Raw genomic sequence first — 55,043 nt, forward strand, 5'->3', positions numbered from 1 at the left:
CCCCGCGCCCCGCGCCCCGCGCCCCGCGCCCCGCGCCCCGCGCCCCGCGCCAAGATCGTGCCCAACCCAGGAAGTAGTGGCCTCCGACCGCTGGGATGGCACTCGATCCTGGATCGAGTGCCATCCCGGTGCTCGATCCAGGATCGAGCACGATCCCGCGGTGCGCAGGGCACGGGTCGGCGGGGACCCGGCGGGGTAAGCACCTACGGGTGCGGGGGCGGGCGATCCTCCTCGGGGCCGAGGGCGGGCCCCGCACCCGTTCCTAGCGTGGAATCAGCGCGGCGGATCCGCCGCAGAGTGGGAGTACGACGATGAGTCGCAAACTGGTCCGGCCCCGCCAGGGGCGCATGCTCGCGGGTGTCTGCGCCGGCCTGGCGCAGCGGTTCGGCCTGTCGGCCGGGTTCGTCCGGCTGCTGTTCCTGCTGTCCCTGCTGCTGCCCGGCACCCAGTTGATCATCTACCTGATCCTCTGGATCCTCATGCCCAACGAGGACCGCTACCTCGCCCCCACCCACCACTGACACTCCGCGCGCGCCCCGACACCGTCGGGCCGGCCGCTTTCCCCGCCCGGCCGCCCGCCGGAGCCTGCCACCCGCCGGAGGCCAGCCGCCCGCCGGGCGGGACAGCGCCCGGCCAGCAACATCGGGGAAGTTGCTGGCTCCGCCGCGCCTGAAGCAGCAACCTCCCCGAACCAGCCGCCTCGCGCGGCGCGGGAAGGGACAGGCGACAGCGCGGCGCGGGCCTGGACAGGCGACAGCACGGCGCCCGCCCCGGATCTCGGGGCGGGCGCCGGGTGCGTCGAAGGGGATCAGGGAGCGGTGTAGGTGACCGTGATCTTCTGGTAGCCGAGGGAGCGGAGCAGGCCCTCCAGCATCTTGCGGGTGTTCTCCTCGGCCCGTGCGGTGAGCCCGCTGTCCCGGGCGGCGGCGGTGATCCGGTCCTCGGCCAGCCGGTAGACCTGCTGCTGCCGGTTGGGGTTGCCGGCCACCAGGTCGTTGAGCCGGTTGATCAGGCCGCGCTCCTCGGCGAAGACGTAGCTCTTCTCCAGGTCGAGGTTGGTCTCCCCGAGCTGCGGCGCGGGCAGCTTGATCTCCACGGACTTCTTGTCGGCCGACTCCACGATCGCCCCGTCGGCGATCTTCGAGAAGTCCACGTACGCCTCGACCCGGCCGGCCCCGACGAACAGGGTCCGCTCGTTGAGCAGGAAGTCCGGCACGTTCCTCCGGTCGTTCTGGAGGTCGACCACCACCTGGAAGTCGCCCTCGGCGGCGACGTAGCGGCTGAGGTCCCGGATCGACTTGAGCAGCGGCGGCTGGCTGCGGTCGGTCTGCTCCTTGGCGAACGGGTTGCGGAACTCCGGCAGGATCCCGGTGGCCTGCACGCCGAGCAGCACCACCACGGCCAGCGCGGCCGCGCCGAGCACCCAGAGCAGGCCGCGGGCCGGGCCACCCGCCGACGGCGGGGCACCCGGCGCGGGGTCGGGTGTGCCGTCCGACCGGGCCCGCAGAGCATCGCCGGTCGGGTATTCCGGGAACTCCCTGGTGGGCTCGTTGGTCTCACCGTCGCGGGCCATCGCCCTCACCGTCCTTGTCAGACAAAGCGCCTGAAGATGACGGTAAGGCCCCGGTACGATACCCGCTCGCCGAGCCGGGGCGGAGGCGAGAACCGCAGGTCAGGCGAACGCGGAGAGCCCGGTCAGCCGCTGCCCGATGACCAGCTGGTGGATCTCCGAGGTGCCCTCGTAGGTCAGCACGCTCTCCAGGTTGTTGGCGTGCCGCATGACCGGGTACTCGCCGGAGATCCCATTGGCGCCGAGGATGGTGCGGCACTGCCGGGCGATCGCCAGGGCCTCCCGGACGTTGTTCAGCTTGCCCACGCTGACCTGCTCGGGGCGGAGCTTCCCGGCGTCGGCGAGCCGGCCCAGGTGCAGCGCCAGCAGCAGCCCCTTGTTCCACTCGACGGCCATGTCGGCGAGCTTGGCCTGGGTGAGCTGGAAGCCGGCCAGCGGCCGGCCGAACTGGGTCCGGGTGGTCGCGTACGACAGGGCGGTCTCCAGGCACTCGCGGGCCGCGCCGAGCGCCCCCCACACGATGCCGTGCCGGGCCTCGGTGAGGCAGCTCAGCGGCGCCTTCAACCCGACCGCCTCGGGCAGCCGGGCGTCCGCCGGAAGCCGGACGTCGTCGAGGACGACCTCCCCGGTCAGCGACGCGCGCAGCGACATCTTGTGCCGGATCTCGCGCGCCGTCACCCCGGGCGTGTCCATCGGTACGGCGAAGCCGCGTACCCCGTCGTCGGTACGCGCCCAGATCACCCCGACATCGGCGATCGGCGCGTTGGTGATCCACATCTTGGTGCCGGTCAGGATCCAGTCGTCGCCGTCCCGGCGGGCCCGGGTGGCCATCGAGGCCGGGTCGGAGCCGTGGTCCGGCTCGGTCAGCCCGAAGCAGCCGATCGCCTCGCCGGCCGCCATCGCCGGCAGCCAACGCTGCTTCTGCTCCTCGCTGCCGTAGCGCCAGATGGCGTACATGGCCAGCGAACCCTGCACCGAGACCAGCGAGCGGACGCCCGAGTCGCCGGCCTCCAGCTCCAGGCAGGCCAGCCCGTACGCGACGGCCGACGCGCCGGCGCAGCCGTACCCGGGCAGGTGCATGCCGAGCAGGCCGAGCTTGCCGAACTCGCGCGCCAGCTCGCGGGCCGGCACCTGGCCGTCCTCGTACCAGCCGGCGACGTGCGGGCGTACCCGGTCGTCCACGAGCTGGCGCACGACGGCGCGGATCTGCCGCTCCTCGTCACCGAGGGACGCGTCGATGTCCAGCAGGTCGAGGGGTGCGCTCATGGCCGCCACCTTAACGAAGACTCAGGGAGAGGTCACTCGCCCTGCGGGCTGAGCACCAGCACCCGGGCGTGGATCTGGTTGCGCTGCTGGAGCGCCGCGCGCAGCGCCCGGTGCAGGCCGTCCTCCAGGTAGAGGCCGCCGTTCCACTGCACCACGTGCGGGAAGAGGTCGCCGTAGAAGGTGGAGTCCTCGGCGAGGAGCTTGTCCAGCGCCAGCTCCCGCTTGGTGGTGATGAGCTGGTCCAGCCGCAGCGGACGCGGTGGGATCTCCGCCCACTGCTTGAGCGTGAGGTTGTGCTCTGGGTAGGGACGCCCGTCCCGGACCGCTCTGAAGATCACGGCACGCTCCCCTCCCCCAAGGCCGGGCCCGCCCCGACGCCCCGCCGATCACAGCGGGCGCTCCGGGGCAGCTGATGATGTCCGTGCCAGCCTAGCGGCACCCGCCACACCGCGTTTTACTCCCTCATGTCGGGTTCCACCCCGCCGACACCCCGGGGCCGGACCGGGCGAACCAGCTCAGCTCCAGCGGCCGCGCCGGACCACCTCGTCCATCGGCCGCCGCCCCCGACGCAGCGACGGTGACCGGTGGTCGGGCGCCCGGTAACCGATCGTGATCGCGCCGATCGGCTGATAGTCGTCCGGCACCCCGAACGCCTCCCGGTACGCCCCGAGCCGCTGCGGCGGGATGCCGAAGAAGCACGCCCCCAGCCCCTCGTCCACGGCGGTGAGCAGCATCAGCAGCGCGGCGAACCCGGTGTCCACGTACCAGTAGGGCACCGGCCAGCGGTCCTCGGCGCGATCCGCCCAGCCCTTGTCCGGCTCGGTGTACCGGTCCAGATAGGCGGAGCGGTTGGCGTGCGGCACCACGATCAGCGGGGCCCGGCGCATCCCGGCCAGCCAGCGTTCCCGGCCGCCGCTACCCGGGGTGGCCGCCGCCCAGAACCGCTCCCGGTCCGCCGGTTCCTCCAGCACCAGGAAGCCCCAGCCCTGGGCGAAACCGGCCGAGGGCGCCCGGATCGCGTGTTCCAGCAGCCGGTCCACCACCTCCGGCGGGACCGGCCGGTCCGGGTCGTAGTTGCGGACCATCCGGCGGCGCCGGACGACGTCGGCGAACTCCATGCTCAGGCCCCGGGCCGGACGCCCCAGGCACCCCGCCAGGTGTCGCCGGGAGCCAGCGCGATCAGGTCCCGCCCCGAGCGGAACGCGTCCGGCGGGCAGGTCATCGGCTCGATCGCCACCGACCGGCGCCGCCGCTCGCCGCTGAGCGTGTCCCCGGTGAAGACCTGCCACCAGCCGAACTCGCGGTCCGCCCAGACCTGCAGCCTGGCCGCGTCATCAGGCGCGGCGAGGCTCACCGCCGAGCCGCCGTCGGCGTCCCGGACGACGTCACCGAAGGTCACGTCGAGCACCGCGTCACCGATCGGGCGGGGCTCGGTGAAGTCGTACTCCGTGCCGGCCACCGGGGTCACCCCGATGGGCAGCAGCCGGCTGTCCACCATCACCCGGGTACGCGCCGGCACCCGCAGCGACGCCTCCGCCACGGCGGTCTTGGGGAGGCGCAGGTAGGGGTGCACCGAGAAGCCGACCGGCGCCGCCTCGCCGGCCAGGTTCGTCACCTCGTGCTCGGCCCGCAGCCCGTCCGCCCCGACCCGCCACCGGGTACGCAGCCGCAGCGGCCACGGGTAGCCGGGGCGCGCCGGCAGGTCGTACCCGACCGTGACGCTGTCGTCCGCGCGCTCGACCAGGTGCCAGGACACCCAGTTGACCAGGCCGTGGATGGCGTTGTTGCGGCTCGGCTCGCTCACGTCGAGCTGCAACGACCGCTCGCCGAAGGTGTACGCGCCGTCCCGGATCCGGTTCGGCCACGGGGCCAGCACCTGCCCGGCCCCGCCGGGGCAGAGCTCGTCCGCCGCGTACCCGTCGAGGTGGTCCACCCCGTCGTGCCGGTACGCCCGCAGCCCGCCACCCACCTCGACGACGACCGCCTCGTGACCGTCGGCGGCGATGGTCCACTGTGCCCCCGACGGTGACTGCCCTACCCCGTTCCCCATGCCGCCGACCCTAGTCGATGCGAGGAAGGGCCCCCGGTCAACGCCTGCGGCCGCGGAGGGCATCCTTCCCGACACCTGGGCCGCGGCACCAGGCCGGCGTACGACGGGGTCAGCTGCGGTCGGACGCCGTGGTGGCGGCGCGATAGCGGAGCAGGGCCGGGAAGGCCACCACCAGCACCACGGCGAGGACGGCCGAGACGAGGCCACCGCCCACCCAGGCGACGCCGGCGCCGAAGCCGGCGGCCATCGTGCCGGCCCGCAGGTCGCCCAGGCGCGGGCCACCGGCGACCACCACGGTGTTCACGCCCTGGAGCCGGCCGCGCATCCGGTCCGGCGCGTAGACCAGCAGCATCGACTGCCGCAGCACCGAGCTGACCAGGTCGGCGGCCCCGGCCAGACCGAGCAGCAGCACCACCAGCCAGAGTTGGCGGGCCAGCCCGGCCAGGGCGATCGCGACGCCCCAGCCCACCACGGCCAGCACCAGCGCCAACCCCTGCCGGCGCAGCCGGCCGATCCAGCCGGAGGTCAGGCCACCCAGCATCGCGCCGATGGCGATGGCGCTGTAGAGCCAGCCGACCGCGCCGCCGCCACCGAGCCGCTCCTGCGCCACCTCGGGGAAGAGCGCCCGGGGCATGGCCAGGACCATCGCGATCAGGTCGATGGCGAACGACAGCAGCAGCACCGGCGTGGTGGCCAGGTAGCGGAAGCCGTCGACGATGCTGGCCAGTCCCGCCTTCCGCGGCGTGCCGTCGCCGTCCGGGTCCGGCTCGGGCGGCATCGCCGGCAGGCGCAGGGTGGCCCAGAGCGAGACGGTGAACAGCAGCCCGTCCACCGCGTACGCGATCGGCAACCCGACGTCGATCCGCCAGCTGGCGAAGATCAGGCCGGCGGTGAGCGGCCCGAAGACCGAGGCCGCGGTGAAGGTGGTGAAGTTCAGCGTGCTGGCCGCCGGGACCAGCTCGGCCGGCACCAGGCGCGGCAGGATCGCGCTGCGGGCCGGTGAGGTGATCGCGAAGGCGATCGACTGCACCGCCACCAGGGCGAGCAGCAGCGTCGGGCTGCCCACCCGGAACAGCGACTGGAGCAGCAGGCCCAGGGTCGACGCCCAGAGCAGCCCGCCCGCGGCGAGCAGCACCTGGCGCCGGTCCCGGGCGTCGGCGACCGCGCCGCCCCACAGCCCGAAGACCAGCAACGGCAGGAATCCGGCCACGCCCAGCAGGCCGACCCAGAACGAGCCGCCGGTCAGGGAGAACATCTCCACCGGTACGGCGACCGCGGTGAACTGGAAGCCGAACATCGCCACGCCGTTGCCGAGCCACACCCGCCGGTACGCGGGCACCCCCAGCGGGCGCAGGTCGATCGCCCAGCGGCGCGCTCCGCGCGGCCGGGCCTCCTGCACCCCGGTCACGGCGCCAGCCGCTCGGTGACCCAGTCGCCGCCCTCGGTACGGCGGAACCGCAGCCGGTCGTGCAGCCGGCTGACCCGGCCGTGCCAGAACTCCACCGTCTCCGGCCGGACCCGCAGCCCGCCCCAGTGCGGTGGCGCGGGGATCGGCTCGACGTCGGCGAACCGTTCCGCCGCCGCCCGGTACGCCACGTCCAGCGCGGCCCGGTCGGGGACCACCTGCGACTGAGTGCTGGCCCAGGCCCCGAGCTGGGAGCCGCGCGGCCGGCTGGCGAAGTACGCCTCGGTCTCGGCCCGGTCGACCTTCTCCACCCGCCCGGTGACCACCACCTGGCGCTGCATCGGGAACCAGGGGAAGACCAGGCTGATCCACGGGTTGGCGGCCGCCTCGGTGCCCTTGCGGGACCCGTAGTTGGTGTAGAAGACGAAGCCCTCCGGGTCGTACCCCTTGAGCAGGACGGTGCGGGCGCTCGGGCGGCCCGCGGCGTCGGCGGTGGCGACCACCATGGCGTTCGGCTCCGGAAGCGGGTACGCCACCGCGTCGGCGAACCAGCGGGCGAACTGGGTGTGCCAGTCCGGCGCAAGCTCCGATTCAGAAAGGCCCAGGTCGGCGGCGTACTCGTTACGCATGCCCGCCGGGGCCGGTGTGTCGCCCGTCACTCCGTCTTCCCCCTCGTCGGGGCGGCCGCGTCCCCCGACGCTGGCCAGACCCCACCGCCCAGTCTGGCCCAGGCCGTGAGCTTGTCCACCCCGGGGGATGTCGCGTGCAGCACAGTCGCAGCGGGTCGCGCACTTGGTTACCGAGCAGGCAAGATGGCACGAACACATCCCTGAGGGTCGCCTAAGAAGCCGGGCCGGATGAGTCCGTGCGGGGCGCACCGAGCCGGAAGCCAGGAGACGACATGTCCGACTTCAAACCGGGCCTGGAAGGCGTCGTAGCCTTCGAGACCGAGATCGCCGAACCGGACCGCGAGGGCGGGTCGCTGCGCTATCGCGGCGTGGACATCGAGGATCTGATCGGGCAGGTCTCCTTCGGCAACGTCTGGGCACTGCTGGTCGACGGGCGCTTCGGCCCGGGCCTGCCGCCGGCCGAGCCGTTCCCGGTGCCGGTGCACTCCGGCGACATCCGCGTCGACGTTCAGTCCGCGGTCGCCATGCTCGCCCCGTACTGGGGCCTCAGCCAGCTGCTCGACATCTCCGACGAGCAGGCCCGCGAGGACCTGGCCCGGGTGTCGGTCACCGCGCTCTCCTTCGTCGCCCAGTCCGCCCGCGGCCTGGGCCTGCCCGCCGTGCCGCAGAAGGAGATCGACAAGGCGGAGACGATCGTCGAGCGCTTCATGAAGCGCTGGCGGGGTGAGCCCGACCCGCGGCACGTCAAGGCCGTCGACGCCTACTTCATCTCGGCCGCCGAGCACGGCCTGAACGCCTCCACCTTCACCGCCCGGATCGTCGCCTCCACCGGCGCAGACGCCGCGGCCTGCATCTCCTCCGGCATCGGCGCGCTCTCCGGCCCGCTGCACGGCGGCGCGCCGTCGCGGGTGCTCAGCATGCTGGAGGCGGTCGAGCGCAGCGGCGACGCCGAGGGGTACGTCAAGGGCGTCCTCGACCGGGGCGAGCGGCTGATGGGCTTCGGCCACCGGGTCTACCGGGCCGAGGACCCGCGCGCCCGGGTGCTCCGGCGCACCGCCAAGGAGCTGGGTGCGCCCCGCTTCGAGGTCGCCGAGGCGCTGGAGAAGGCCGCCCTGGCCGAGCTCCAGGCCCGCCGGCCGGACCGAGTGCTCGCCACCAACGTCGAGTTCTGGTCGGCCGTGGTGCTGGACTTCGCCGAGGTGCCGGCGCACATGTTCACCTCGATGTTCACCTGTGCCCGGATGGGCGGTTGGTCCGCGCACATCCTCGAGCAGAAGAAGCTGCAGCGGCTGGTCCGCCCGTCGGCCCGGTACGTCGGCCACGGCCCGCGCAAGCCGCAGGAGGTCGAGGGCTGGGACGCCATCCCGCACGGCGTCTGATCCCGCGTACCCCTCGAAGGGCCTCGTCCGGCGCGGACGGGGCCCTTCGCGCATCGCTGTGGCGCATCCCTCACCGCCGGGTGTGGGACCAGCCGCCGGGCCCGGTGGTCCGGGTGGGAGGATGAAGGCCGGCAGTGCCGCCGGACCGGGTTCGGATCCCGGCTCCCCGCGCGCCCCCGCGCGGCCGTCGTCGGTCCGCGCCCGCTGAAGGGCCCGTTCTCGCAGCCCACGCGGAAGGATCGAGACAACCGTGGCTGACGCACCGACCATCCGGATTCCCGACGACATCAAGCCCGCCGACGGACGCTTCGGCTGCGGGCCGTCCAAGGTCCGTCCAGCGGCGGTCTCCGCACTTGCCGACGTCGCCACCAGCTACCTGGGCACCTCCCACCGGCAGAAGACCGTGCGGGACCAGGTGGCCCGGCTGCGCCGGGGCATCGCCGAGTTCTTCGCCCTCCCCGAGGGCTACGAGGTGGTCCTCGGCAACGGCGGCACCACCGCCTTCTGGGAGGTCGCCGCCTTCGGCCTGATCCGCGACCGGGCCCAGTTCGCCAGCTTCGGCGAGTTCGGCGCCAAGTTCGCCAAGTCGGTCAAGGACGCCCCGTTCCTGGGCGAGCCGACGATCCGCAAGTCCGAGCCGGGCAGCGCGCCGGCCCTGGTCGCCGAGGCGGGCGTGGACGTCTACGCCACCCCGCACAACGAGACCTCCACGGGCGTGGCCGTGCCGATCAGCCGGGTGCCGGGCGCCGACGAGGGCTCCCTGCTGCTGGTCGACGCCACCTCCGGCGCCGGCGGCCTGGAGGTCAACGTCGGCGAGACCGACGTCTACTACTTCGCCCCGCAGAAGTGCTTCGGCTCCGACGGCGGCCTCTGGCTGGCCCTGATGTCGCCGGCCGCGCTCGCCCGGGCCACCGAGATCAAGGAGTCGGGTCGCTACATCCCGGCCTTCCTCGACCTGGTCACCGCGATCGACAACTCCCGGCTGGAGCAGACGTACAACACGCCCGCGCTGGCCACCATCTTCCTGGCCGCGGAGCAGACCGACTGGATGAACGCCCAGGGCGGCCTGGCCTGGGCGGCCAAGCGCACCGCCGAGAGCGCCGGCATCGTCTACGGCTGGGCCGAGCGGTCCGAGTTCGCGACGCCGTTCGTGGCCGACCCGGCGGTGCGCTCCAACGTGGTCGCCACGATCGACTTCGCCGACGGGGTAGACGCCTCGGCGATCGCGAAGGTGCTGCGCGCCAACGGCATCGTCGACACCGAGCCCTACCGGAAGCTGGGCCGCAACCAGCTGCGGATCGCGCTGTTCCCGGCCGTCGAGCCGGCCGATGTGGAGGCGCTCACCGCGTGCGTCGACCACGTGGTCGAGCGACTCTGATCACCTGGTGACGCTGGGTGGCCGTCGACGCCCCGACGGCCACCCACCGTGATCATCGCCGCAGGTCAGTCGCGACATGCCGGGGTGTCGCATCCCCCACCTTCGGGTAGATGAGCGTACGGTGGTGCGAGACGCCCGGGTGGCCGGCTCGTGGCGTGACGGCCAGCGAAGCGGGACGGAGGCAAGCACATGCGCCCAGTACGCTTCGTCGCCCTTTCCGAGGACGGCCAGGCTCTGGTGCTCGCCGACGAGGTCGGGCGCCTGCTCGCCCTGCCGATCGACGAACGCGTCGCCTCGGTGCTGCACTCCGATCCCGGCGCGGCGCCCCTCGCGGTGGTGGCGACCGCCGCCGATCCGACGCCGTCGCTCTCTCCCCGGGACATCCAGGCCCGGATCCGCTCCGGCGAGTCCGCCGAGGACGTCGCCCGGATCGCCGGCGTCCCGGTCGACCGTGTCCTGCGCTACGCGGGCCCGGTGCTCCAGGAGCGGGCCATGCTCGCCCAGCACGCCCGGCGGACCAGGCTCAAGGGCGCGGAGAAGCCGACCCCGCTGGCCGAGGTGGTCAACGGCCGGCTGGCCCAGCACGGGATCGACACCGAGAAGATCTCCTGGGACGCGTACCGCCGCGACGACGGCACCTGGCGCATCATCGCCACCTGGCCGTCGGGCAAGGCCACGGCGCAGGCGGTCTGGGACCTCGACAAGACCCGGCAGCACGTCACCCCGCACGACGACATGGCGCAATACCTGTGCGCCGAGCGGCCCACGCCGATCCTCGGCCAGGAGCCGGCGCCGGAGCGCGGCGGCCACGCGCTGCCCGGCCCGTCGCGTGGCGAGCCGAGCCGGGGCGGGCACGGCCTGCCGGCGCCCGCCGAGCACCCCCGTCCGGGGCGGGACCCGATCCGGGCCGGCCGGGACGCCCTGCTCGCCTCGCTGGACCGGCCACTCGGCGGCACCCCCGGGCGCGGTCTCGACACCCGGTCCCCGGCCGCCCTGGCCGGGTCAGAGGCGCCCCGCCAGCGGGCGGTCTCCGGCGGTGCGGCGGCGCTGCTCGGCGGTGGGCCCGGTTCGGCGTTCGACGACGACTCGGACGCGCCGAAGGAGGTCCCGGCCGTACCATCGCTGGCCGTGCTCCGGCCGCGACGCACCGGCGCGGCGGCGGCCACCGGCGGAGGCGAGTCGGCGGAGGCCGGCGGCAAGCCGCGCAAGCGGCTGCCGAGCTGGGACGACGTCCTCTTCGGCAGCGGCCCGGCGGCCCGCGAGTCGTCCTGATCCACTCGGGCCACCCTGGTCACGAGAGGCACTCGAAGTGCCCGCGTGCCAGGGTGGACCCATGGAGTACACGAACCTGGGACGCACCGGTCTCTCGGTGAGCCGGCTCTGCCTCGGCACCATGAACTTCGGGCCGCAGACCGACGAGCCGGACAGCTTCGCCATCATGGACCGGGCGCTGGAACACGGGATCAACTTCTTCGACACCGCGAACGTCTACGGCTGGAAGCTCGGCGAGGGCGTCACCGAGCAGATCATCGGGCGCTGGTTCGCTCAGGGCGGCGGGCGCCGCGACAAGGTCGTCCTGGCCACCAAGGTGTACGGCAAGATGGGCGAGTGGCCCAACGAGCAGGGCCTCAGCGCCCGGCACATCATCCGGGCCTGTGAGGAGTCACTGCGCCGGCTGCAGACCGACACCATCGACCTGTACCAGATGCACCACATCTCCCGGACCACGCCGTGGGAGGAGATCTGGCAGGCCATGGAGACCCTGGTCGCCCAGGGCAAGGTCTGCTACGTCGGATCGTCCAACTTCGCCGGTTGGCACATCGCCCGGGCGCAGGCGGCGGCAGAGCGGCGTAACTTCCTCGGCCTCGTCTCCGAGCAGTGCATCTACAACCTGCTCACCCGCCACGTCGAGTTGGAGGTGATCCCGGCCGCGCAGGAGTACGGGCTGGGCGTCATCCCCTGGTCGCCGCTGCACGGCGGGCTGCTCTCCGGGGTCATCCGCAAGATGGCCGAGGGTGGCGCCGCCCGCGGCACCACCGGCCGGTCCGCCGACGCGCTCGCCGCGCACCGGTCCACCATCGAGGCGTACGAGAAGCTCTGCGCCGACCTCGGTCACGACCCGGCCGACGTGGCGCTGGCCTGGCTGCTCTCCCGGCCGGGGGTGACCGCCCCGATCGTCGGCCCGCGCACCCTGGACCAGCTCGACCGGAGCCTCGGCGCGCTGGCGGTGGACCTCGACGAGGCCGCCCTGAAGCGGCTGGACGAGCTCTTCCCGCCGCTCGGCAACGGCGGCCCCGGCCCGGAGGCCTGGGCCTGGTGACCCCGTCCGGGCCGGCCGGGCAGGTCCCGGCTCGGCCCGGGCGCGGCCCCGGTCAGATGGGCCAGGCGGCGAGGCGGTCGTAGGTGGAGCGGGAACCGGGGTGGCTGCGGACCAGCACCAGTTCCTCCGCCGGCCATTCCGGGCCGAGGTAGTCGTGCAGGGCCTCCCGGTCGGCCAGGACCTCGGTGCGGTCGATCCGGTCGCCGGGGCGGGCGATGGTCAGGTGGGCCCGGAAGGGCTTCTCGTCGTGCGGCAACTCGGCCCGGCGCAGCCCGAACCGGATCAGCCGGGCCAGCATGGCCAGATCCTCGACGTCGCCCCGGACGTCCACCCAGAGCACGGTGAACCGCCCGCGCCCGAAGCTGCCCCCACCGCCGAGCCGGAGCCGCGGTGCGGCGTCCCGGCCGTCGCGGAACGTCTCGGCGGCCAGCCCGAGGGCGCTCTCCACGTCGACCAGTCGGTCCTCCGGCACGTCGCCGAGGAAGGCCAGGGTGAGGTGGGCTTTGGTCGGGTCGGCCAGCCGGACGTTGGTGCCGGCGGCGGACGCGACGCCGACCCGCAGCCGGGCCACCTGGGCGGTCAGGTCGTCGACCGCCGGCCGGGGCGGGTAGACCGCGACGAAGAGCCGCACCGGCGCCGCCGTCAGCGGTGCCGCTGGTGGTGGCCGGGGCGGGCGGCGGGCAGGGTGAGCCCGGCGGCGTGCAGCAGCCCCTCCACCCGGACCCGCTCGATCTCCCGGTCGACGCCCTCGAGGTCGGCGAGGTGCTCGGTGATGCCCAGCGCCCGGCAGGCGGCGCGCAGCCGCTCGTCGTACGCGTCGATGACCGCGCCGTGCCACACCACGGAGCGGTCGGCGGCGGCGAGCCGGTGGCCGCCGAGCCGGCGCAGGTCGACGGCGAGCTGTTCCAGCGGGCGCCGGTCCGCCCGGTCGAGCTCGGTGAGGTCGATGTCGCGGGTGAGCGAGTCCGCCTCGATGGCCCGGTCCAGCCGGGCGATGGTGCGCCGTGCCCGGCGCTGCTCCCGCCACTCGGCCCAGCCACAGGCCACCCGGTCGATGATCTCGTCGGCGCAGAAGATCAGCGCGAAGGCGGCGGGCAGGCAGCAGACGGCGAGGATCGCCAGCATCAACAGCAGTCCCCGCCCCACTCCCACATATCGACGCTAAGCCGCCTCGTGGCGCCCCGCCACCCGTTTGCCGAGATCCGGCCGGAATGAATAAGCCAGCGGCCGCCTTCCTCACCCGGCCCAGCGTCAACCGGGCCCCCTGCTACGCATCAGGCGTTAACAGGGGACCCTTCCGTGCCCCTCACTCGGCGCGGGGCGAAACCACGTAGAAGCGGGGCATCGGCAGCACCCGCATCCGCAGCCGGGCGCCGGAGCGGCGCAGCTGCCAGGTGAGCGCGAGGATCGCGGCGGCCAGCGAGATCAGACCACCGATCCAGATGCTCGCCCCGGCGCCGTACGTCTCGGCCACCCAACCGATGATCGGCGCGCCGACCGGGTTGGTGCCGAGGAAGACCAGCACCCAGAGCGCCATGACCCGACCCCGGAACGCGGCGTCCACGCCGAGCTGGACCCGCTGGTTCGCGGCCTGGGCGAAGAAGACCATGAAAAACCCGGTGGGCAGCAGCAGCGCCACGACCAGCCAGTACGACGTGGAGAGCCCGACCAGCGTGCCGAAGGTGGCGCAGCCGACCGCCGCGCCCAGCACCAGCCACACCGTGGGACGGCTGCGCCGCCCGGTGCCGGCCAGGGCACCGATCAGCGCGCCGACCGCGAGGGCCGTGGTGAACAGGCCGAACGAGGCGGCACCGGTGTTGAACACCGTCTTGGCCAGCGCGGCGAGGGTGAGCTGGAAGTTGAACAGCGTCATCCCGGTCACCGACATCAACGCCATCGGCAGCAGGATGTCCGGGCGCCGCGCGACGTACCGCAGGCCGTCCACCACCCGGGCCTGGTCGCGCTCGCCGGCCGGCGGCAGGTCCTTGCGGTACAGCTCGCTGGTACGCATCCGCACCACGTTGACCAGCGGGGCGATCGAGCTGAACGCGGTGATCAGGAAGACCGGGCCGACGCCGAACGCGGCGATGGCCAGGCCGGCAACGGCCGGGCCGAGGATCCGGGCGGAGTTGAAGGTGGCCGCGTTGAGCGAGAGCGCGTTCGGCAGCAGCGGCATGCCGACCAGCTCGGAGACGAACGCCTGCCGGACCGGGGTCTCCACCGCGTTGAACACGCCGAGCAGTGCGGCGAACACGTAGACGTGCCAGAGCTCAACCAGCCCGGTGACCACCAGGAGGCTCATCGCCAGCGCCAGCACGGTCCAGAACACGTTGGCGATGAACAGCAGCATCCGCTTGTCGTACCGGTCGGCGAGCCGGCCGGAGAACAGGGTCAGCAGCAGGACGGGGGTGAACTGGAGCGCGGTGACCACGCCCAGCGCGGTGGCCGAGTTGCCGGTGAGCTCGAGGACGAGCCAGTCCTGGGCGATGTACATCATCCAGACGCCGATCAACTTGATCAGCTGTCCGGTGGCGAAGAGTCGGTAGTTGCGGACTCGTAGGGACTGGAACATCGTGCTGAGCTTGGCCTGCACGCTAGGTGCGCCTCCTCGCGTCGTCGGGTACGCCTCATCCACGGCGGACGAAGCGGACCGCACGACGCGGTCGGCTCAGGCGCGAGCGATCCCCTGGAGGATGTCGGCGGCACGCCGCAGCGTGTCGCGTTCCTCCTCGGTGAGCTCGGCCAGCCGGTTGGCCAGCCACTCGTTGCGGGCCCGCTCGAACTGCTCGAGCACGGCCCGTCCTCCCTCGGTCGCCGCGAGGATGACCTGGCGGCCGTCGGTCGGGTGGGGGGTGCGCTGCACGAGGCCGCGCTCCTCCAGCTTCGCGATGGTCTTGGTCATCGTGGGCGGCTGCACCCGCTCGATGTCGGCCAACTCCCGCGGAGTCAGGGCACCCGCCAGGTTGAGGCTGGTGAGCGCCGAGATCTGGCTGAGAGTCAGATCGCCGACCGGGCGGGCCTGCCGGACCCGCCGGTTGAGTCGGGTGATCGCATCACGCAGCTGAGGGGCCAGCTGCGCCGGTGGCACGCGTTTCGCCGTCACCGTCCACTCCGTCACACTAGTTAGCTTAGCTAATGAGCCTGGCTAACGACATGCGATATGACCAGGCTCACCAGAAGATCGACTTTTCCCCGCGTCAAGACACCACGGACTCGATCGGCCCGCGCAGGAAGTACAGGATGAACAACAACGCCACGGCGTACAACAGGGGGTGGATCTCCGCGGCCTTGCCCCGGGCCAGTTTGATCACCACGTAGGTGATCACCCCGGCACCGATGCCGTTGGAGATGGAGTAGGTGAACGGCATCAGCACGATGGTGAGGAACGCCGGGACGGCCACCTCGTAGTCCGCCCAGTCGATGGTCCGCACCGCGGTCATCATCAGGAAACCGACCACCACCAGCGCGGGCGAGGCGGCCTCGAAGGGCACCACCTCGGACAGCGGTGCCAGGAACATGGCCAGCAGGAAGAGGCCGCCGGTGACCAGGTTGGCCACCCCGGTCCGGGCACCCTCCGCGACCCCCGCCGCGCTCTCTAGGTACGACGTGTTGCTGGAGATGCTCGCCGCACCACCGGCCGCCGCGGCGATCGAGTCGACCAGCAGGATCTCCCGGGCCCGGGGCGGGGTGCCACGCTCGTCCAGCATGCCGCCCTCCTGGCCGATCGCGACCATCGTGCCCATCGTGTCGAAGAAGTCCGTGATCAGCAGGGTGAAGACGAACATCAGCGGGACCAGCCAGCCGACCCGGCTCCAGGAGTCCAGCACGTCGAACCGGCCCAGCAGGGAGAGATTCGGGACGTCCACGATCTTCGCCGGCAGGGTCGGCACGTTCAACGCCCAGCCCTTCGGATTGGGCCGGCCGTTGACCAGGTTCGGGCCGATGTGGCCGACCGCCTCCACGATGATCGCGAGCACCGTGGAGAACAGGATGCCGATCAGGATCGCACCGCGTACCCGGCGCACCACCAGCACCAGCGTCAGCAGCAGGCCGAGCACGAAGACCAGCGTCGGCCAGCTGACCAGCTTGCCCCCGATGCCCAGGCCGACCGGCACGGTCGTGTTCGCCACGTCCGGCACGCGCCGCACGAAACCGGCGTCGACGAAACCGATGATGGTCAGGTAGAGGCCGATGCCGACGCCGATCGCCGTCTTCAGCTGGGTCGGCACCGAGCGGAACACCGCGGTACGCAGCCCGGTGAGCACGAGGATGCCGATGAGCACGCCCTCGATCACCACCAGCCCCATCGCGTCGGCCCAGCTCATCTGCGGCGCGATCTCGAACGCCACCAGCGCGTTCACGCCCAGCCCGGCGGCCAGCGCCAGCGGGAACCGGGCCACCACGCCCATCAGGATGGTCATCAGGCCGGCCACCAGCGCGGTCGCCGCGGCGAGCGCCGGGATGCCGAGCTTGTGACCGTCGCCGTCGACGGCGCTGCCCAGGATCAGCGGGTTGAGCACCACGATGTACGCCATCGTGAAGAAGGTGGCCAGGCCACCGCGTACCTCCCGACCCGGGGTGGAGCCGCGGGCGGTGATCTCGAAGAAGCGGTCGAACGCGGTGCGCGGGCCGGCCGGCTCGCGGGGCGTGGCGTTGTCCGGTGGCGATATGGCCATCAGGTCCTCGCAGGTGTCGACCGGCGTGCGCATCGTCCCAGATCACCGGCGGGCAGGACAGGATGATCGCGTACGCTGTGCCCGTGCCTCAGGAGCAACCGCCGCGGCCCGAGCCGCTCGACCCCCCGATGGTGCCGATCGCCGTCACCGGGCTGATCGTCTGGGCGGTGGTCGGCCTGGTGCTGCTGGTCTTCTTCCGCGGTTGGCTCACCGAGCACGGGCACCAGAACTGGCTCTGGACCTGCCTGGCCGGTTTCCTGTGGGGCTTTCCCGGTCTCGCCGTGATGATGCGGCACGACGCCAACCGGCGCCGCCGCCGGGAGGCCGCAGCCCGTCGGGGCTGACCCGGCCCTCCCTCAGGCCGACCCGTCAGGGGTGGCCGTACGGCTCCGCCGGCTCGGCCGCCTCCACCGAGCCGGGGGCCCGGCTGACCGACACCGCCTCGACCGCGCTGTCGTCGTAGACCGTGGGCAGCTCGTCGACCGGGGTCTCGGCCGTCTCGGCCAGCGTCTCCGAGTGCGCGCCGCAGCCGTGGTCGGCACTCACCACCCGGCCGTCGTCGGGCGCGTAGAAGTTGCCGCAGGCGCCGAAGGACTGCCGCAGCGCGCCGGCGAGGGGGAGGTAGAAGCCGCAGGTGCCGCAGCGGGCGGCGGCCGGTGCGGCCACCGAGATCGCGGCGTGCGGGCCGTGGTCGCCGTCGTACCAGCGCTGGGCGGCCTCCGAGCGGCCCTCCCGGGACAGCACCCGGGCCCGGCCCAGGCCCAACTCCCACGCGGTCTCCTCGACCGCCGGGTCGTCGGAGAGCAGGTAGCCCGGGGCGAGGCGCTCGTCGTCCGGCGGGGTGGGCAGCAGGTCACCCGGGCCCAGGTCGCCCGGCTTGAGCCGCTCCTGCCAGGGCACCCAGCCCGGGGCGAGCATCGCGTCGGAGCCGGGCAGCAGGACGGTGTCGCAGATCGTGACGTGCCGGCTGCGTGGCACCCGGGTCACTGTGACGGCCCAGCGCCAGCCGCGGTATCCGGCCAGCCGGCACTCGAAGTAGTGGGTGACGAGCCGGTCGCCCTCGGCGACGGCTTGGAGGTGATCGCCGATGTCGGCGGGGTCCACCTCGGTGATGGCGTCGCGGGCCACCTCGACGGCAGCGGCGCAGACCTGGTCGAGCCGGGGAGCGCGGGCGGAGGCGGGCCTGGTCACCTGCCCATTGTTCCCCATGCCCACGGTCGACTGACAGGCACTCCCCGGAGTCGTTCTCGCCAGGTGGTGCGGCACAGGTCGATCAGATGGGTCAGGATGGGGGACATGCCGCTGTCCTCCCGCTCCGGCCGGTCCGTCCTCGGGCGGACCGTCGGCACCGGCATCCGCGCCACCCGCCTGCTGCTGCGCGGCTCTGTGCGCAGCGGGCGGTGGATGACCCGGCGGGCCGGCTCGGCCCGGGCCCGCAGCGCGGGCAACGAGGTGGGCATGGTCCGCCTCTTCGACCTGCACGCCCTCTCCTGTGCCGGGGACACCCTGATCGCCATCGGCCTGGCCGGGACGATCTTCTTCGACGTGCCGCTCGGTGAGGCGCGGAACAAGGTCGCGCTCTACCTGCTGGTGACCATGGTGCCGTTCGCCATGCTCGCCCCGGTGGTCGGGCCGCTGCTGGACCACTTCCGGCACGGCCGCCGGTACGCCCTGGCGACCACCATGCTCGGCCGGGCCTTCCTCGCCTGGCTGATCTCCGACTACCTCGGCAGTTTCGGGCTCTATCCGGCGGCGTTCGGCGTCCTCGCCCTCTCCCGGGCGTACGGGGTGGCCCGCTCGGCGGCCGTGCCCCGGCTGCTGCCGGAAGGATTGGGGCTGTCCCAGGTGGGGGCCCGGGCGAGCGTCTACGGCACAGTGGCCGGCGGGCTGGTCGCCCCGCTCGGGTTGGCCACGTTCTGGTTCGGGGCGCAGTGGCCGCTCCGGGTGGCCTCGCTGATCTTCCTGGTCGGCATGGTGATCGCGCTGCGCCTGCCGCCCCGGGCCGACTCCGAGCCGCCGGAGCGGGTGCCGCAGCCGTTCCGGGCGCTGCGCCGCCGCGACGGAGAACGGCCGCTGGGCCGGGGTCGCCCCGCCGGCCGCCTGGTGATCGCCACCCTGCTCGGGGCGGCGGCGCTGCGCGGGGTGTACGGCTTCCTGCTGCTCTTCCTGGCGTTCGCCGTCAAGGCCGGCGACCTGACCACCGACTTCTTCGGCCGGGACCTGGGCGCGCAGGGCGCGCTGGGCCTGGTCGGCGGCGCGCTGGCGGTGGGCACCTTCCTGGCCACCGCGATCGGCACCCGGCTGCGGATCCACCGGCCGGCCGCGATCCAGTCCAGCGGCATGATCATCGTGGCCGGGGTGGCGGTGCTGGCCGCGTTGAAGTTCTCGCTGCCGCTGGTGGCGCTGCTCTGCCTGGTCGCCTCGCTGATGAGCGGGATCGCCAAGCTCGCCGTCGACGCGTCGATCCAGGAGCGGATCCCGGAGCGGCTGCGGGCCAGCTCCTTCGCCCACTCGGAGACCGCGCTCATGCTCGCCTTCGTGGCCGGGGGCGGGCTCGGGCTGGTCCCCTTCACCGGCCGGATCGGGATCGCGGTCGTCGCCTGCGTCGCGACGCTGGTGGCCGCGCGCGGCCTGCTGGTGGCCAGCCGGCTGCGCAACGAACGCCTGGTCGGCCGGCCGCTCGGGGACGAGGAACTGGCCGCCGAGCAGACCGAGCCGACGCAGCAGTTGGCTGACTCCGCGCCCACCTCGCCGGCCCCCGTCCACGCCGCCGCGCCCGCCCCGGCCGACGACGACGGCCTGGCGCCGCCCGGCTTCCACATCTACCGCCCCTCCTCCTCTCCCGTCGGCGGGGGCGGGGCCGAGGAGGAGAACCGGCAGGGGCCGCGGGGGCCCGTCACGTGACCGAGCGGAGCGTGAGCGGGCTGCTGGTGGTCACCGCGGTACCCGCCGAGGCGGAGGCGATCGGGGCGGGGCTGGCCGACCCGACGGTCACGGTCACCCCGGTCGGGGTGGGCCCGGCCGCCGCCGGGGCCGCCACCGCCCGGCTGCTGGCGCTCGCCGAGGCGGCCGGGCGGCCGTACCGGGCGGTGGTCAGCGCGGGCATCGCCGGCGGCTTCGTCGACCGGGTGGCAGTCGGCGGCACCGTGCTAGCGACCCGGAGCGTGGCGGCGGACCTGGGCGCCGAGTCGCCGGAGGGCTTCCTCCCGATCGAGGAGCTGGGCATGGCGCCGGAGCTGCTCGGCGTCGGCAGCACCATACCCGCCGACCCGGCGTTGCTGGACGCCCTGCGTGCGGCCCTACCGGAAGCCACCCTCGGCGCAGTGCTCACGGTCAGCACGGTGACCGGCTCGGCCGCCAGCACGACGGCTCTCACCGCCCGGCACCCTGACGCAGTGGCCGAGGCCATGGAGGGGTACGGCGTCGCCGTGGCCGCCGCCCAGGCCGGCCTGCCCTTCGCCGAGCTGCGCACGGTCTCCAACCCGATCGGCCCACGCGACCGCGGCGCCTGGCGGATGCGGGAGGCGTTCGCCGCCCTCACCGCGGCGGCGGCCGCCCTACGCTGACCGGCCGCTCCAGCCGCAACGCGGCGGGCCGGCTCGCCTCCAGCTCGAACCCGCACCGGAGCAGGAAACTACTGCTACCACCGCCCTCGGCGAGGGCGCTCACGGAGCTGACGCCGGCCCGGTCCAGCTCGGCCGAGAGCGCGTCGACCAGCCGACGCCCGATGCCCAGCAGACGGTACGCCGGGGCGACGAGCACTGCGTCGAGCACCAGCTCCCGCTCGCCGGCCGGATAATGCCCGATCATCAGGTCGACGCTGCGCTCGTGGGCCCGAAGCTCACCGATCAGCTCCCCGTCGGGCAACTCGGCGATGAAACGCCAGGCGGTCGACGGGGACCGTTGGATCGACGTAACGGCGGATGGCGCAGTCCCGCCGCACCCGATCGCGATGCCGCTGTCGATCCCGCTCGCTCCGGTCCAACGCGTATGTCAGGGCCGGCAGGGCTGGCCAGCGTTCGGGCGGGACGTCGTACCAGGGCGCCCACCAGGCGCCGGGCCAGTCTCGCGGCTGGCGCACCTCGCGGGCATCGAGGTGGGCGGGAGGGTGCCGTCCGGCCGCGTCGTGCAGCTCCTCCTGCGGGACCGGGGGAATCCCGTCCGCCGCCGGGGCCGAGATCGTGACCTGGCCGGCCACAGCCCAGACGAGGCGCTCGATGGTGCGGAAGCCCGGATCGGGCGACCTGCCCGACTCGATCCGCGCGATCGTCGCCTGCGGCACCCGGACCTTCCCGCCAGCTCACGCTGGCTGAGGTCGGCCATCCGGCGCAACGCCCGCAGGGTCGCGCCCAGGTCCGTCGGGGACTCCGCAGCGGTCACTGGCCCATGCTCGACCGCGCCTCGACAGCACCGCAACCCGCCGGTATCCACCTGTGGACAACGCTGTGGAAAACGCGTGCGGCTGGGGATGAGTGCTTGTTCTGGCCGCTACGAACTTGATGACGTGAACGATTCAGCATTCGCCGAGGGGAGCGCTGGCCATGCTGAGAAGCTCCGGCATGCAGACAGGGCTGGCACGCACCCGCGCTGCGGTACGGCGGAGGGTGCCGGCTGGTACCCACGCCGGGGTGCTAGTTCCTACGACCTCGCACTCCCCACAAACCCGCAGCGGCCGCGATCCATTTACGTCATCAAGTTCGTAGCGTGCGAAGGAGAGGTTCGCCCACCAGCCCTGCCGCGGCGATGGCGGCCCTGGAGGCCGGCAACCGGGCCGCCATCGCCGCCGCCCCGGGATCGAAGCCACGGTCGAGCGAAGGGGACGGCTCCACATCCAGGGCAGGCAGCGAGTCTTGTCCCGGCTGGCACGAAACCCGGGTCAGGGGCCGCCATCGCGCAGGAGGGCGGCCGCGGGACGAGTGCCGCGCGGCATGGCGAGGACCTGCCGGTCCACCGCCCAGCCCTCGTCGCTCACCGGGTGGCGTCACAGGGGCGGGACCGGGGTGGCGGGCGGTGCGCGACGCGGGGTTACGGTGGGGGCGTGGCGCTCTCGCTGGCGATCTCCCCCTGCCCCAACGACACGTTCGTCTTCGACGCCCTGGTGCACGGCCGGGTGCCGGACGCGCCGCCAGTCGAGGTGACCTACGCCGACGTGGACGTGACCAACACGGCGGCCGAGCGCGGGGCGTTCGACCTGGTGAAGGTGAGCTACGCGGCGCTGCCCTGGCTGCTCGACGACTACCACCTGCTGCCCTGCGGCGGCGCGCTCGGCCGGGGCTGCGGCCCGCTGGTGCTCACCCGCGGCGACCGGCCCGACCTCACCGGCGCGACGGTCGCGGTGCCCGGCGAGCGGACCACGGCGTACCTGCTGTTCCGGCTCTGGTCGGCGGAGCGGCCGCCGGCGCGGATCGAGGTGGTGCCGTTCCACGAGATCATGCCGGGCGTCGCCGCCGGCCGGTACGACGCCGGTCTGGTGATCCACGAGGCCCGCTTCACGTACCCCCGGCACGGCCTGACCGCCCTGGTCGACCTCGGCGAGTGGTGGGAGGGCGACACGGGCCTGCCGATCCCGCTCGGCGCGATCCTGGCCCGCAAGGGCACGGTCGACCCGGTGGAGGCCGCCGCCTGGATCCGCGAGTCGGTCCGCCAGGCGTGGGCCGACCCGGAGGCCAGCCGGGAGTACGTCCTCTGCCACGCCCAGGAGATGGAGCCCGACGTGGTGGACCGGCACATCGCCCTCTACGTCAACGAGTTCACCGCCGACCTGGGAGAGGCCGGCTTCGCCGCCGTCGAGGCGCTGCTGGGCCGGGCCGCCGACGCCGGGCTCGTCCCTCAGACCTCCAGCTCGCGCGCCACCGCGTGGACCAACTGAGCGATCTTCTGCGCGGTCTTCCGGTCCGGGAAGCGGCCCCGGCGCAGGTCCGGCTGGACCTTCGCCTCCAGCACCTTGATCATGTCCTCGACCAGGCCGTGCAGCTCCTCGGCCGGCCGGCGGCGCAGCTCCGCCACCGACGGCGGCGCCTCCAGCAGCTTGACTCCCATCGCCTGGGCGCCCCGGCGGCTGTCGACCACGCTGAAATCGACCCGCTGGCCGCCCTTCAGGTCGGTGACACCGGCCGGTAGCGCGCCCTTGGGCAGGAACACGTCGCCACCCTCGTCGCTGGTGACAAACCCGTATCCCTTGGCCGCGTCATACCACTTCACTCGACCCGTCGGCACCTGACAACCCCTGCTTCGCTCGAGACAACTACCCCTTCAAGGCTAGCCGGATGATCCGGTCCAGCGCCGCCGGGAATCCGGTGAGATCATCCAGCACCACATGGGCACCCGCGTCCCGCAGTTCGTCCGATGAGCAGGGACCGGTCGCCACTCCCACGCCCGGGATTCCCGCGGCTTTCGCGGCCGCCATGTCCGCAACGTGATCCCCGACGTAGAGGGTGGCGCCGTGCTCCCGCAACGCGGTCGCCTTCTGCTCGGCGAAGAGGTCCCCGGCCAGCTCGTCGACCGCCAGCCCGAGGTGGTCCAGGTGCAGCTTCGCCAGCCGGCCGATCTTCGAGGTCACCACCATCACCCGACCGCCACGGGCGTGCACGGTGTCGATCGCGGCCTCCGCGCCCGGCATCGGCAGCGTCGGCGTGATCGCGTACGCCGGGTAGAGCTCGCGGTACGCGACCACCGCCTCCTCCACCCGCTCCGGCGGGAACCAGTGGGCGATCTCCGTACGCAGCGGCGGGCCGAGCCGGGACACCGCCAGCTCCGCGTCCACGGGCACGCCGGTCAGCGCGGTCAACGCCCGGTACGCGGCGGCGATGCCGGGGCGCGAGTCGACCAGGGTCATGTCGAGGTCGAAGCCGACCATCAGCGGAGCCATGCCGCGAACCTACCTGTCCCCGACCTCGACTCCAGCCGGACGTCCGAGGGGCGGGAGGCCCCCCGGCCGGGCTAGCGTGGAACGACGATGACCACCTCACTCGCCGACCACCTGCGGACGCTCTCCGACGAGTCCCTGGCCGCCCTCCTCCGGCTGCGGCCGGACCTCGTCGTGCCGGTGCCGGCCGACGTCTCCGCCCTCGCCATCCGCGCCCAGTCGCGGGTCTCCGTGGCCCGGGCCCTCGACGGGCTGGACCAGTTCACCCTGCAGATCCTGGACGCCGCCCGGCTCACCCGCCACCCGGAGGAGGGCGGCACCAGCGTCGACGCCATCCTGGCGCTGGCCACCACCGGCCCGCACCCGCCCGCCCCGACCGCCGTCCGGGGCGCACTGGACCGGCTGCGCGCGCTCTTCCTGCTCTACGGCCCCGAGCACGACCTGCACCTGGTGGGCGGCGTCGACGAGGTGTCCCCGTACCCGGCGGGGCTGGGCCGACCGGCGGCGGAGCTGGCCCCGCGGGCGGCGGCCGTGTGCACCGATCCGGCGAAGCTGCGGCGGACGCTGCTGGCCGCGCCGCCGTCGGCCCGGGCGATCCTGGACCGGCTCGCCGCCGGCCCGCCGGTCGGCACCGTGCCCCCGGGCGCGCTGGAGGCCCCCGCCACCGGCACCGAGGACGCGCTCCCGCCGGACCTGGTCAACGGCGGCGCGCCGACCGGCTCGCCGATCCGCTGGCTGGTCGAGCACCGGCTGCTCGTGCGGATGTCGGCCGTCAAGGGCGGTGGCACCGTCGAGCTGCCCCGCGAGGTGGGGCTGCTGCTGCGCCGGGACAGCGGCCCCCTCGGCCCGCTGCGGACCAGCCCGCCCGTGGTGGCGACCCCGCCCCGGGAGGCGAAGGCCGTGGACTCCGCCGGGGCCGGGCAGACCATGGAGGTGGTACGCCAGACCGAGGCGCTGCTGGAGAGTCTGGCCGCCGAGCCGGCCCCGGTGCTGCGCTCCGGCGGCGTCGGTGTCCGCGACCTGCGCCGGCTCGCCCGCGGGCTCGGGCTGGACGATTCGACTACCGCCCTGCTCTTCGAGGTGGCGTACGCGGCCGGGCTGGTCGGTGAGCTGGACCTGACCGGGGCCGCCACCACCCGGTACGGCGGCGACCAGCAGATCCTGCCGACCGGCGGGTACGAGGTGTGGCGGGCCAGCTCCCTGGCCGAGCGCTGGGAGCAGCTGGCCCGGGCATGGCTGACCATGACGCGCCAGGTGGGCCTGGTCGGCCAGCGGGACGACCGGGACCGCCCGATCTCGGTGCTCTCCGCCGAGGCGGAGCGGGCCGGCGCGCCGGCCGCCCGGCTCGCGGTGCTCGCCATCCTGGCCGACCTGGCCCCGGCGACCGCCCCGACGCCCGACGAAGTGCTGGAGCTGCTCGACTGGCGGGCGCCCCGGCGGGCCCGGGGCCGGGAGGCCGCGCACCGGGAGGTGCTGGCCGAGGCGGCCCAGCTCGGGGTGACCGGGCTCAACGCGCTCACCTCGTACGGGCGGCTGCTGCTGGCCGACGTGACCGAGGCCGACGAGCGGGCGGACGACCCGCTCGGGCTGCTCTCCGACGCCGAGTCGGGCGAGCCGTCCACCGCCGTACGCGCGCTGGACGCGCTGCTCCCCGCCCCGGTCGACCACTTCCTCGTGCAGGCCGACCTGACCGTAGTGGTGCCCGGCCCGCCCGACCCGACGCTCGCCGGCGAGCTGGACGTGGTGGCCGAGCACGAGTCGGCCGGTGGGGCCAGCGTGCACCGGGTCACCACGGCCAGCGTCCGGCGGGCCCTGGACGCCGGCTACTCCGCCGACGACCTGCACGCGCTGTTCCGCCGCCGGTCGCGCACCCCGGTGCCGCAGGGCCTGACCTACCTGGTCGACGACGTGGCGCGCAAGCACGGCGGGCTGCGGGTCGGCTCGGCCGGCGGGTACGTGCGCAGCGACGACGAGGCGCTGCTCACCGAGGTGCTGGCCGACAAGCGGCTGGAGGCACTGGCGTTCCGCCGGCTGGCTCCGACCGTGCTCGCCACCCCGTACCAGGTGCAGCGGATGCTGACCGCGCTGCGCGACGCCGGGTACGCGCCGGTGCCGGAGGACGCCAGCGGCGCGACGGTGCTGGCCCGGCCGAAGACCCGGCGGGCGCCGGCCCGGGTGCCGGTCGCCACCCGGGGGCTGGACCCGCTGGCGGCGCCCCGGCTGCCCATGCCCCGGCTGCTCGGGGTGGTGGAGCAGATCCGGCGGGGTGAGGCGGCGGCGCGGGCGGCCCGGCGTGCGCCGGCAGTGGTCCGGGGCGGCGCGGCGCGCACCGGCCCGGCGCCCGCGCACACCCACAGCGACGCGCTGGCCGTGCTGCAGCAGGCGGTCCGCGACAAGGCGCTGGTCTGGGTCGGCTACGTCGATGCGCACGGGGCGACCGCGTCCCGGCTGGTCCGGCCGGTGTCAATCGGCGCGGGCTACCTGCGGGCCGAGGACGAGCGCACGGAGATGCTGCACACCTTCGCGCTGCACCGGATCACCGCGGCGGTGCTGGAGGACTGAACGGCTCCGGGGCCGGGCCCGGGCGACCCCGGCCCGGCCGGCTCAACGCCCGTTGTGGCGGATCATGCCGATCACCGACACCGCCAGCAGCAGGCCGAACGCCGCACCGGCCGACTCGCCGACCGAGTCGACGAAACCCTGCCGCTGCACCAGCAGACCGAAGAAGAACCAGCCGACGATGCCGGCGGCGGCGGCCGCGTACCCGACCAGGGCCACCGGGGAGACCTCGTCCCCCGGTGCGCGGTCATCCTCGGGGAGCACCTCGTGATCGATCGTCATCGTCAGCCCCTCCCGCCCCGTCCGGACCCGCCTTCCAGGGTGGCACCGGAAAGGCCCGCCGAACAGGGGATAAACCCCCCAGTCAACCCGGGGCGCTCAGGGGTACGGGCGGAAGACGCTCAGGTGCCGGGGCGGCGGCCGAAGACGACCACCCGGGTACCGACCGAACCCAACTCCCAGAGCCGCACCGCGTCCTGGTGCAGCAGGTTCACGCAGCCGTGCGAGCCGATCGACCCGTTGTGCAGGTACGTGGTGGTCTCGTGGAAGCCGATGCCGCGGTTGAACCGCTGCCAGTACGGCAGCCACACCTCGTACGGGTTGGACCACTCCTTCAGGTTCCGGTTGGCGACGCGGTAGGTGCCGCTCGGGGTGGCGTACCCGCTCATGCCGGTGCGGGTGACCGTCGGGCCCATCACCACCTTGCCGCCCTTCATCGCCCAGACGGTCTGCCGGGTCAGGTCGACGCAGAAGGTGAGGCCGGAGCCGGCGTGGCAGCGGCTCACGTCGGTGGCGGCCAGGCGGCGTGCCACGTCGTACGTGGTGCCGCCGGCGCGCCCGGCCGCGGGGCTGATCCCGTACCGGCGCTGGAACTTCTTGATCGCGGCGCAGTCGGCGGCGGACTGCTGCCCGTCCACGGTCACCGTCCCGAATCCGCCCAGCCTGGCCAGGTACGTCTCCACCTCGCGCTGCCGCTCGCCCTGCGGGCAGACCGGCTTCGGCGTGGTGCTCGGCTTCGGCTTCGTCGACCGGGTCGGTTTCGGACTGGCCGCCCAGCTGGGCGACGTCGACGGGGACGACGTCCGCTGGTCGGGCGTGGGCGTCGCGCTCGCCCCCGATGCCCTTTCCGTCACGGCGACGGGCGCCGGAGCGGCCGCCCCGGATCCGTCGTCGCCCTGCGGATCGAGCGCGCACGCACCGACGCCGACCAGCACGACCGCCGCCAGGCTGACGACCCGGGCAGCGAACCGGAAACGCTTCATGGGCCCTCCCCTGGACAGACGTTCCCTTCCTAGACGTACGAGACGGATGTCCCGTTGCCTTCTCGGCGTGACTTTTTTCGGACACCTCCGGACGTGCAACACTGGATGGTCCGCCTTCGGCAGGTCAGCGCCGTGCGGGCGAGGAGAATCCGGCAAACGAAAGGACGCTGGGGTGAGCGGTGGACCACTGATCGTGCAGTCGGACAAGACCCTGCTGCTGGAGATCGACCACCCCGACGCGCAGGCGTGCCGGATGGCCATCGCGCCCTTCGCCGAGTTGGAGCGCTCTCCCGAGCACGTGCACACCTACCGGCTCACCCCGCTGGGCCTGTGGAACGCCCGGGCCGCCGGCCACGACGCCGAGGGCGTGGTGGACTCCCTGATCAAATACTCCCGCTACCCGGTGCCGCACGCGCTGCTGGTCGACGTGGCCGAGACCATGGACCGGTACGGCCGGCTCCAGCTCGTCAACGACCCGGCGCACGGCCTGGTGCTACGCGCGCTGGACCGGGTGGTGCTGATCGAGGTCGCCAAGAGCAAGAAGCTCGCCGGGATGCTCGGCGCGAAGCTCGACGACGACACGATCGCGGTCCACCCGTCGGAGCGGGGCCGGCTCAAGCAGGCGCTGCTCAAGCTCGGCTGGCCGGCGGAGGACCTGGCCGGATACGTGGACGGCGAGGCGCACCCGATCGAGCTGGCCGAGGCCGGCAAGGACGGCGTGAAGCCGTGGACGCTGCGGTCGTACCAGCGGGAGGCCGTGGAGGCGTTCTGGGCCGGCGGGTCCGGCGTGGTGGTGCTCCCCTGCGGCGCCGGCAAGACGCTGGTCGGGGCGGCGGCGATGGCCGAGGCGAAGGCGACCACCCTGATCCTGGTGACGAACACGGTCGCCGGCCGGCAGTGGAAGCGGGAGCTGATCGCCCGCACCTCCCTGACCGAGGAAGAGATCGGCGAATACTCCGGCGAGCGCAAGGAGATCCGCCCGGTCACCATCGCCACGTACCAGGTGCTCACCTCGCGCAAGAAGGGCGCGTTCACCCACCTGGACCTGTTCGGCGCCCGCGACTGGGGCCTGGTCGTCTACGACGAGGTGCACCTGCTGCCCGCGCCGATCTTCCGGTTCACCGCGGACCTCCAGGCCCGCCGCCGGCTGGGGCTGACCGCGACGCTGGTCCGCGAGGACGGCCGCGAGGGCGACGTGTTCAGCCTGATCGGCCCCAAGCGGTACGACGCGCCGTGGAAGGACATCGAGGCGCAGGGCTGGATCGCCCCGGCCGAGTGCACCGAGGTACGGGTCACCCTGACCGACGCCGAGCGGATGGCGTACGCGACGGCGGAGGCCGAGGAGCGCTACCGGATGGCGGCGACGGCCCGGACCAAGCTGCCGGTGGTGAAGGCGCTGGTCGACCGGCACCCGAACGAGCAGGTCCTGGTCATCGGCGGCTACATCGACCAGCTCCACCAGCTCGGGGAATACCTGGACGCACCGATCGTGCAGGGCTCGACCACCAACAAGGAGCGCGAGCGCCTCTTCGACGCATTCCGCTCGGGCGAGGTGCGCACCCTGGTCATCTCGAAGGTCGGCAACTTCTCCATCGACCTGCCCGAGGCGGCGGTCGCGATCCAGGTGTCCGGCACGTTCGGCTCCCGGCAGGAGGAGGCGCAGCGGCTCGGCCGGGTGCTGCGGCCGAAGGCCGACGGCCGGCAGGCGCACTTCTACACGGTGGTCTCCCGGGACACCATCGACACCGAGTACGCCGCCCACCGCCAGCGATTCCTCGCCGAGCAGGGGTACGCGTACACGATCGTGGACGCCGACGACGTCCTCGGCCCGTCGCTGCCTTCCTTCGACTGATCTGTTCCTGGTCAGCTCCGTTTGCGGCACGTTGCGGTGTCCGGGTGACCCCGACGCCCCGATGTCCCGCAAACGGGGTCGATCGCGGTGCTCGCGACGGGCGACCGCGGCGGGAGCGACTGTCCCTCGCGCTCGCTACGAACTTGATGTCGTAAACGATTCACCCGTCAGCGCTCGCTTCGGGCGCCGTCCGGCGGCCCTGGGGCGCTGGTGAATGACCGCTGTCTCATCGGGTACGCGGGCTGCGGATACGCGAAGGATCAGGCCGGTGGAGCCGCGCCCGCTGCCATGCTGCGGCGCGGTGGCCGATCTGACGTACCGAGAAGAGAGGCCCATGCGATGAGAGACCGAATCCTCAAGGGGTTGAAGCGGAAGGCAAACACGATCATGGTGCGTCGCAGACGCAGGGATTCCATGATCAGCAAGCGGGGCCGCTCCCGCAGGCCCGGCCGGCTCTTCCAATGAGCACACCACCCGGGCTGATGACCGGGTGACATCACGGGCTGATACCGAGGCATCCCGCTCCGTATAGTGTGGCTTTCACGGCCACCTATATTGAGGGGGATGCGCGTATGCGTACCTCGGTATCAGGGCGTTTTTCATCAGGGCGGACCCGGCGGGCCGGGGCGGTGCTCGCGGCCGGTCTGCTGGCCGTCGCCGGCACCGCGCTGCCGCGGGCGGCGCAGGCCGCCGAGCCGGGCCAGCTGACGGTCGCGTCGGACGGGCCAGCCTCGTACTGGACGGGCGCGGTCCGCAGCGACGGGCCCGGCACCCGGGGCGTTCCGGAGTGCCGGACGGTCCACTGCGACAAGCTGCGGCTCAAGGTCGACCTCCCGGCTCGCACCTGGACCCGCCCCGGCGGGGTGCAGGTGGCGATCCGGTGAGACGGCGCCACCGAAGGCGGCCTCGGCCTCTTCGTCTACCGGGGCGGGGAGCTGGTGGCGAAGTCCACCGCCGGCGTCGGCACCGCCCAGTCGGTCATCATCCCGTCCGCACGCAACGGCTCCTACGACGTGTACGTCTCGTACGGGGTCACCTTCGGCGCGGTGGACCCGGACCCGGTCATCGCCTACCAGGGCCTGGCCGAGGTCGAGTACAAGCCGGCGGTGCAACCGGTACGCGACCTGCTGCCGGACCTCAAGTCACTGCCGCAGGAGAACGTCACCTACGACAACCCGGGCACCATCTTCGGGGACACCGCCGAACCGGGGCAGTCGTGCTTCGACAGCGAGCGCAGCGAGCAGGGCGCCCGCCAGTGCCTCCGGTTCGACCAGGTGCTGCAGAACGCCGGAACCGGCCCGGTGGAGCTGCACTACTCCCGGGAGTCCGGCGTCTTCCAGGACGAGGACGTGTGGCAGCGGATCTACCGCTCCGACTCGACGTGGCAGGACGTGTCGGCCGGTCAGGTCGAGTTCCACCCGATCCACGGGCACTACCACTTCAAGGGGTTCGCGCAGTCCGAGCTGTGGCTGGCGGACACCACGGGCAAGGTCGTCGGCAGCGCGCCGGCCGCCGTGGCGGACAAGGTCAGCTTCTGCATCGCCGACACTGACCTGATCGGCTGGGGCACCAAGGGGGACGCGGCTCTGTCGTACCCGGCCCCGGCTTGCCTGGACCCGAAGTCGACCAGCGGCGGCCGGGACTACTTCGACATGGGCATGTCGCCGGGCTGGGCGGACCGCTACAACTGGTACCTCCCCGACCAGATGATCGACACGTACGGGCTGGCGGACGGGACGTACGTGCTGTTCACGACGGTGGACCCGGACGGCAAGCTCAGCGAGTCCGACGAGGGCAACAACTGCTCGTCGGTGATTGTGGAGCTTGCGGGGTTGGCGACCAGCCAGCCGCAGGCGCAGTTGCGGGGCGTCGGCCCGGCCTGCCCCTAAACCGCTCGGGGCTCACGAGAGGCGGTGTCATCCTGCGGTGGCACCGCCTCGGGCTGCTAGCCCACACCATGCCCAACCAGCCGTCGACTCTCGGCCGACTGCGATGACCACAACCATGGTTCGACCGCCGGCCCTGCCAGGTGAAGCCGCCCCCTGAAACCGCGGGCCTCCAGGCCCGCCGCCCGGCCCGGCCTGACCGCGGCGCTGGTTCGCGAGGACGCCCATAAGCCGGACCTGACGCCCGCCGGGGGGGCCTGGTCGCCGTTGCCGACTGGTGTCAGCCGATGTCGCCTCGTGCTCTCACGAACCGCCAATACCGATGACGGACCGCTGGGTGATCCATCTGCCGGTGACCGCGCCCGACCTGCACCGGGCCCGGATCTTCGCCCGTACCGCCGCCCGGGTGTTGGCCCAGCTCAGCGCCCGGGTCGAGCCGGGCGGGGTGACCGTGTCGGCCGAGGACCAGCAGTGCGTACGCCATTGGGTGTTCTGCGACCGGCCGCTGCCCGGCGGCGGGCGGTGCGCGCTGCCGGTGGATCACACCTCGCCCTGCGCGCGGCGCGCGCCGTGGCTCAACCCGCGCTGACCCGGCCAGGAACCGTCGCCCGGCTCCGCCGAGGTCAGCGCCGATAGCGGCGGTGGGTCATCCCCACCGCTCCGCGACGGCGGCCGCGTGTGCCGCGCCCACGGCCCGGCCGGCGCGGGCGGGTGCCGCCCGGGTCGCGGGCGACAGGGCGTTGGTGCCGAACGCGTCGACGGACGCCTGGTCGGCGCTGATCACGTGGACGGCGGCCGGGGCGAGCGCGGCGATCTCGGCGTTGAGGTCGCCCCACGGTTGCGGTGCGTCGCGGAGGACGGGCTGGATGATCAGCACCCGGTCGGCGCCGGCGGCCAGGTCGGCGTTGGTCATGGACCGCACCCCACCGTCCACATAGTGGCGGTCGCCGATCCCGACCGGCGGCCAGACGCCGGGCACCGCGCAGCTGGCGGCGACGGCGTCTAGCAGGGTGACGCCGGATTCGCGGGTGAAGACCGCTGCCTCGCCGGTCTCGGCGTCAACCGCGGGCAGCCGCATGTCCCGGTCGGGCCACGACTTGACCGGGAGGCGGGCGTCGATCGCGGCGAGCCGTACGGACGGGTGCACGGTCTGCGCGGCCAGCGCGAGCTGACCCAGCCGGCGGCGGGCGTCCTCGACGCCGGACGCGTCGGCCAGCGCCGCGCCGTATTTGGCGAAGAGCTCCTCCGTGTTGACGTCGACCTCGATCTCAGCGGTCTCGGGGCGCAGCTGAGCTTCATACAGCTCGTCGAGCGGGATACCGCTGGTGATCTGGGCGGCGACGGAGGAACCGGCGGAGGTACCCACGATCAGATCGGCGGCGAGGACCTGCTCGGCGAGCGCTGGATCGACGTCGGCGATGCCGCGCAGGACGCCGAGTTCCCAGGCGATGCCGGCCACCCCGCCGCCGGCCAGCACGAGTGCGTTGCTCATGGCGTGAGCCTTCCACATGCTCCGACAGGCGTTCGTGGGTGACGGCGACCCCACCCGCCGATCCGGCCGGCTGTGACGACCGAGATTGCTGTCTATCCCTGGCCTGGATCTGGTTGGGGGGTTGTTTCGGGTTTGGTGTGGAGGACTTCGCGGGCCTGTTCGGCGGCGCGGGTGATGCTTTCGCTGATGAAGTCGAGGAAGCGGGCGATGTTCTCCAGGCGGGTGGCGGCGGGGGTGTGGGGGCCGAGGATGGTGACGCCTTGGCGTGCGGTTTCGACGAGTTGGTCGTTGGCTCGGGCGCTGGCGATCGTCGCCTGGTAGAAGAGTTCGTCGTCGACGATGTAGCGGTCGCGGCGGCGTTCGTCGCGTTCTCGCCGGACGAGGCTCTGGCTTTCCAGGAAGGCGATCGCTTTGGAGATGGACGCTGGGCTGACCTGGAGGCGCTGGGCGAGTTGGGAGGCGGTGAGGCTGCCCGCGTCGGTGGTGAACAGGCAGGTCAGCACCCGGGCTGTCATCTTGGGCAGGCCTGACGCCATGAGGACCGTGGTGAGCGTCTCCTCGTACTCGGCCACGGCCTCGGCGTCGCGTCCGTGTGGCTGGGGGACCGACTCCGACCCGCGGGTGGAGGCGGGCCGGCGCCGGTGTGCGCGGCGTTCGGTGGCGCGGTGGGCCAGGTCGGCGCGGTAGGCGGTGGGGCCGCCGTTGCGCATCACCTCACGGGTGATCGTCGAGGTCGGACGGTCGAGGCGTCGGGCGATCTCGGCGTAGGGGAGGCTGTCGGCCAGCCCCAGCGCGATCTGCTGGCGTTCCTGCTGGGTGAGCCTGCCTCCCGGCATCGCGTTCTCCCTGGTGATCCGTCGTGGTGGTCCCGTGGTCCCCGACCATAGCGTTCACTTCCCATCTATTGCAACGCTCGGCGCTGTCGCCGTTGCTTTGATTTCAGGGCCGTTGCAACGATTTCATGGGCTTGACCTGCCGAAACTGGGATTCTGTGCAACGAACGTGTTGTCGGGTTATGGAAAGCAACGTAGCGTTTCCGACATCAGAAACAACAACCGAGCATGGGAGAGCACGATGCAGAAGTTCGACACCCCCGCCCCGATCTCCGCCGTCCTGGACATCCCCGCCGGACGCGTCCAGCTCATCGCCGCCGACCGCGCCGACACCACCGTCGAGGTCCGGCCCGCCAACCCCGCCAAGAGCCGCGACGTCCAGGTCGCCGAGCAGACCACCGTCGCCTACGCCGACGGCGTCCTGCGGATCCACACCCCCGCGCCCACAAACCAGCTCTTCGGCCCCTCCGGATCCCTGGAGATCACCGTCCAACTGCCCACCGGCTCCCACCTCGAGGCCAAGGCCGCCAGCTCCGAACTCCGCGGCGTCGGCCGCCTTGGCGACGTCGCCTTCGAAGGCGCGTACCGCCAGATCAAGATCGACGAGGCCGCGAGCGTCCACCTCACCGCGATCGACGGCGACGTCGAGGTCGGCCGGCTCAACGGCCCCGCAGAGATCAGCACCGCACGCGGCGACATCCGCATCACCGAGGCCGTACGCGGCACGGTCGTGCTCCGCACCCAGTCCGGCGACATCTCGATCACCGCCGCCGCCGGCGTCTCGGCCACCCTGGACGCCGGCACCAGCCACGGCCGCATCAACAACGCCCTCAAGAACAACGGCACCACCGAACTCGACATCCACGCCACCACCTCCCACGGCGACATCACCGCCCACAGCCGCTGAACAAGCAGAACGAGGACCATCCGGCCGGGCCCACCACGATCGAGATCCTGTCGGTCGTGGTGGGCGACGTGGCCGTCCGTCCCGAGGGCCTGCGGTCCACGTGCAGGGCCTGAAGAAGTCGTACGAGACGCCTAACCCGACCAGGTGGAGAACATGACGAAGAACAGCACCTCGACCAATTCGAGGTGGACCGGCATGGTGCCGGTCGACGATACGGCCCTCGCCGTCACCGACACCGGCGGTTGCGGTATCCCTGTGGTCTACCTCAATGGCCAGTTCGCCACTCAGGGGTACTGGCGACGGTCATCGCTGAACTGGGGACGGGGTGGCGGCACATCACCTACGACGAGCGGGCTCGCGGCAGATCGAAGCGTTCGGCGGACTATTCCTTCCAGGTCGCCGTCCGTGATGTCGATGCCGTTCTCGCGGCCAGGGGTGTGGAGCGGGCGCTGCTGGTGGGCTGCTCCTACGGAGCGGTCGTCGCGGCGCACTGGGCCAGCCGGAATCCGGACCGTGCCTTGGGCGCGGTCCTGGTTGACGGCGCGTTCCCCTACGACTGGCTCGACGAGGCTATGGAACAGCGGATCCGGAAGCTGTTTCGGCGGTTGGGCTGGTTCCTGCCGCTGCTACGCCCGACGGGCCTGGCCCCGCGGATGACCGCCGCGCAGCAGGCCGACAGCAACATCGAACTCGGCAAGCTCTCCCGCGAGCGCGAGTTGGGCCCCGTGCTGGACAACATCACCGTCCCGGCGCGGTACGTGGTTGCTTCGGGGACGTCCTTCGGCAGCCGCGGTGATGAGCAAGAACGGATACGCACCAGCGTCCCTGATCAGCTTAGCGATCCTGAGTCGGGTTGTGTTTCCGGGATCGTTTCCCACCGTGCTGGGGACGCGTGGGCGTGGAAGTGGAATCCTGCGCCCAGGGCGGCTCCGCGTGGCTGATGGCCGGTGGTGGGTGTGCTGGTCGTGTTCACGCCCTGGTGTCGGTGGGCTGCGCGGGGCAGCCTCCGGTCCGTTGGTGCGTGTCCCTCCGGACGCTTACCCGCCCGGCTGTGGGGCCGGGTGGGGGAGGGTGCCCCGCGTCGCCTGGGCGCGGGGCGTGATGGCTTGCGCCGGGTAGGGCCGGTCTTCGACCGGTCCCCCCGGTGGCTTTTCGTGATGACCGCTGCCGTTTCGAGTTTGTCGACCACGGCGCGGATCACCATGTGCCCGTTGGTCTTGTCGGTGACGGTCTTGGCCTGATGGGTGAGGCCGCGGGCGGCGATCCGCCGCCATGCCCCGTGGTCGCGGTCGCCCTGCCAGCGGCAGGACTGGTTGGGGCAGACAGCCCACTTCCAGCCCGCCACGGTCGGCTTGTCGGGGGCTTTGCGATGCTGCAGCGGAGTCAGGCACTGCGGGCAGTGTTTCGAGGTGTTGCGGGCGGGGACGGTGACCACGGCGATACCGGTCTCGGCGGCGAGGTGCCGCATCCGGTCGACGATCTGCCCGCGGACCTGCTGCGACAGCCGGGTGTTGAGGGTGGCGCCCATGCCCTTGGCTTCCAACGACCGCAGGTCTTCCACATAGATCACGCTCGCCCGGGAGGCGATGGCCTGGTCCACGGCCCAGCGGGCGGCGGCCCACGCGAGCGCGGCGTTCAGGTTCGTCCGGCGGTCGGAGACGTGGCGGATCTCGGCGCGTAGTACCGCCAGTTTGCCGGCGAGGTGATGCTGCTCGTCACGGCCGGCGAGGCGTTGGTAGTGGTCGGCTTTGGCGTGCAACCGCTCTGACAGCCGCCGTAGCCGGTGCTGTTTCGCGAGGATGCCGGCGGCCCGGAACTGACCACCCGCCCCCAACGCGGTGATCCGCCCGCCCTCGTGCAGGCGCAGGGCTCCCGCGCTGAGGAGAGTGTTGAGACCCCAGTCCACCCCGACCGCGACCGTGTGGCCGGTGCGCCGGGCTTTCGGCACCGGATGGCTGTATGCCATGTCGGCGTGCACCTGCCGGCCGATCACGCGCAGGGTGGGCAGGTGCAGCACCGCCGAGGCGGGGACCGTGGGCGGCAGGATGATCGGACAGGCCACCCACGCCCAATCCGCATAGGCTCGCGGATCCGGGCGCGTGGGCAACTGCAACCGCAGCAACACCCTCCGAGGGTCGGTGTCGCTGCGTTCGATGGTGGCCTGCTGCCGGTCACACGCGGCCAGCAGCAGCATCCGCGCGACCCGTGGGACGCCTTCCAGTTCGAACACGTCCACCGGCAGCCGGCCATTGACGGCAAGGAACCTGGCGGCCTGCCGGGTGCGGGACTTGATGACGCTCGACGGCAGATGTTCCCCGCCAGGGATCGACGCCCGAACCTGCTCCCACTCCTGCGGGGTGCGTTTACGCGGATCAGCCGGCCACGTCGCCAACACCCCGCCAGTCAGACCAGCACGCCACGACGCCGAACGCAGAACCCGCCCGGCCTGCTCCTGCACCATGCGCACGATCCGGTCATTGACCCTCACACCCACCGGCGCGGTAACCGTCCAGCCCAAACGCCGCAGCGCCATCCACGCATTCGACGGCAGCTTCCGGCCACCCGCGTCGTGTCCGGACGCCAACACCTCCACATCCGCGCAGTTCCACCGCTCCGCCAACAGGCCGGACACCATCCCCGCCACCAGATCGGCACACCAGCCAACACGCTGCGCCAGCACCGCCTGCGACAGAACCTCACCACTCTCCTCGTCCACCCCCGATCGCAGCAAAGCACGGGCGCAAGCGGTACGGGAAGCCTCACCCTCAGCCAGCGGCAGCTTCCCGCTCACCGGCTCATCGCCCCGCCATCGACCCAAGAGAACCCGCGATCACGACCGGCCCACATCACCGGAATCTCCCCCGAACCAGCCCAAAAGCGAAACGCCACGATCCACACGGCTAACCTAGGATCACCGACGATTCCTAATCAAGTTGGTCAGCCTCGAAGCGGTGACCGTCCGCAACCCGAACATCAAGGTGAGCGCGAAGGTCGGGAGCAACCACGGCGCGATCCTGAAGAGGGACTACCCGGCCATCGCCGAGGCCGCACGCGAGGTCGCCGCCCTCGACCGCGAGGGCACACTGAAGACACGACCAGCGGACTGACGGAACCATACGTCCTCGCCACCGGCGTCATCCTCGTTACTGATCTCGTAGCCCTCGACGCGGAGCCAGGCCGCCTCGGACCGGCGTCCACCAGGAGTGGGCGCCGGGCCTTCGCCGTTCGTCAGGGGCGGCGCAGCAGGTAGCGGGCCCGTCGGCCGGCGTCGGCGAAGCCCAGCCGCCGGTACAGCGCGGCGGCCGGGTTGTTGTCGTTGACGCAGAGCCACACCTCCCGGGCACCCTCCGTGGCCAGCGAGCGCAGCGCGCTCGCCACCAGGTACGCCCCGACCCGCCGGCCTCGCCATTCCGGTACGACGCCCACCTGGTCGATCCAGTTGTCGAGGATGTTGAGGAAGCCGACCGCCGTGCCGTCGGGGCCACGGGCGATCATCGACAGGTCCGGCCGGTAGTCGTCGTCGTCCCGCAGTTCACCCAGCCACTCCTCGGCGGTGGGGGCTGCGAAGCCGGGCCGGTCGGCGAAGGACGCACTGTACGTCTCGAACAGCTCGGAATCGAGCGTCACCGGCTCGGTGCGCAGGCCGTCGGGGCGCGCGACCACCGGGAGTTCCGTGAGGTCGTGCCGCAGCACCCACTCGGTGAAGGTCCGCTCGAAGCCGCGCGCCGTGAAGAGGGCGTCCGCGCCCGGGCTCCACGATTCGGTGGTGAGCAGCAGGTCGCCGTCGCCGGCCTGCTCGTCCGCCCAGCTCAGCAGCCGGCCGCCAAGGCCCCGCCTCCGCCAGGCAGGATGCACCAGGCCGGTGCTGGTGGCCGGCCGCCGCGCGGTGCCGACCCCGACGGCCGCGACCAGGCCGCCGTCGTGCCAGGCACCGAGGGTACGGGTCTGGAGCAGTCGCGCCCGCAGCAGCGGCGGGCGGGCGAACAGCGGCAGCCCACCGTCGGCGGCCAGGCACGCCTCGGCCAGTCCGGTCAGCGCGGCGAGGTGTTCCTCGCCGAACTCTTTCCAGGTCAGCGCGTCCCCGCCCGGTTCCGCCATGATCCTCTGCCCCTTTGCCTGCCGCCGTCCGCACGACGCCCAGTGGGCAAGTAGGCATCCCGGCCGGGACCACTGTCAACGAGTTTCCGTCGGGCCGGCGCGCTGTCCCGCACGGCGACCGGAACCGGTGGCCAGACCGGTCAGGAATCGAGAAGCCCAGGTCACCGGGCCGCCGCTAGCGTCACCGCCATGGATGTCCCGCCCCGGCAGGCGCTGGGTGCCGGGGGGGTTGCTCGTCTTCGGAGGAGGTTCCGTTGAACTGGAACAAGTGGGTCCGGCAGATCCACCGCTGGCTGGCCATCGTCTTCACGCTGACCGTCATCGTCACCTTCGTCGCGCTGGCACAGAAGGAGCCCGTCATCTGGGTGTCCTACGTGCCGCTGCTCCCGCTCTTCCTGCTCCTGTTCACCGGCCTGTACCTGTTCGTGCTGCCGTACGCCACCAAGTGGCGTAGGGCGCGGCGCACCGCGACGGCCCCAGCCGAAAACTGATGCTCAGAGCACCCGGGTGATCTGCTCGGCCTCGATCCGGGCGTCCAGTTTCGACCGATCGAGGTTGGCGCAGATCACCACGGATGCGCCGGCGGCGAGCGGGGCGAGCAGCCACTTCAACGGCTGCTCGTGCTCGGCGGCGTCGACCAGCAGCCGGTCGCCGGCCCGTAGGTCGAGCTGCGCGGCGATCTCCGAGGCCAGCTGCCGCCACATGGCGTAGCTGGTGCCGTCCGGGGTGGCCGGGTCGGACGGGTGGACGGCGGTGTAGTCGGGTGGGGTGTCGGTGTGCCGGAGCACCTCCGTGGACCAGTCGAGCCAGCCGACGGACACGTCGGCCAGCGGCCCGGGCCCGGTGCCGACCAGGTAGCGGTGCACCCCGTCGGGCACGTCCTCCAGCCAGTCGTCGAGGCGTTCCGGGGTCACGAACACCGCGTCGTACGGCTGGTCGCCGCCGGGTTCGAGGACCGGCAGCCCGGCGGTGGCCCGCGGCCGGAACGACACGGCCATCCCGACCGACCAGGCGCCCATCAGCACGGCGGCGGTACGCCAGTGCGGCGGCAGCAGCACCGCCACCCGGCTGCCCGGGCCCAGCCCGCAGCCGTCCCGGAGCAGGCTCGCGGTGCGCGCCGCCCAGCCGCCGAGCTGCCGGGCGGTCAGCTCGACCCGCTCCCCGGTGGCGTCGTCGCACCAGGTCAGCAGCGGCGGCCTGCCATCGGTGAGCGGGTCGGCCGGCACGGGTGCGGTCACCAGATCCATTGCGCGCTCCCTACTCCCGGTTCCTCACCATAGCGACCGGATCCGGCCTCGACGCGTTACCCCGCGCTCACCGGCGGCTGACTAGACTCGCCGGCACACCGGCAGGGGAAACGAGGCCAGGGTATGGGCGAGCTGTTGTCGACCGTCGCGCAGATCGTCAGCTCGTACGTCGCCCGGCTGCTCGAGCGGCGGGTGCTTGCCCGGGACGCGAGGGTCGCGGCCGACCTGATGGCGATCGTCCTCGCCCTGCAGGAGCTGTGCCTCACCGGCGATCGGATCCTCGCCCTCGCCGGCACCATGGCCGCCGGCACCGCTCGGCCCGATGACCTGACCGAATTCGCCGCCCTGGTACGTCGGCAGTCCACACAGGTCGACGAGCTCCGGGCCCGGGTCGAGGGGTCGCGTGCCCTGCTCGCCACCGTCGAGGTGGAGTTCGCCTTCGCGCTGGCGCCGCTGCTCGATCACAAATCGGGGCTGCTCGCCCGTTGGCAGCAGCAGGCCGCCCTCAGCCAGTTCTCCACCACCACGCTGCTCTTCCTTCCCGCTGCGGGCGTCACCCGGGCGATCGCGGCGAGCCGCCCCGACCCCACCGGCACCGACCTCGACCTCGACCGGACCGATTTCGTGCTGGTGGTGGCGGACGAGGTGCGGAGCGTACGGCGGCGAGAGGTGCGGGATGTCCGCAACCCCGGCGACGGCGAGCGCGACCGGTTGCTCCGTGACATCGAGGAGGCCCGGGTCCGGCTCGGCGACACCCGGGAGCTCTGCCGCCGGCTGGGCGCGACGATTCAGCAGACCGTCGGTGCCGAGGCCATGGCACAGCTGAGGCGGACGCTGGCCGGCCGGGAACAGCAGCGCTGACCGGGCCCGACGGCTACACCTCCGGGTCGCGGGGATACCCGCCGTACCGGGCCAGGGCGTACGCGCCCACGCCGGTGGCCAGCAGCTCGATCGAGTCGCAGCCGAGGGCCCGGCTCAGTTCCTCCGTGTTGAACAGGAGTCGCTGGAACAGCCCGGTGCCGGTCGCGGCGTCGGTGAGCCGGATCTCGTCGAGCCATGCGCGCCGCTCGGGAAACGAGATGCGCAGCGCGAGCAGGGCGTGCAGCGTGTCGTTCGGCGCGATCCGCAGGTCGACTCCGCACCCGCCGTCGGGGTAGAGGGAGACCTCGATCCGCGCTTCGGGCAGACCCGCGGCGATCAGCTCATGGAACCGGCGCGGCGACACGGGAACCCACCGCCGCCAGGTGGCGAGGAACTCCTCGTCGGCCCGTGCCGCCGTCAGCGCCGGCTCCAGCGCCGTCAGGTCGGCGACCGTCAGGTCGGCGATCTCGGCCTGGGCGTCACGTGCCGTGGGCTCGGCCGGGAGGAGCAGCCGCACCCGGCTCGCCTCCTCCACCAGTCCGTCCCATTCCCGGTCCGGCCGGAACCGACCGAGGCAGAAGTCGTCGCCGAGGCGGGACGAGAGGTGCCGCCACCACGCGGCGGCGCGTACCGGCCTCAGCCCGAAGCGCATGGCGCCCACGATGATGCAGCGTTGCAGCAGAAGCGTGGCGCTGAGGCCGCTCACGTCGACCGTCGGCTGGTCGATGGCGCGCGCCGAACCGACGCCGTTCCGTTCCATCTCGGTGTACGCGACGAGCGGCGGCATGTCCTCGATCCGCACCGGGATCGCACTGTCGAGCTGGGAGTCGGGGTCGACCGGCCGCCACACGACGTCGTCGTTCAGGACGATCAGCGGTTGCAGCCCGTCGTCGTGCCGCACCACAAGCTCCAGGGCGGGTTCTCCGCGGGGCGAGAAGATGCGGCGCACCCGGAGCACCGCGTCGGGGTGTAGCCGCAGCCCGTCGTCGATCGCCGGCACAGCCACGTGCAGCTCGCTGCCGGATGTCTGGATCTCGAGTGCCGGGAGGGTGGCCAACTCCCGAACAAGTTCACCTCTGTCCATGGGCCACTGTATCGGGCACCTCGGCCGGGTGGCTGCCCCGTCGTCTCAGACTCGACCCGCTGACGCGACCGGGGGCGCGCCGGGAATCGTCAACAGTCACCGTCAGCGGGTGAACCGGTCCACCAGGATCGCCAGCCGCCGCTCGTGGTCCGTATGCCGGAGCCGGCCGTTGCGCATGAGCGTGACGAGGCCGTGCAGCCCGCTCCAGAAGGTCTCGGTGAACGTCTCCAGGTCGTCGCCGCCGGCGACCGGCCGCAGGGTCTCGGCCAGCTCGGCGAAGGCCCGGGCCAGCTCGACCGGCGCGTCCTTACTGGCGAAGGACAGGTCGACGGGGAGGTTGAATATCGCGTCGTAGAGCGCGGGCCGGCGCTCGGCGAACGCGACGTACGCCCTGGCGATGCCGGCCACCGCCTGCCGCGGGTCGGTCGCGGCGGCCCGGGCGGCGGCGAGTTCGGCGGCCAGCTCACCGCAGCCTTCCACGGCGACCGCCGCCATGATGGCGCCCTTGCCCTTGAAGTGGCTGTAGAGGACGGGCTGGCTGTACTCGATCTCGGCGGCGAGCCGGCGGGTGGTGACGGCGTCCCAGCCCTCCGACTCGGCCAGATCCCGGGCTGCGGCGACGATCGCCCGTTCCCGTTCCGCCCGCTCCCGCTCCCGGCGGGCCTGAATCGACATGCTCGCCAGTCTAGCACCGCTAGCCAATCTGCCGCCGCTCTGCTAGCTTCGCTCTCAGACCTAGCAGTGCTAGAACTTGGAGTCGAACATGCTTACCCCCGTCGCCTACGGGCTCGCCGTCGTCCTCAGCCTCTTCTGCGTCTTCATCGGCGCCCGGTTCCTGCTGGCGCCCCACGCCTCGGCCGCCGGCTACGGCGTGCCGGCCGCGCCGGACGGCGACCCCGCCTACCTCACGATCAAGGGCCTGCGCGACCTCAGCTACGGCCTCCTCGGCCTCGCCCTGATCGCCTTCACCAGCGCCCATGCGGTCGCCTGGTTCATGCTGATCGTCGCGCTCAACCCGTTGGGGGACACGCTGATCGTGCTGCGGCACGGCGGCCCGAAGGCCGTCGCCTTCGGCATCCACTTCGCCACGGCCGTGGTCGTCCTCCTCGACGCCGCCCTGCTGTTCGCCCTGTAGCCACCCGCGAAGGAGCCGTCAGATGTCCCTGATCACGCCCGACTTCACCGAGTCCGTCATCGTCCGCGCGGCCGACGCCGAGGTGGTGGGCCGCGCACCGACCACCGTGCGGCTGCTCGCCGACAGCAGCGCCACCGGTGGTGCCCTCTCCACCCAGCGGGTCACCCTGACCGACGGCGCGGACGGCGCCCGGCCGCACCACCACGCCAACTCCGCCGAGCTGTTCTACCTGCTGGACGGCACCGCGCAACTGCTCTCCGGCGAGCAGGTCGTCACCGCCGAACGCGGCGACCTGGTGATCGTGCCGCCCGGCCTGGCGCACGCTTTCGCCGCCGCCCCGGGCGAGAACGCCGACATCCTCATCGTCATCACGCCCGGCGTCGAGCGGTTCGAGTACTTCCGGCACCTGGAGCGCATCGCGTACGGGAAGGTGCCGCCGCAGAGCCTGCTGGAGGTGCAGGAGCTGTACGACACGTACTTCCGCGACAGCGCCGCCTGGGACGCCGCCCGCCGCTGATCCCCGGTCCCGAACCGCCAGGGCTCACCGTCCGGGCAGTTCGGGACCGCCGTCGAGCAGCGGAGCCAGCAGGTCGCCCTGCTGCTCCACCCGCTTGAGCACCTCGCCCGCCGTGTACGGCTTGGTCGACGGTCGCTTGCCCGCCGCGCCCGCCTCGACCTCGTCCCAGGTCAGCGGGGTGGACACCGACGGCACCGCCTGGGCGCGCAGCGAGTACGGCGCCACCGTCGTCTTGGCCGCGTTGTTCTGACTCCAGTCGATAAACACCTTGCCGGGGCGCAGGTTCTTCGCCATCTTCGACACGATCAGCTTCGGGTGCGCCCGCTCCAACTCCTGGGCGATCCGCTTGGCGTAACCCGAGACGAAATCAGAGTCCTGGGTGCCGGCGATCGGGCAGCACAGCTGCATGCCCTTCTTCCCCGAGGTCTTCGGATAGCTCTCGATGCCGTCGGAGGCGAGCCGGTCGCGCATCAGCAGCGCCACCTGGCAGCACTGCTTCAGCGCGGCCGGGGCGCCCGGGTCCAGGTCGACCACCATCATGTCCGGGTGCTCGCCGATCTTCCACTGTGGCGTGTGCAGCTCCAGGGCGGCCAGGTTGGCCAGCCAGACCAGGGTGGGCAGGTCGTCGCAGACGACGTAGTCGATGGTCTCCCGCCCCTTGCTCGACCCGGGGGCGGGCAGGTTCTCGGTGCGTACCCATTCCGGCGTCGCCGCGGGCTGGTTCTTCTCGAAGAACGAGCCGCCCTCGACCCCGTTCGGGTAGCGGATCCGGGTCAGCGCCCGGTCCTGCAGGTGCGGCAGCAGCACCGGGGCGATCCGGGTGTAGTAGTCGATCACCTCGCCCTTGGTGAAGCCGGCCTTCGGGTAGAGGATCTTGTCCAGGTTGGACAGGTCCAGCGAGCGTCCCTCGACGTCCACCTTCAACCGGTCAGCTGGCATCGTCGACCTCCTCGGGCGGCTTGTCGGGCCGCAGGCGCAGGATCCGGGGGAAGCGCAGCCGCCCGTCCGGCGTGCGCTGGCCGTACTTGACCTCGACCACCACCTGCGGGGTTACCCAGATCGCGCCGCGGGCATCCTCGCGCGGCACGTCCCCGGCGAACGGCGACCCGGCGGTGCGCAGCGGCTCCAACTCGCGCAGCAGCTCCCGTTCGAGGGCCGAGCCGATCCCGCCGCCGACCCGGCCCCGGAAGGTGAGCTGCCCGTCGGGCCGCGGCACCCCGACCAGCAACCCGCCGATCTTGCGCGCGCCGGGCCGCCAGCCGCCGACCACGAAGTCGCCGGTCACCTCCAGCTTGACCTTCACCCAGTCGGGCGAACGCATCCCGGGCCGGTAGACCGCGTCGACCCGCTTGGCCATCACCCCTTCGAGCCCGTGCTCGCCGGCCGCCTCGTAGGTGGCCGGGCCGTCGGCGAAGGCGGGCGGCACCGCCCACCGGGCGGCGCCGAGCCCGAGCGACTCCAGCGCCGCCCGCCGCTCCCGGTAGGGGCGGCCGGTCAGGTCGTCGCCGCGCAGCCGCAGCACGTCGAAGATCATGTACGTCACGGGCATGGTGGCCGCCAGCCGGGCCGCCTTGGCCGGGTTCCGCACGTGCATCCGCTCGGCCAGCGCGGTGAACGACGGCTGCCCGAGCTCGTTGAAGAGGACCACCTCGCCGTCCAGCAGCGCGTCGTCGACCTGCTCGGCGAGCGTGATCAATTCCGGGTACGCGGTGGTGATCTCGACGCCGGAGCGCGCGTACATGTGCTGGTCGCCGTGGGAGATGTCGGCGAGCGCGCGGACCCCGTCCCACTTGAACTCGTACGCCCAGCCGGCACCGGCCGGGAGATGCCCGGTCATCGCGAGCATCGGCTTCAACGGCGCGCCGGGCACCCGATCACTGTAGTTGCGCACGGAAGAGCGTGCGTGCCGTTCGATCGTTTGCGATTCTGATCAGAACCAGGGAGAGGAGCGCGGAATGCGGGCCATCTGGAAAGGAGCGGTCTCGTTCGGCCTGGTGTCGATCGGAGTGCGGGTCTACTCGGCCACCGAGGAGAAGGACATCCGCTTCCACCAGGTGCACCGGGACGACGGCGGCCGCATCCGCTACAAGCGCACCTGCCAGGTGTGCGGCGAGGAGGTCACCTACGACGACATCGCCAAGGGGTACGACATCGGCGGCGGCGAGATGGTCATCCTCACCGACGAGGACTTCGCCGACCTGCCGTTGACCACCTCGCACGCGATCGACGTGCTGGAGTTCGTCCCCGCCGAGCAGGTCGACCCGATCCTCTACAACAAGGCGTACTTCCTCGAGCCGGAGGGCTCGGCCACCAAGCCGTACGTGCTGCTGCGCGACGCGCTGACCGACTCGGAGCGGGTGGCGATCGTCAAGGTCGCCCTGCGCCAGCGGGAGCAGCTCGCCACCCTCCGGGTACGCGAGGGCGTGCTGCTGCTCAACACGATGCTCTGGCCGGACGAGGTGCGTACCCCCGACTTCGGGTTCCTGGACGAGGACCTGAAGGTCCGTCCCCCCGAGCTGGCCATGGCCAGCTCGCTGATCGACTCGATGGCCGGCGACTTCGAGCCGGACGCCTTCACCGACGACTACCGGGCGGCGCTGCAGGAGGTGATCGACGCCAAGATCGAGGGCCGCGAGGTGGTCCAGCCGGAGGAGGAAGAGGCCGCGCCGGCCGCCGCGGTGGACCTGATGGCCGCCCTGAAGGCGTCGGTCGAGCGGGCCCGGGCCGCCCGGGGTGAGGCCCCGGCTGGCGGCGGAGCCGAGCCGACCCCGATCACGTCGGCCCGTTCGGCGCAGCAGGCCGCCAAGGCGGCGAAGACGGCGAAGGCGCCGGCCAAGAAGGCGGCCGCGAAGAAGGCACCGGCGAAGAAGGCCGCCGCTAAGAAGGCCGAGCCGGCGAAGAAGGCGGCGGCCAAGAAGACCGCGGAGAAGAAGGCGGCGCCGGCCAAGAAGGCCGCCAAGAAGGCGGCCCCCCGGAAGACCGCCTGACGGCGAACGGGGTTGACGAGCCGCTGGCCGCGGCCCGTCAACCCCGACACCGAGGCCTGGTTACTGCTTGCCGCCGCCGGCCCGGAAGGCCACCCAGGCGTCGCTCATCCGGTCCGCCTGGCCCGCCGTGAACATGTTCATGCAGGAGTCCTGCGTGTAGTCCATGAAGTTGTGGATCGGGTCCAGCCCGGGTGCGGTGCAGGTGTCCGCGCCCACCGGGCAGTTGAACTGCGGCGCCGCCTCGCGCGGGGTGTCCGCGACGAAGTCGCCGGAAGCGGAGCAGCCGTGCGCGAAGGTGTGCTCCAGCATCAGCCAGTGCCCGACCTCGTGGGTCAGCGTGTCACCCAGGGCGTACTTGCCGGCCGTCCCGCCCGGCATCGACTCGTCGAGCATCACCACGCCGTCGATGTAGTCCCGGCCGTTGTTGTAACCCTTCGGGAAGTACGCCCAGCCGAGGAGCCCGCCGCCGATGTTGGCCGCGTACACGTTGAGGGTGCGGGCGTCGCCGGTGTACAACGCCTTCTTCATGTCGCGCTCGTTCTTGCCGGGCACGACCGTGTACCAGGCGCTGTTCACCGTCCACGTGGTGTCGACGAGCGAGAACCGGAACGGCGTGTCGGAGGCGTCGGGCGCCGTGCGGCCCGCGTACGAGTCGTTGAGCACCTGCATCTGCGCGGCGATCATGGTGTTGAACCGGTTCGTCTCGGCCGCGCTCAGGGGGTGGTCGGAGATCATGTGGAAGACCGTGGGGATCGTGACGCTGCCGTTGGGCAGGCGCGGCGCATCCTTGATCACGCCGTAGGCGTTCGCCTCGTTCTTCGAGTACAGCTCGGGCTCCTGGGCGGTGGCGCCCTCCTTCACCCGCGCCGCGCTGTGCCCCTCGGCGCCCGGCTCGCACGCCGCCGCACCGGGGGAGGCGGTCGCGGGTGCCGCCGTGGCCACCGCCCCGGAGGCGCCCCCGGCCGCCAGGAACGTCGCCGCGGTAGCGGTCAGGACTGCCAGCTGGAAAGTCGATCTTCTGCGCATCGTTGCACCTTTCACGCCTGGGTTGGAGGCAGGGCGGAATGGACGAGTGCCGCCGCGACGAGGTCGATGACGTCGTCGTCCCGGTATGAGAACACGCCGATGCCGTCAACAACAGACCCAGGTGCCGGCACCCGGACTCAGCGCGCCTTTCGGCCGAGTCGCCGGGTGGCCGTCTGCCTTGCGGGGAGGGCCCCTGCGCTATCTGAGGCGCCAACCAGGGGCCCCTCCGTTCCGTCAGCCCCGGCCGAGCTTCTCGGTCGGGGTGACCAGGACGATGACCCGCTCCTCGCCGGGCTGGCGGAACGGATAGGAGTCCTGCCCGAGATACTTCTTCGCCATCCGGTCGATGTGCTCGTCGGCGCCCTCGGTGACGAACTTCGCGGTGCCCTTCACCCAGAGCGTGCGGAAGTCGTCGGCCTTGTCCACCACAGAGATCGCAACCACCGGGTTGCGCGCCATGTTGCGGTACTTCTTCCGGCCCTTGACGGTGTTGAACACGATGTGCTCGCCGTCGGTGTCCACCCAGACCGGGGTGACGTGCGGGGTGCCGTCGGGCTCGATGGTCGCCACGTGCGCCAGCTGCGGCTCGGCGAGCAGGGCAAGGTCTACTTCGGTGAGGATCGCCATGGTCGTGAACGTACTCCGGTGAGGTGTGGGTCGCGGTCGTTAACCGCCGGTACGCTCCACCGACCACTCGCGAAAGGACCGTCCGTGCCGTACATCCCCGCCTTCGACCGGCTGCTCAGGCCCGGCGCCCGCTTCGCCGACGAGTACGGCGAGCACGTGATCGAGGTGCATCCGGCCGGCGAGGTCGTGCTGCCGACCGGCCGGGTGGTGGGCTGCGATCCGCTGGTCTGCCCGGAGAGCGACCCGTACACCGTCCCGATCGACCCTGGCCGCTACCCGGCACGTGCCTGGGTGTCCTCGATCCGCAGCGACGGCGTCGAGAGCGACCGCCGGGTGGCGGCCCTGGAGTTGGTGGTCCGGGACGAGCCGGTGGCCCGCTGGGAGCCGGCCCTGGCTGGCGACCAGGACCCCACCGAGCTGGGCGAGGACGACTTCTTCGGCTACGGGGTCGACGCCGGCACCGGCACGCTGGCCGACCCGGTGGCCCTCGCCGTGCTGGAGGGCTGGGACTACGACCGAATCGAGGAGGTCTTCCTCGCGGAGGACCCGGATCACTCCCCCGGCCCGGTCCCGGGGCTGCTCAGCGTGGTCACCGACGAGGCGACCGGGGCGAACGTGCTGACCGTCTCGTCGGGCTGGGGCGACGGCTGCTACGGGACCTGGGTCGGCCGGACCGCCGACGGCCTGGTCGCGTCGTTCGTCACCGACTTCATGGTGGTGCCCGCGGAGGGCTGAGCTGTCGGAATCGGAGCCGGCCGTAGGAGCACTGGCGGCCTCTGTCCGGGTACCGTGTGCGCTGGTCTCGACAGCGGCCGCCGAGCCGCACCACCCACCCAGCAGGGGAGTCGACGTGAGCGAGCGTGTGCAGAACCGGTCGGCGGGCCAGGGCCCGGGCACCAAGGCAGAGCGGCGGCTGGCCGCCCAGCTGGCGGCGAAGAAGGCCGCCGAGGCGCGACGCCGACGGCAGTCGATGCTGGGTGCGTTTGTCGGTGTCCTCGCGGTCGCCGCGCTGATCGGGGGCATCGTCTGGCTGAACAGCGGGGACGACGACACGAAGTCCACCGCCGCCGCCCCGTCGGCGAGCGCCACCGTCCCGGCCGGCGAGACCGCTCCCCCGGCGCCGCAGCTCCCCGAGGGCGCCGACCCGGCGCTGAAGACCAAGCCGGCGGTCGAGGCGGGCAAGGGCGACCTGAAGAAGCTCACCGTCACCACCCTGATCAAGGGCAACGGCCCGGCGGTGAAGGCCGGCCAGCAGATCACCACCAACTACGTCGGGGTGTTCTACAAGGACGGTAAGCAGTTCGACTCCTCCTGGGACCGGGGCCAGCCGGCCACCTTCGGGATCGGCGTGGGCCAGGTCATCAAGGGCTGGGACCAGGGCCTGGTCGGCGTGCCGGTGGGCAGCCGGGTGCAGCTGGACATCCCGGCCGACCTGGCGTACGGCGACAGCGGTCAGGTCTCCGGGCCGCTGCGCTTCGTCGTTGACGTGCTCGCCGCGCAGTAGGTCACAGCAGGCTTCCTTCCGATCACCCAGCGGCAGTAGGTTCATGGTCACCGTGGGCGGTCCACCCGCCCGCGGCGACCTGCCCAACGACGCGGAGGTGCACGTGGCGCTGGACGACCCCGGGCTGGCCCGGCTGATGTGGACCCACTTCGAGCCGGTCCACGCCGTGACCTACTTCCACCCCCGGTCCCGGGCCGCGTACGAGGCGGTCGGGCTGCGCGGCTACTGGCGGGGTTACTTCGCCGGCCGGGCCGCCCCGCTCGGGCCGGTCGACGCACCGGTGGTGGTGGCCGCCTTCTTCAGCTTCGCGCCGTCGATGGTGGCCCGGGCGCTCCCCTCGGTGTGGCGCCTGGCCACCCCGCAGGAGGCGCTGCGCGCCCGACTCACCGGCGCCGTGCAGGCGCTGGCCGAGTTCACCTACGAGCTGCCCGAGGCGCACCTCGTCGAGGCGGCGGAGCTGCTGGAGGAGGCGGCCGCCCAGGTCGAGACGGCGGGCCGGGTGCTCGGCGCGGTCAACGCCGCGCTGCCCCGGGGCGAATACCCGCTGGCCCGGCTCTGGCAGGCGGCCACCACGCTGCGCGAGCACCGGGGCGACGGTCACGTGGCGGCGCTGGTCACCACCGGGCTGGATCCGGTCGAGGTGGTGGCCTGGCGGTGCCGGGCCGACCAGTCCCGCGAGTTCCACCAGATGGCCCGGGGCTGGACCGACGAGGAGTGGGCCGCCGCCGAGGAGCGCCTGGTCGAGAAGGGCTGGCTGACCGCCGACCGGGCGCCGACCGACCACGGCACGCAGACGTTCCGGGCGGTCGAGGAGGCCACCGACCGGGCCGCCCTCGGCCCGTGGCGGGCGCTGGGCGCGGAGCGTACGGCGCGGCTGCGCGAGCTGCTCGACCCGATCGCGAGCCGGTGCCACACGATCATCCCGCCGCAGAGCCCGATCGGCCTGCCCGCGCCGCGCACCGCCACCGAGGACGCGTCCATCCCGGCCCGCTGACCCGCCGGCCGGGGTCCGGCAGGATGGGCTCATGGTGGACGCGGTGCTCTTCGACCTGGACGGCGTGATCGTGGATTCCGAGCCGGTCTGGGAGGAGGTCCGGCGGGCGTACGTGGCCGCGCACGGCGGCACCTGGCAGCCGGACACCCAGCGCCGGCTGATGGGGATGAGCACCGGCGAGTGGGCCGCCTACCTCAGCGGTGAGCTGGGCGTGGACCGCACCGCCGAGCAGGTCGCCACCGAGGTGGTGGCCGAGATGACCCGGCGGTACGCGGCACACGTACCGCTGATCGACGACGCCGACGCGGTGGTGCGCCGGCTGGCCGGGCGGTGGCCGCTCGGGCTGGCCAGCTCCTCCCCCACCCGGCTGATCGGGGCGGCGCTGGCCGCCACCGGCCTGACCGACGCCTTCCGGGCGACCCTGTCGACGGAGGAGACCGCCCGGGGCAAGCCGGCCCCGGACGTCTGGCTGGGCGTGGCGGCGCGGCTCGGCGTGGACCCCGCCCGGTGCGTGGCGATCGAGGACTCCTCCAACGGGGTCCGTTCCGCGGCCGCCGCCGGGATGCGGGTGGTGGCCGTGCCGCACGGGTCGTACCCACTGGACCCGGACGCCGAGGCGCTGGCGGCGGTGCTGCTGCCGTCGATCGACGCGCTCACCCCGGAGGTGGTGGCGCAGCTCGACTGAACGGCTTGCTCCTGACGCGACGTCAGGTCCTAGCGTCGGTTTCTGTCGCCGCAGGGTGCGGTGACGCGAGAGGGAGTGGGACGTGGCGTCCACCTGGCGGATCGGCGAGCTGGGCCAGCGTACCGGGCTCACCGTCCGGACCCTGCACCACTGGGACCACGTGGGGCTGCTGCGGCCGTCCGCGCGCACGTCCGCCGGCCACCGGCTCTATGACGAGCGGGACGTCGACCGGCTGTACCGGATCGTCGCGCTGCGCGAGCTGGGCCTGCCGCTGGAGACCATCGGCGTGCTGCTGGACGGCGGCGGTGGCGGCGGCCTGGAGCTGGCCGGGCTGCTCGACGACCACCTGGCGCACGTGGAGCGGCAGCTCGCCGCGCTGGGCAGCCTCCGTGACCGGCTGGCCATGTTGGTGCCCGCCGTACGTGCCGCCGGGGGCGCCACGCCCGTCGACCTGCTCGCCGTGATCGAGGAGGTGACCAGGGTGGAAGACACGATTCGGAACTACTTCACCGAGGAGCAGCTCGCCGCGTTGGCGCAGCGGCGGGAGCAGCTCGGCGAGGCGGCGATCCGCAGCGTCGAGGAGGAGTGGCCGCGGCTGATCGCCCAGGTCCAGGCGGAGCTGGACGCCGGGACCGATCCGGCGGAGCCGCGGGTGCGGGCGCTGGCCACGCGGTGGATGGAACTGCTGGAGGCGTTCCACGGCGGGGACCCGGGACTGCGGGACTCGCTCTACCGGATGTACGCGGAGCAGCGCGCGGAGATCACGCAGGAGCACGGCGGCCCGTCGCCGGAGCTGATCGACTACGTGAAGCGGTCGGTCGCGGCGGGCTGATCGCTGGCGGCGGGCCGCGCCCGGCCCACCGCCCTCCGCCGATATGTCCCGCGCCACCCCCCTCCTGCCCCCGACCACCTCGATGTACGTTTTCCCCGGCGGGTCTGGTCGAATGATCAGGGTGAGTCCGGGTAGCGCAGCCGGTGGCGTGTCGGCGGTGAGGGGACGGCGATGAAGGCGATCGTGTACGAAGGCAACGGGGACGTCTCGGTGCTCCAGGTGGCCGAGCGCCCGATCCCGGAGCCGGGCCCCGGCGAGGTGCTGGTGCGGATGGCCGTGTCCGGGGTGAACCCGACGGACTGGAAGGCCCGCCGGCAGTGGCCGCTCCCGGCCGGCTGGCAGATCCCCGGGCAGGACGGCGCCGGGGTGATCGAGGCGGTCGGCGAGGGCGTCGACCAGATCCTGATCGGTGCCCGGGTGTGGCTCTGGGAGGCCGCCTGGCAGCGGCCGTGGGGCACCGCCAGCGAATACACGGTCGTCCCGGTCCGGCACACGGTGCGGCTCGGTTCCGCCTCCTTCGACCTCGGCGCCTGCCTGGGCATCCCGTTCATGACCGCGCACCGCTGCCTCACGGCCGGCGAGTTCATGCCGGACAAGCTGCACGCGGGCGCGCTCAGCGGCCATGTGGTGCTGGTGCAGGGCGGGGCGGGCGCGGTGGGCAACGCCGCCATCCAGCTCGCCCGATGGGCCGATGCCTGCGTGATCACCACGGTGAGCAGCCCCGAGAAGGCGCAGCTCGCGGCGGCGGCCGGCGCCGACCTCGTGATCAACTACCGCGAGCAGGACGTGGTCCAGGAGGTCCGCAAGCTCGCGCACGACGGGGTGCACACCATCGTCGAGGTCTCCGCGGCCCGCAACGCCGCCACCGACGTGCAGATCCTGCGGAACGGGGGTGCGGTGTGCGTCTACGCGGACGACGGCGGGTCCGAGGTGACGTTGCCGATCCGGGCGCTGATGGTGCCGAACGCGCGCTGGCAGTTCGTGCTGATCTACACCGCGCCGAAGGCGGCCAAGGCGCAGGCGGTGACCGACGTGGCGGCGGCGGTGGCGCAGGGGGCGATCCGGGTGGGCGAGGAGGCCGGGCTGCCGCTGCACCACTACCCGATGTCGGCGGCCCAGGCGGCGCACAAGGCGGTGGAGGACGGCGCGGTCGGCAAGGTGCTCATCGCCACGGCCGAGGCGTGACAACGCGAAACGGATTTCGCTGACATCAGGACAGAGGCGAACAAGTTTCGCGACAATGAACATGCGGGTCGCCCCGCATGGACGGGCGGCCCCGGCGCGGTGCGAACGCCGGGACCGCCCTCTGGGGAGGGATGCCCATGAGGAGGACGAAGTCCCTACCCGTCCAGCGACGGTACGCCGGAAAGTGTTACGGCGCGGCCAGTTCGCGTACCTCGAGCCCGCCCTCGGCGTAGCGGGAGCGCACCACCTTCTTGTCGAACTTGCCGACGCTGGTCTTCGGGACGGCGTCGATGAACGCCCAGCGCTCCGGCAACTGCCAGCGGGCCACCGACTTCGCCAGGAAGTCCCGCAGCTCCTCGGCGGTGACCGAGGCGCCCTCCCGGACCACCACGGTGGCCAGCGGCCGCTCGTCCCAGCGCTCGTCCGGTACGCCCACCACGCACGCCTCCAGCACCGCCGGGTGCGCCATCAGGGCGTTCTCCAGCTCGACCGAGGAGATCCACTCCCCGCCCGACTTGATCACATCCTTGGCCCGGTCGGTGAGCGTGATGTAGCCGTCCGGCGAGAGCATGCCGACGTCGCCGGTCCGCAGCCACCCGTCCCGGAACTTCTCCTCGTCCGGGGCCCCGCCTCCGACGTACCGGGCGGTCACCCACGGCCCGCGGACCTCCAGCTCGCCCACGGAGGTCCCGTCGGCGGGCAGCGGCTCGCCCAGCGGGCCGACGATGCGCGCGGCGACCCCGGCCGGGATCCGGCCCTGGGTGTAGCGGTAGCGCCAGGCCGTCTCGCCGGTCGCGCCGGCCGGCGGCCGGGAGACCGAGCCCAGCGGGGACATCTCGGTCATCCCCCAGGCGTGGATCACCTCGATGCCGTGCCGGTCGTGGAAGGCATGCATCAGCGCCGGCGGGCAGGCCGAGCCGCCGACGATCACCTCCTTGAGCGACGAGGTGTCGACATCGTGACTGTCCAGGTAGGCCAGCAAGTCGGTCCAGATGGTGGGGACCGCGCCGGCCAGGGTGGGGCGCTCGGCGGCGATCATCGCGGCGATCGGCTCGGCCTGGAGGAACCGGTCCGGCATGATCAGCGACGCGCCGGAGAGGAACGCCGCGTACGGCAGACCCCAGGACATCGCGTGGAACATCGGCACAATGGCCAACTCCCGGTCGGTCGGGCCGAGCCCGAAGCCCTCCGGCATGCAGATCTGGAGCGAGTGCAGGTAGATGGAGCGGTGCGAGTAGGCGACCCCCTTGGGGTTGCCGGTGGTCCCGGAGGTGTAGCAGAGCGCGGCGGCGTCGCGCTCGTCCACCTCGGGCCAGTCGTAGACGTCCGGCCGGTCGGCCAGCAGGGCGTCCCAGTGGTGTACGACGATCCGGTCGCCGGCCGCCGCCAGCAGCGGCGCCGGGTCCCCGCCGCCGACCACCACCACGTGCCGCACCGTGGTCAACTGCCCAATCACCCGGGCCAGCAGCGGGATCAGCGTCGAGTCGACCAGCACCACCCGGTCCTCGGCGTGGTTGCCGATGTAGGCGATCTGGTCCGGGAAGAGCCGGAGGTTGAGGGTGTGCAGCACCGCGCCCATGCTCGGCACGGCGAAGTAGGCCACCAGGTGCTCGTTGTTGTTCCACATGAAGGTGGCGACCCGCTCGTCGCCGGTCACCCCGCACTCGTCGCGCAGCGCGTGGGCCAGCCGGGCGGCGGTCCGCCCGACCTCGGCGTACGTCATCCGACGGGGCTCTGCGCCGGTCCAGGTGACGACCTCCGCCGTGCCGTGCACGGTGGAGCCGTGTTCGAGGATCCGGGCGACCTGGAGGGGGGCGTCCATCATCGTGCTACGCATGGGTAACAAGCTAGTGGCGCCGGTCACACCACGGAAGCCCCGGAACGACCGACCCGACAACGGAAACTGCGTAGATTGTCCGGGTGAGTATCTCG

59 protein-coding genes (1 of these 59 running past the window's edge) are annotated in these 55,043 nt (G+C 72.5%); 29 read left to right on the forward strand and 30 right to left on the reverse strand.

Annotated elements, in window-relative coordinates:
• Positions 1–311: 311 nt before the first annotated feature.
• Positions 312–521, forward strand: a complete 210-nt coding sequence (locus FXF52_RS16215) for a PspC domain-containing protein (RefSeq protein ID WP_148797743.1) — start codon at positions 312–314, stop codon at positions 519–521.
• A gap of 287 nt (positions 522–808) precedes the next feature.
• Here FXF52_RS16215 and FXF52_RS16220 read toward each other — a convergent pair whose 3' ends face one another.
• The 7 genes from FXF52_RS16220 to pdxH form a co-directional block, all read right to left on the reverse strand.
• Positions 809–1,573, reverse strand: coding sequence for a DUF4230 domain-containing protein (locus FXF52_RS16220; protein ID WP_148797744.1), 765 nt, complete (start codon positions 1,571–1,573; stop codon positions 809–811).
• 99 nt (positions 1,574–1,672) lie between these two features.
• Positions 1,673–2,836 carry an acyl-CoA dehydrogenase family protein gene (locus FXF52_RS16225; RefSeq protein WP_148797745.1) on the reverse strand — a complete coding sequence of 388 codons (1,164 nt, stop codon included), beginning with the start codon at positions 2,834–2,836 and terminating at the stop codon, positions 1,673–1,675.
• A 32-nt stretch (positions 2,837–2,868) separates the two neighbouring features.
• On the reverse strand, positions 2,869–3,174 hold the full coding sequence (locus tag FXF52_RS16230) for a type II toxin-antitoxin system VapB family antitoxin (protein ID WP_091113285.1): 306 nt from the start codon (positions 3,172–3,174) through the stop codon (positions 2,869–2,871).
• A 177-nt stretch (positions 3,175–3,351) separates the two neighbouring features.
• Complete coding sequence (locus tag FXF52_RS16235; protein ID WP_148797746.1) at positions 3,352–3,954, reverse strand: nitroreductase family protein; 603 nt, start codon at positions 3,952–3,954, stop codon at positions 3,352–3,354.
• Positions 3,955–3,956: 2 nt separating this feature from the next.
• Entirely contained in the window at positions 3,957–4,886 is a 930-nt protein-coding gene (locus tag FXF52_RS16240) for an aldose 1-epimerase family protein (RefSeq protein WP_148797747.1), read from the reverse strand.
• 109 nt (positions 4,887–4,995) lie between these two features.
• Positions 4,996–6,294 carry an MFS transporter gene (locus FXF52_RS16245; RefSeq protein ID WP_148797748.1) on the reverse strand — a complete coding sequence of 433 codons (1,299 nt, stop codon included), beginning with the start codon at positions 6,292–6,294 and terminating at the stop codon, positions 4,996–4,998.
• A complete protein-coding gene (pdxH, locus tag FXF52_RS16250) occupies positions 6,291–6,920 on the reverse strand; it encodes a pyridoxamine 5'-phosphate oxidase (RefSeq protein ID WP_187413536.1) in 630 nt (209 codons plus the stop codon). Before pdxH ends, FXF52_RS16245 begins: the two co-directional genes overlap by 4 nt.
• Before the next feature lie 272 nt (positions 6,921–7,192).
• On the opposite strand from pdxH, the gene FXF52_RS16255 reads away from it, so the two are divergent.
• From FXF52_RS16255 to FXF52_RS16270, 4 genes are all read left to right on the forward strand, one after another.
• Positions 7,193–8,299 (forward strand): citrate synthase 2, encoded by a 1,107-nt coding sequence (locus FXF52_RS16255; protein ID WP_148797750.1) that lies wholly within the window; start codon positions 7,193–7,195, stop codon positions 8,297–8,299.
• A 250-nt stretch (positions 8,300–8,549) separates the two neighbouring features.
• Entirely contained in the window at positions 8,550–9,677 is a 1,128-nt protein-coding gene (gene serC / locus FXF52_RS16260; protein WP_148797751.1) for a phosphoserine transaminase, read from the forward strand.
• A 189-nt stretch (positions 9,678–9,866) separates the two neighbouring features.
• Positions 9,867–10,949: a septation protein SepH gene (gene sepH / locus FXF52_RS16265; RefSeq protein WP_148797752.1), complete on the forward strand. Its 1,083-nt coding sequence runs from the start codon at positions 9,867–9,869 to the stop codon at positions 10,947–10,949.
• A 61-nt stretch (positions 10,950–11,010) separates the two neighbouring features.
• Positions 11,011–11,997: an aldo/keto reductase gene (locus FXF52_RS16270; RefSeq protein WP_148797753.1), complete on the forward strand. Its 987-nt coding sequence runs from the start codon at positions 11,011–11,013 to the stop codon at positions 11,995–11,997.
• A gap of 52 nt (positions 11,998–12,049) precedes the next feature.
• Here FXF52_RS16270 and thpR read toward each other — a convergent pair whose 3' ends face one another.
• From thpR to FXF52_RS16295, 5 genes are all read right to left on the reverse strand, one after another.
• Positions 12,050–12,628 (reverse strand): RNA 2',3'-cyclic phosphodiesterase, encoded by a 579-nt coding sequence (gene thpR, locus FXF52_RS16275; RefSeq protein WP_148797754.1) that lies wholly within the window; start codon positions 12,626–12,628, stop codon positions 12,050–12,052.
• Between the two features lie 11 nt (positions 12,629–12,639).
• A complete protein-coding gene (locus FXF52_RS16280; protein WP_148797755.1) occupies positions 12,640–13,149 on the reverse strand; it encodes a hypothetical protein in 510 nt (169 codons plus the stop codon).
• A 154-nt stretch (positions 13,150–13,303) separates the two neighbouring features.
• The gene (locus tag FXF52_RS16285) at positions 13,304–14,590 is read right to left on the reverse strand and encodes an MFS transporter (RefSeq protein WP_148797756.1); all 1,287 of its coding nucleotides are present in this window, start codon (positions 14,588–14,590) and stop codon (positions 13,304–13,306) included.
• 75 nt (positions 14,591–14,665) lie between these two features.
• On the reverse strand, positions 14,666–15,115 hold the full coding sequence (locus FXF52_RS16290; protein ID WP_187413531.1) for a MarR family winged helix-turn-helix transcriptional regulator: 450 nt from the start codon (positions 15,113–15,115) through the stop codon (positions 14,666–14,668).
• A 79-nt stretch (positions 15,116–15,194) separates the two neighbouring features.
• Positions 15,195–16,673, reverse strand: coding sequence for an NCS2 family permease (locus FXF52_RS16295; RefSeq protein ID WP_148797828.1), 1,479 nt, complete (start codon positions 16,671–16,673; stop codon positions 15,195–15,197).
• A gap of 83 nt (positions 16,674–16,756) precedes the next feature.
• Between FXF52_RS16295 and FXF52_RS16300 the strand changes: the two genes are divergently transcribed.
• Entirely contained in the window at positions 16,757–17,017 is a 261-nt protein-coding gene (locus tag FXF52_RS16300; protein WP_148797758.1) for a DUF2530 domain-containing protein, read from the forward strand.
• Positions 17,018–17,042: 25 nt separating this feature from the next.
• On the opposite strand, the gene FXF52_RS16305 is transcribed toward FXF52_RS16300, so the two are convergent.
• The gene (locus FXF52_RS16305) at positions 17,043–17,882 is read right to left on the reverse strand and encodes a DUF3027 domain-containing protein (RefSeq protein WP_148797759.1); all 840 of its coding nucleotides are present in this window, start codon (positions 17,880–17,882) and stop codon (positions 17,043–17,045) included.
• Between the two features lie 87 nt (positions 17,883–17,969).
• On the opposite strand from FXF52_RS16305, the gene FXF52_RS16310 reads away from it, so the two are divergent.
• Together FXF52_RS16310 and FXF52_RS16315 are read left to right on the forward strand one after the other, a co-directional pair.
• Positions 17,970–19,577, forward strand: a complete 1,608-nt coding sequence (locus tag FXF52_RS16310; protein ID WP_148797760.1) for an MFS transporter — start codon at positions 17,970–17,972, stop codon at positions 19,575–19,577.
• A gap of 11 nt (positions 19,578–19,588) precedes the next feature.
• Positions 19,589–20,239 carry a futalosine hydrolase gene (locus FXF52_RS16315; RefSeq protein ID WP_148797761.1) on the forward strand — a complete coding sequence of 217 codons (651 nt, stop codon included), beginning with the start codon at positions 19,589–19,591 and terminating at the stop codon, positions 20,237–20,239.
• On the opposite strand, the gene FXF52_RS16320 is transcribed toward FXF52_RS16315, so the two are convergent.
• Entirely contained in the window at positions 20,211–20,540 is a 330-nt protein-coding gene (locus FXF52_RS16320) for a GNAT family N-acetyltransferase (RefSeq protein ID WP_187413532.1), read from the reverse strand. The genes FXF52_RS16315 and FXF52_RS16320 overlap by 29 nt on opposite strands.
• A 1,171-nt stretch (positions 20,541–21,711) precedes the next feature.
• On the opposite strand from FXF52_RS16320, the gene FXF52_RS16325 reads away from it, so the two are divergent.
• Positions 21,712–22,542 carry a 1,4-dihydroxy-6-naphthoate synthase gene (locus FXF52_RS16325; protein WP_148797763.1) on the forward strand — a complete coding sequence of 277 codons (831 nt, stop codon included), beginning with the start codon at positions 21,712–21,714 and terminating at the stop codon, positions 22,540–22,542.
• On the opposite strand, the gene FXF52_RS16330 is transcribed toward FXF52_RS16325, so the two are convergent.
• Together FXF52_RS16330 and FXF52_RS16335 are read right to left on the reverse strand one after the other, a co-directional pair.
• Positions 22,503–22,889 (reverse strand): cold-shock protein, encoded by a 387-nt coding sequence (locus FXF52_RS16330; RefSeq protein WP_088997128.1) that lies wholly within the window; start codon positions 22,887–22,889, stop codon positions 22,503–22,505. The genes FXF52_RS16325 and FXF52_RS16330 overlap by 40 nt on opposite strands.
• 28 nt (positions 22,890–22,917) lie before the next feature.
• Positions 22,918–23,541 (reverse strand): HAD family hydrolase, encoded by a 624-nt coding sequence (locus FXF52_RS16335; protein ID WP_148797764.1) that lies wholly within the window; start codon positions 23,539–23,541, stop codon positions 22,918–22,920.
• Positions 23,542–23,628: 87 nt separating this feature from the next.
• Between FXF52_RS16335 and FXF52_RS16340 the strand changes: the two genes are divergently transcribed.
• Positions 23,629–26,100, forward strand: a complete 2,472-nt coding sequence (locus tag FXF52_RS16340; protein ID WP_148797765.1) for a helicase-associated domain-containing protein — start codon at positions 23,629–23,631, stop codon at positions 26,098–26,100.
• 42 nt (positions 26,101–26,142) lie between these two features.
• Here the strand turns inward: FXF52_RS16340 and FXF52_RS16345 are convergent, their stop codons facing one another.
• Positions 26,143–26,379: a hypothetical protein gene (locus FXF52_RS16345; protein ID WP_148797766.1), complete on the reverse strand. Its 237-nt coding sequence runs from the start codon at positions 26,377–26,379 to the stop codon at positions 26,143–26,145.
• Between the two features lie 119 nt (positions 26,380–26,498).
• Positions 26,499–27,359: a L,D-transpeptidase family protein gene (locus tag FXF52_RS16350; protein WP_148797767.1), complete on the reverse strand. Its 861-nt coding sequence runs from the start codon at positions 27,357–27,359 to the stop codon at positions 26,499–26,501.
• A 172-nt stretch (positions 27,360–27,531) separates the two neighbouring features.
• Between FXF52_RS16350 and FXF52_RS16355 the strand changes: the two genes are divergently transcribed.
• From FXF52_RS16355 to FXF52_RS16370, 4 genes are all read left to right on the forward strand, one after another.
• Positions 27,532–29,211 (forward strand): DNA repair helicase XPB, encoded by a 1,680-nt coding sequence (locus FXF52_RS16355; RefSeq protein ID WP_148797768.1) that lies wholly within the window; start codon positions 27,532–27,534, stop codon positions 29,209–29,211.
• A gap of 572 nt (positions 29,212–29,783) precedes the next feature.
• Positions 29,784–30,095: a hypothetical protein gene (locus FXF52_RS16360; protein WP_148797769.1), complete on the forward strand. Its 312-nt coding sequence runs from the start codon at positions 29,784–29,786 to the stop codon at positions 30,093–30,095.
• A 54-nt stretch (positions 30,096–30,149) separates the two neighbouring features.
• Positions 30,150–31,100: a lysyl oxidase family protein gene (locus FXF52_RS16365; protein WP_187413533.1), complete on the forward strand. Its 951-nt coding sequence runs from the start codon at positions 30,150–30,152 to the stop codon at positions 31,098–31,100.
• A gap of 319 nt (positions 31,101–31,419) precedes the next feature.
• Complete coding sequence (locus FXF52_RS16370) at positions 31,420–31,686, forward strand: hypothetical protein (RefSeq protein WP_148797771.1); 267 nt, start codon at positions 31,420–31,422, stop codon at positions 31,684–31,686.
• 57 nt (positions 31,687–31,743) lie between these two features.
• Here FXF52_RS16370 and FXF52_RS16375 read toward each other — a convergent pair whose 3' ends face one another.
• Together FXF52_RS16375 and FXF52_RS44065 are read right to left on the reverse strand one after the other, a co-directional pair.
• Positions 31,744–32,589 (reverse strand): patatin-like phospholipase family protein, encoded by an 846-nt coding sequence (locus tag FXF52_RS16375; protein ID WP_148797772.1) that lies wholly within the window; start codon positions 32,587–32,589, stop codon positions 31,744–31,746.
• Positions 32,590–32,681: 92 nt separating this feature from the next.
• On the reverse strand, positions 32,682–33,425 hold the full coding sequence (locus tag FXF52_RS44065) for a helix-turn-helix domain-containing protein (RefSeq protein ID WP_148797773.1): 744 nt from the start codon (positions 33,423–33,425) through the stop codon (positions 32,682–32,684).
• A 238-nt stretch (positions 33,426–33,663) separates the two neighbouring features.
• Here FXF52_RS44065 and FXF52_RS16385 point away from each other — a divergent pair, with 238 nt between their 5' ends.
• A complete protein-coding gene (locus FXF52_RS16385; protein ID WP_148797774.1) occupies positions 33,664–34,329 on the forward strand; it encodes a DUF4097 family beta strand repeat-containing protein in 666 nt (221 codons plus the stop codon).
• Positions 34,330–34,514: 185 nt separating this feature from the next.
• Entirely contained in the window at positions 34,515–35,270 is a 756-nt protein-coding gene (locus FXF52_RS16390) for an alpha/beta fold hydrolase (protein WP_255472020.1), read from the forward strand.
• On the opposite strand, the gene FXF52_RS16395 is transcribed toward FXF52_RS16390, so the two are convergent.
• The gene (locus FXF52_RS16395) at positions 35,159–37,045 is read right to left on the reverse strand and encodes a zinc ribbon domain-containing protein (protein ID WP_222870550.1); all 1,887 of its coding nucleotides are present in this window, start codon (positions 37,043–37,045) and stop codon (positions 35,159–35,161) included. The genes FXF52_RS16390 and FXF52_RS16395 overlap by 112 nt on opposite strands.
• A 235-nt stretch (positions 37,046–37,280) precedes the next feature.
• On the opposite strand from FXF52_RS16395, the gene FXF52_RS16400 reads away from it, so the two are divergent.
• Positions 37,281–37,436, forward strand: a complete 156-nt coding sequence (locus tag FXF52_RS16400; RefSeq protein ID WP_222870552.1) for a hypothetical protein — start codon at positions 37,281–37,283, stop codon at positions 37,434–37,436.
• A 121-nt stretch (positions 37,437–37,557) separates the two neighbouring features.
• Here FXF52_RS16400 and FXF52_RS16405 read toward each other — a convergent pair whose 3' ends face one another.
• Positions 37,558–38,427, reverse strand: coding sequence for a GNAT family N-acetyltransferase (locus FXF52_RS16405; protein WP_148797776.1), 870 nt, complete (start codon positions 38,425–38,427; stop codon positions 37,558–37,560).
• Positions 38,428–38,681: 254 nt separating this feature from the next.
• On the opposite strand from FXF52_RS16405, the gene FXF52_RS16410 reads away from it, so the two are divergent.
• A complete protein-coding gene (locus FXF52_RS16410) occupies positions 38,682–38,918 on the forward strand; it encodes a hypothetical protein (protein ID WP_148797777.1) in 237 nt (78 codons plus the stop codon).
• Positions 38,919–38,921: 3 nt separating this feature from the next.
• On the opposite strand, the gene FXF52_RS16415 is transcribed toward FXF52_RS16410, so the two are convergent.
• Positions 38,922–39,674 (reverse strand): TIGR03089 family protein, encoded by a 753-nt coding sequence (locus tag FXF52_RS16415; protein ID WP_148797778.1) that lies wholly within the window; start codon positions 39,672–39,674, stop codon positions 38,922–38,924.
• A 123-nt stretch (positions 39,675–39,797) separates the two neighbouring features.
• On the opposite strand from FXF52_RS16415, the gene FXF52_RS16425 reads away from it, so the two are divergent.
• Positions 39,798–40,535, forward strand: coding sequence for a hypothetical protein (locus tag FXF52_RS16425; RefSeq protein ID WP_187413534.1), 738 nt, complete (start codon positions 39,798–39,800; stop codon positions 40,533–40,535).
• Between the two features lie 13 nt (positions 40,536–40,548).
• On the opposite strand, the gene FXF52_RS16430 is transcribed toward FXF52_RS16425, so the two are convergent.
• Positions 40,549–41,619 (reverse strand): hypothetical protein, encoded by a 1,071-nt coding sequence (locus tag FXF52_RS16430; protein ID WP_148797781.1) that lies wholly within the window; start codon positions 41,617–41,619, stop codon positions 40,549–40,551.
• A gap of 102 nt (positions 41,620–41,721) precedes the next feature.
• The gene (locus tag FXF52_RS16435; protein ID WP_148797782.1) at positions 41,722–42,294 is read right to left on the reverse strand and encodes a TetR/AcrR family transcriptional regulator; all 573 of its coding nucleotides are present in this window, start codon (positions 42,292–42,294) and stop codon (positions 41,722–41,724) included.
• 88 nt (positions 42,295–42,382) lie between these two features.
• Here FXF52_RS16435 and FXF52_RS16440 point away from each other — a divergent pair, with 88 nt between their 5' ends.
• Positions 42,383–42,754: a DUF4267 domain-containing protein gene (locus tag FXF52_RS16440; protein ID WP_148797783.1), complete on the forward strand. Its 372-nt coding sequence runs from the start codon at positions 42,383–42,385 to the stop codon at positions 42,752–42,754.
• Between the two features lie 22 nt (positions 42,755–42,776).
• Positions 42,777–43,271: a cupin domain-containing protein gene (locus FXF52_RS16445; protein ID WP_148797784.1), complete on the forward strand. Its 495-nt coding sequence runs from the start codon at positions 42,777–42,779 to the stop codon at positions 43,269–43,271.
• Positions 43,272–43,295: 24 nt separating this feature from the next.
• On the opposite strand, the gene ligD (FXF52_RS16450) is transcribed toward FXF52_RS16445, so the two are convergent.
• Together ligD (FXF52_RS16450) and ligD (FXF52_RS16455) are read right to left on the reverse strand one after the other, a co-directional pair.
• Positions 43,296–44,210, reverse strand: coding sequence for a non-homologous end-joining DNA ligase (gene ligD, locus FXF52_RS16450; protein ID WP_148797785.1), 915 nt, complete (start codon positions 44,208–44,210; stop codon positions 43,296–43,298).
• Positions 44,200–45,141, reverse strand: coding sequence for a non-homologous end-joining DNA ligase (gene ligD, locus FXF52_RS16455; protein WP_148797786.1), 942 nt, complete (start codon positions 45,139–45,141; stop codon positions 44,200–44,202). Before ligD (FXF52_RS16455) ends, ligD (FXF52_RS16450) begins: the two co-directional genes overlap by 11 nt.
• Positions 45,142–45,226: 85 nt before the next feature.
• Here ligD (FXF52_RS16455) and FXF52_RS16460 point away from each other — a divergent pair, with 85 nt between their 5' ends.
• Complete coding sequence (locus FXF52_RS16460; protein WP_148797787.1) at positions 45,227–46,258, forward strand: Ku protein; 1,032 nt, start codon at positions 45,227–45,229, stop codon at positions 46,256–46,258.
• A gap of 60 nt (positions 46,259–46,318) precedes the next feature.
• Here FXF52_RS16460 and FXF52_RS16465 read toward each other — a convergent pair whose 3' ends face one another.
• Together FXF52_RS16465 and FXF52_RS16470 are read right to left on the reverse strand one after the other, a co-directional pair.
• Positions 46,319–47,284 (reverse strand): zinc metalloprotease, encoded by a 966-nt coding sequence (locus tag FXF52_RS16465; RefSeq protein ID WP_148797788.1) that lies wholly within the window; start codon positions 47,282–47,284, stop codon positions 46,319–46,321.
• A gap of 234 nt (positions 47,285–47,518) precedes the next feature.
• Positions 47,519–47,911 carry a PPOX class F420-dependent oxidoreductase gene (locus FXF52_RS16470; RefSeq protein ID WP_148797789.1) on the reverse strand — a complete coding sequence of 131 codons (393 nt, stop codon included), beginning with the start codon at positions 47,909–47,911 and terminating at the stop codon, positions 47,519–47,521.
• A gap of 84 nt (positions 47,912–47,995) precedes the next feature.
• Between FXF52_RS16470 and FXF52_RS16475 the strand changes: the two genes are divergently transcribed.
• The 6 genes from FXF52_RS16475 (at position 47,996) to FXF52_RS16500 (ending at position 53,111) form a co-directional block, all read left to right on the forward strand.
• On the forward strand, positions 47,996–48,646 hold the full coding sequence (locus FXF52_RS16475) for a DUF4241 domain-containing protein (protein ID WP_148797790.1): 651 nt from the start codon (positions 47,996–47,998) through the stop codon (positions 48,644–48,646).
• Between the two features lie 115 nt (positions 48,647–48,761).
• Entirely contained in the window at positions 48,762–49,415 is a 654-nt protein-coding gene (locus FXF52_RS16480) for an FKBP-type peptidyl-prolyl cis-trans isomerase (RefSeq protein ID WP_148797791.1), read from the forward strand.
• A 136-nt stretch (positions 49,416–49,551) separates the two neighbouring features.
• Positions 49,552–50,409, forward strand: coding sequence for a hypothetical protein (locus FXF52_RS16485; RefSeq protein WP_187413537.1), 858 nt, complete (start codon positions 49,552–49,554; stop codon positions 50,407–50,409).
• A gap of 31 nt (positions 50,410–50,440) precedes the next feature.
• Positions 50,441–51,094, forward strand: a complete 654-nt coding sequence (locus FXF52_RS16490) for an HAD family phosphatase (RefSeq protein WP_148797793.1) — start codon at positions 50,441–50,443, stop codon at positions 51,092–51,094.
• An 82-nt stretch (positions 51,095–51,176) separates the two neighbouring features.
• Entirely contained in the window at positions 51,177–51,926 is a 750-nt protein-coding gene (locus FXF52_RS16495) for a MerR family transcriptional regulator (RefSeq protein WP_148797794.1), read from the forward strand.
• A gap of 171 nt (positions 51,927–52,097) precedes the next feature.
• Entirely contained in the window at positions 52,098–53,111 is a 1,014-nt protein-coding gene (locus FXF52_RS16500) for an NADPH:quinone reductase (protein ID WP_148797795.1), read from the forward strand.
• A 187-nt stretch (positions 53,112–53,298) separates the two neighbouring features.
• On the opposite strand, the gene FXF52_RS16505 is transcribed toward FXF52_RS16500, so the two are convergent.
• A complete protein-coding gene (locus FXF52_RS16505; protein ID WP_148797796.1) occupies positions 53,299–54,948 on the reverse strand; it encodes a fatty acid--CoA ligase in 1,650 nt (549 codons plus the stop codon).
• 83 nt (positions 54,949–55,031) lie between these two features.
• Here FXF52_RS16505 and FXF52_RS16510 point away from each other — a divergent pair, with 83 nt between their 5' ends.
• Positions 55,032–55,043, forward strand: partial view of an NUDIX domain-containing protein gene (locus tag FXF52_RS16510; protein ID WP_148797797.1) — the 5' end (the start) only. Its footprint extends 480 nt past the window's final position; only the first 12 of its 492 coding nucleotides appear in the window; the start codon lies at positions 55,032–55,034; its stop codon lies beyond the right edge, outside the window.

Origin of the sequence: Micromonospora sp. MP36 (assembly GCF_008119785.1) — a bacterium.
Lineage (GTDB): Bacteria > Actinomycetota > Actinomycetes > Mycobacteriales > Micromonosporaceae > Micromonospora.

Excerpts from the sequence above, each read along its gene's own strand:
- FXF52_RS16215 (WP_148797743.1), top strand. The coding sequence starts at position 312 with ATGAGTCGCAAACTGGTCCGGCCCCGCCAGGGGCGCATGCTCGCGGGT.
- FXF52_RS16220 (WP_148797744.1), bottom strand. The coding sequence starts at position 1,573 with ATGGCCCGCGACGGTGAGACCAACGAGCCCACCAGGGAGTTCCCGGAA.
- FXF52_RS16225 (WP_148797745.1), bottom strand. The coding sequence starts at position 2,836 with ATGAGCGCACCCCTCGACCTGCTGGACATCGACGCGTCCCTCGGTGAC.
- FXF52_RS16235 (WP_148797746.1), bottom strand. The coding sequence starts at position 3,954 with ATGGAGTTCGCCGACGTCGTCCGGCGCCGCCGGATGGTCCGCAACTAC.
- FXF52_RS16240 (WP_148797747.1), bottom strand. The coding sequence starts at position 4,886 with ATGGGGAACGGGGTAGGGCAGTCACCGTCGGGGGCACAGTGGACCATC.
- pdxH (WP_187413536.1), bottom strand. The coding sequence starts at position 6,920 with ATGCGTAACGAGTACGCCGCCGACCTGGGCCTTTCTGAATCGGAGCTT.
- FXF52_RS16255 (WP_148797750.1), top strand. The coding sequence starts at position 7,193 with ATGTCCGACTTCAAACCGGGCCTGGAAGGCGTCGTAGCCTTCGAGACC.
- sepH (WP_148797752.1), top strand. The coding sequence starts at position 9,867 with ATGCGCCCAGTACGCTTCGTCGCCCTTTCCGAGGACGGCCAGGCTCTG.
- FXF52_RS16270 (WP_148797753.1), top strand. The coding sequence starts at position 11,011 with ATGGAGTACACGAACCTGGGACGCACCGGTCTCTCGGTGAGCCGGCTC.
- FXF52_RS16295 (WP_148797828.1), bottom strand. The coding sequence starts at position 16,673 with ATGGCCATATCGCCACCGGACAACGCCACGCCCCGCGAGCCGGCCGGC.
- FXF52_RS16305 (WP_148797759.1), bottom strand. The coding sequence starts at position 17,882 with ATGGGGAACAATGGGCAGGTGACCAGGCCCGCCTCCGCCCGCGCTCCC.
- FXF52_RS16310 (WP_148797760.1), top strand. The coding sequence starts at position 17,970 with ATGCCGCTGTCCTCCCGCTCCGGCCGGTCCGTCCTCGGGCGGACCGTC.
- FXF52_RS16335 (WP_148797764.1), bottom strand. The coding sequence starts at position 23,541 with ATGGCTCCGCTGATGGTCGGCTTCGACCTCGACATGACCCTGGTCGAC.
- FXF52_RS16340 (WP_148797765.1), top strand. The coding sequence starts at position 23,629 with ATGACCACCTCACTCGCCGACCACCTGCGGACGCTCTCCGACGAGTCC.
- FXF52_RS16345 (WP_148797766.1), bottom strand. The coding sequence starts at position 26,379 with ATGACGATCGATCACGAGGTGCTCCCCGAGGATGACCGCGCACCGGGG.
- FXF52_RS16350 (WP_148797767.1), bottom strand. The coding sequence starts at position 27,359 with ATGAAGCGTTTCCGGTTCGCTGCCCGGGTCGTCAGCCTGGCGGCGGTC.
- FXF52_RS16360 (WP_148797769.1), top strand. The coding sequence starts at position 29,784 with ATGCGTACCTCGGTATCAGGGCGTTTTTCATCAGGGCGGACCCGGCGG.
- FXF52_RS16370 (WP_148797771.1), top strand. The coding sequence starts at position 31,420 with ATGACGGACCGCTGGGTGATCCATCTGCCGGTGACCGCGCCCGACCTG.
- FXF52_RS16375 (WP_148797772.1), bottom strand. The coding sequence starts at position 32,589 with ATGAGCAACGCACTCGTGCTGGCCGGCGGCGGGGTGGCCGGCATCGCC.
- FXF52_RS44065 (WP_148797773.1), bottom strand. The coding sequence starts at position 33,425 with ATGCCGGGAGGCAGGCTCACCCAGCAGGAACGCCAGCAGATCGCGCTG.
- FXF52_RS16385 (WP_148797774.1), top strand. The coding sequence starts at position 33,664 with ATGCAGAAGTTCGACACCCCCGCCCCGATCTCCGCCGTCCTGGACATC.
- FXF52_RS16405 (WP_148797776.1), bottom strand. The coding sequence starts at position 38,427 with ATGGCGGAACCGGGCGGGGACGCGCTGACCTGGAAAGAGTTCGGCGAG.
- FXF52_RS16415 (WP_148797778.1), bottom strand. The coding sequence starts at position 39,674 with ATGGATCTGGTGACCGCACCCGTGCCGGCCGACCCGCTCACCGATGGC.
- FXF52_RS16425 (WP_187413534.1), top strand. The coding sequence starts at position 39,798 with ATGGGCGAGCTGTTGTCGACCGTCGCGCAGATCGTCAGCTCGTACGTC.
- FXF52_RS16430 (WP_148797781.1), bottom strand. The coding sequence starts at position 41,619 with ATGGACAGAGGTGAACTTGTTCGGGAGTTGGCCACCCTCCCGGCACTC.
- FXF52_RS16435 (WP_148797782.1), bottom strand. The coding sequence starts at position 42,294 with ATGTCGATTCAGGCCCGCCGGGAGCGGGAGCGGGCGGAACGGGAACGG.
- FXF52_RS16440 (WP_148797783.1), top strand. The coding sequence starts at position 42,383 with ATGCTTACCCCCGTCGCCTACGGGCTCGCCGTCGTCCTCAGCCTCTTC.
- FXF52_RS16445 (WP_148797784.1), top strand. The coding sequence starts at position 42,777 with ATGTCCCTGATCACGCCCGACTTCACCGAGTCCGTCATCGTCCGCGCG.
- ligD (WP_148797785.1), bottom strand. The coding sequence starts at position 44,210 with ATGCCAGCTGACCGGTTGAAGGTGGACGTCGAGGGACGCTCGCTGGAC.
- FXF52_RS16460 (WP_148797787.1), top strand. The coding sequence starts at position 45,227 with ATGCGGGCCATCTGGAAAGGAGCGGTCTCGTTCGGCCTGGTGTCGATC.
- FXF52_RS16465 (WP_148797788.1), bottom strand. The coding sequence starts at position 47,284 with ATGCGCAGAAGATCGACTTTCCAGCTGGCAGTCCTGACCGCTACCGCG.
- FXF52_RS16470 (WP_148797789.1), bottom strand. The coding sequence starts at position 47,911 with ATGGCGATCCTCACCGAAGTAGACCTTGCCCTGCTCGCCGAGCCGCAG.
- FXF52_RS16485 (WP_187413537.1), top strand. The coding sequence starts at position 49,552 with ATGTGGACCCACTTCGAGCCGGTCCACGCCGTGACCTACTTCCACCCC.
- FXF52_RS16490 (WP_148797793.1), top strand. The coding sequence starts at position 50,441 with ATGGTGGACGCGGTGCTCTTCGACCTGGACGGCGTGATCGTGGATTCC.
- FXF52_RS16500 (WP_148797795.1), top strand. The coding sequence starts at position 52,098 with ATGAAGGCGATCGTGTACGAAGGCAACGGGGACGTCTCGGTGCTCCAG.
- FXF52_RS16505 (WP_148797796.1), bottom strand. The coding sequence starts at position 54,948 with ATGCGTAGCACGATGATGGACGCCCCCCTCCAGGTCGCCCGGATCCTC.